General features: G+C 73.1%; 53 protein-coding genes, 1 pseudogene and 1 riboswitch (2 of these 55 only partly in view). Of the genes and pseudogenes, 33 read left to right on the top strand and 21 right to left on the bottom strand.

Translation table 11 applies throughout. The features are described 5' to 3' along the window. Positions 1–271, top strand: partial view of an alkaline phosphatase D family protein gene (locus ACPXBU_RS31280; protein WP_425760959.1) — the 3' end only. Its footprint begins 1,376 nt before the window's first position; 271 of the gene's 1,647 nt are visible here — the last part of the coding sequence; its start codon lies beyond the left edge, outside the window; it ends in the stop codon at positions 269–271. 122 nt (positions 272–393) lie between these two features. Here the strand turns inward: ACPXBU_RS31280 and ACPXBU_RS31275 are convergent, their stop codons facing one another. Beyond that, positions 394–798 carry a YjbQ family protein gene (locus ACPXBU_RS31275; protein ID WP_393321419.1) on the bottom strand — a complete coding sequence of 135 codons (405 nt, stop codon included), beginning with the start codon at positions 796–798 and terminating at the stop codon, positions 394–396. A 26-nt stretch (positions 799–824) separates the two neighbouring features. Further along, entirely contained in the window at positions 825–1,313 is a 489-nt protein-coding gene (locus ACPXBU_RS31270) for a hypothetical protein (protein ID WP_425760958.1), read from the bottom strand. A 178-nt stretch (positions 1,314–1,491) separates the two neighbouring features. Here ACPXBU_RS31270 and aceE point away from each other — a divergent pair, with 178 nt between their 5' ends. Continuing rightward, positions 1,492–4,230: a pyruvate dehydrogenase (acetyl-transferring), homodimeric type gene (gene aceE, locus ACPXBU_RS31265; protein WP_425760957.1), complete on the top strand. Its 2,739-nt coding sequence runs from the start codon at positions 1,492–1,494 to the stop codon at positions 4,228–4,230. A gap of 133 nt (positions 4,231–4,363) precedes the next feature. Here aceE and ACPXBU_RS31260 read toward each other — a convergent pair whose 3' ends face one another. Further along, entirely contained in the window at positions 4,364–4,810 is a 447-nt protein-coding gene (locus tag ACPXBU_RS31260; protein ID WP_393363997.1) for an SRPBCC family protein, read from the bottom strand. Positions 4,811–4,998: 188 nt separating this feature from the next. On the opposite strand from ACPXBU_RS31260, the gene ACPXBU_RS31255 reads away from it, so the two are divergent. The 3 genes from ACPXBU_RS31255 to gltX are packed head-to-tail and all read left to right on the top strand — an operon-like array spanning position 4,999 to position 9,101. Next, positions 4,999–6,366 carry a GH1 family beta-glucosidase gene (locus tag ACPXBU_RS31255; RefSeq protein WP_425760956.1) on the top strand — a complete coding sequence of 456 codons (1,368 nt, stop codon included), beginning with the start codon at positions 4,999–5,001 and terminating at the stop codon, positions 6,364–6,366. Then, positions 6,363–7,640: an MFS transporter gene (locus tag ACPXBU_RS31250; protein WP_425760955.1), complete on the top strand. Its 1,278-nt coding sequence runs from the start codon at positions 6,363–6,365 to the stop codon at positions 7,638–7,640. The genes ACPXBU_RS31255 and ACPXBU_RS31250 overlap by 4 nt, the downstream gene beginning before the upstream one ends. Before the next feature lie 51 nt (positions 7,641–7,691). Then, the gene (gene gltX, locus ACPXBU_RS31245) at positions 7,692–9,101 is read left to right on the top strand and encodes a glutamate--tRNA ligase (RefSeq protein WP_425760954.1); all 1,410 of its coding nucleotides are present in this window, start codon (positions 7,692–7,694) and stop codon (positions 9,099–9,101) included. A gap of 172 nt (positions 9,102–9,273) precedes the next feature. Here the strand turns inward: gltX and ACPXBU_RS31240 are convergent, their stop codons facing one another. Further along, a complete protein-coding gene (locus tag ACPXBU_RS31240) occupies positions 9,274–9,876 on the bottom strand; it encodes a copper resistance protein CopC (protein ID WP_425760953.1) in 603 nt (200 codons plus the stop codon). A gap of 252 nt (positions 9,877–10,128) precedes the next feature. Between ACPXBU_RS31240 and ACPXBU_RS31235 the strand changes: the two genes are divergently transcribed. Next, positions 10,129–10,779: a hypothetical protein gene (locus ACPXBU_RS31235; protein ID WP_393364012.1), complete on the top strand. Its 651-nt coding sequence runs from the start codon at positions 10,129–10,131 to the stop codon at positions 10,777–10,779. A 32-nt stretch (positions 10,780–10,811) separates the two neighbouring features. Here the strand turns inward: ACPXBU_RS31235 and ACPXBU_RS31230 are convergent, their stop codons facing one another. Together ACPXBU_RS31230 and ACPXBU_RS31225 are read right to left on the bottom strand one after the other, a co-directional pair. Continuing rightward, entirely contained in the window at positions 10,812–11,132 is a 321-nt protein-coding gene (locus tag ACPXBU_RS31230) for a hypothetical protein (protein ID WP_393364015.1), read from the bottom strand. A gap of 212 nt (positions 11,133–11,344) precedes the next feature. Next, positions 11,345–11,887 carry an orotate phosphoribosyltransferase gene (locus tag ACPXBU_RS31225; protein WP_425760952.1) on the bottom strand — a complete coding sequence of 181 codons (543 nt, stop codon included), beginning with the start codon at positions 11,885–11,887 and terminating at the stop codon, positions 11,345–11,347. A 119-nt stretch (positions 11,888–12,006) separates the two neighbouring features. Between ACPXBU_RS31225 and ACPXBU_RS31220 the strand changes: the two genes are divergently transcribed. The 8 genes and pseudogenes from ACPXBU_RS31220 to fabF all read left to right on the top strand — a co-directional run bounded on the left by ACPXBU_RS31220 (position 12,007) and on the right by fabF (position 19,639). Next, positions 12,007–13,212, top strand: coding sequence for a sensor histidine kinase (locus ACPXBU_RS31220; RefSeq protein ID WP_425760951.1), 1,206 nt, complete (start codon positions 12,007–12,009; stop codon positions 13,210–13,212). Next, a complete protein-coding gene (locus ACPXBU_RS31215; protein ID WP_425760950.1) occupies positions 13,209–13,892 on the top strand; it encodes a response regulator in 684 nt (227 codons plus the stop codon). Before ACPXBU_RS31220 ends, ACPXBU_RS31215 begins: the two co-directional genes overlap by 4 nt. A 94-nt stretch (positions 13,893–13,986) precedes the next feature. Continuing rightward, a complete protein-coding gene (locus ACPXBU_RS31210) occupies positions 13,987–14,826 on the top strand; it encodes a septum formation family protein (protein WP_425760949.1) in 840 nt (279 codons plus the stop codon). Then, positions 14,718–16,139 carry a PucR family transcriptional regulator gene (locus ACPXBU_RS31205; RefSeq protein WP_425760948.1) on the top strand — a complete coding sequence of 474 codons (1,422 nt, stop codon included), beginning with the start codon at positions 14,718–14,720 and terminating at the stop codon, positions 16,137–16,139. The genes ACPXBU_RS31210 and ACPXBU_RS31205 overlap by 109 nt, the downstream gene beginning before the upstream one ends. 78 nt (positions 16,140–16,217) lie before the next feature. After that, positions 16,218–17,135 (top strand): annotated as a pseudogene (locus ACPXBU_RS31200) (ACP S-malonyltransferase); the annotation flags it as partial. A 5-nt stretch (positions 17,136–17,140) separates the two neighbouring features. Then, positions 17,141–18,085, top strand: a complete 945-nt coding sequence (locus ACPXBU_RS31195; protein ID WP_393364030.1) for a beta-ketoacyl-ACP synthase III — start codon at positions 17,141–17,143, stop codon at positions 18,083–18,085. Positions 18,086–18,170: 85 nt separating this feature from the next. Next, on the top strand, positions 18,171–18,410 hold the full coding sequence (locus ACPXBU_RS31190; protein WP_030330276.1) for an acyl carrier protein: 240 nt from the start codon (positions 18,171–18,173) through the stop codon (positions 18,408–18,410). A gap of 2 nt (positions 18,411–18,412) precedes the next feature. Then, complete coding sequence (gene fabF / locus ACPXBU_RS31185; RefSeq protein ID WP_393364034.1) at positions 18,413–19,639, top strand: beta-ketoacyl-ACP synthase II; 1,227 nt, start codon at positions 18,413–18,415, stop codon at positions 19,637–19,639. 48 nt (positions 19,640–19,687) lie between these two features. Here the strand turns inward: fabF and ACPXBU_RS31180 are convergent, their stop codons facing one another. The 3 genes from ACPXBU_RS31180 to ACPXBU_RS31170 all read right to left on the bottom strand — a co-directional run bounded on the left by ACPXBU_RS31180 (position 19,688) and on the right by ACPXBU_RS31170 (position 22,362). Continuing rightward, positions 19,688–19,906 (bottom strand): hypothetical protein, encoded by a 219-nt coding sequence (locus ACPXBU_RS31180; protein WP_393364037.1) that lies wholly within the window; start codon positions 19,904–19,906, stop codon positions 19,688–19,690. Between the two features lie 144 nt (positions 19,907–20,050). Further along, positions 20,051–21,784, bottom strand: coding sequence for a glycoside hydrolase family 3 protein (locus ACPXBU_RS31175; RefSeq protein ID WP_425760947.1), 1,734 nt, complete (start codon positions 21,782–21,784; stop codon positions 20,051–20,053). 86 nt (positions 21,785–21,870) lie between these two features. Beyond that, a complete protein-coding gene (locus ACPXBU_RS31170) occupies positions 21,871–22,362 on the bottom strand; it encodes a DUF3145 domain-containing protein (protein ID WP_393364043.1) in 492 nt (163 codons plus the stop codon). Between the two features lie 309 nt (positions 22,363–22,671). On the opposite strand from ACPXBU_RS31170, the gene ACPXBU_RS31165 reads away from it, so the two are divergent. Beyond that, positions 22,672–23,001, top strand: a complete 330-nt coding sequence (locus ACPXBU_RS31165; RefSeq protein WP_279519077.1) for a hypothetical protein — start codon at positions 22,672–22,674, stop codon at positions 22,999–23,001. 165 nt (positions 23,002–23,166) lie between these two features. Here the strand turns inward: ACPXBU_RS31165 and ACPXBU_RS31160 are convergent, their stop codons facing one another. Continuing rightward, positions 23,167–23,793, bottom strand: a complete 627-nt coding sequence (locus tag ACPXBU_RS31160; RefSeq protein WP_425760946.1) for a carbonic anhydrase — start codon at positions 23,791–23,793, stop codon at positions 23,167–23,169. A gap of 160 nt (positions 23,794–23,953) precedes the next feature. Between ACPXBU_RS31160 and ACPXBU_RS31155 the strand changes: the two genes are divergently transcribed. The 5 genes from ACPXBU_RS31155 to ACPXBU_RS31135 all read left to right on the top strand — a co-directional run bounded on the left by ACPXBU_RS31155 (position 23,954) and on the right by ACPXBU_RS31135 (position 30,285). Next, on the top strand, positions 23,954–24,901 hold the full coding sequence (locus ACPXBU_RS31155; RefSeq protein WP_425760945.1) for an alpha/beta fold hydrolase: 948 nt from the start codon (positions 23,954–23,956) through the stop codon (positions 24,899–24,901). A gap of 108 nt (positions 24,902–25,009) precedes the next feature. After that, positions 25,010–27,124 (top strand): HelD family protein, encoded by a 2,115-nt coding sequence (locus tag ACPXBU_RS31150; RefSeq protein WP_425760944.1) that lies wholly within the window; start codon positions 25,010–25,012, stop codon positions 27,122–27,124. A 104-nt stretch (positions 27,125–27,228) separates the two neighbouring features. After that, positions 27,229–28,146, top strand: a complete 918-nt coding sequence (locus tag ACPXBU_RS31145) for a cation diffusion facilitator family transporter (RefSeq protein WP_393364054.1) — start codon at positions 27,229–27,231, stop codon at positions 28,144–28,146. Positions 28,147–28,257: 111 nt separating this feature from the next. Beyond that, positions 28,258–28,389, top strand: a riboswitch (cyclic di-AMP (ydaO/yuaA leader). Positions 28,390–28,394: 5 nt separating this feature from the next. Then, positions 28,395–29,462 (top strand): coiled-coil domain-containing protein, encoded by a 1,068-nt coding sequence (locus ACPXBU_RS31140; protein WP_393364057.1) that lies wholly within the window; start codon positions 28,395–28,397, stop codon positions 29,460–29,462. A 322-nt stretch (positions 29,463–29,784) separates the two neighbouring features. Further along, positions 29,785–30,285, top strand: coding sequence for a hypothetical protein (locus tag ACPXBU_RS31135; RefSeq protein WP_425760943.1), 501 nt, complete (start codon positions 29,785–29,787; stop codon positions 30,283–30,285). 336 nt (positions 30,286–30,621) lie between these two features. Here ACPXBU_RS31135 and ACPXBU_RS31130 read toward each other — a convergent pair whose 3' ends face one another. Beyond that, the gene (locus tag ACPXBU_RS31130) at positions 30,622–31,089 is read right to left on the bottom strand and encodes an SRPBCC family protein (protein WP_393364063.1); all 468 of its coding nucleotides are present in this window, start codon (positions 31,087–31,089) and stop codon (positions 30,622–30,624) included. 188 nt (positions 31,090–31,277) lie between these two features. Here ACPXBU_RS31130 and ACPXBU_RS31125 point away from each other — a divergent pair, with 188 nt between their 5' ends. After that, complete coding sequence (locus ACPXBU_RS31125; protein ID WP_393364066.1) at positions 31,278–32,255, top strand: PfkB family carbohydrate kinase; 978 nt, start codon at positions 31,278–31,280, stop codon at positions 32,253–32,255. Beyond that, on the top strand, positions 32,252–33,079 hold the full coding sequence (gene surE, locus ACPXBU_RS31120) for a 5'/3'-nucleotidase SurE (RefSeq protein ID WP_425760942.1): 828 nt from the start codon (positions 32,252–32,254) through the stop codon (positions 33,077–33,079). Before ACPXBU_RS31125 ends, surE begins: the two co-directional genes overlap by 4 nt. A 19-nt stretch (positions 33,080–33,098) precedes the next feature. Here the strand turns inward: surE and ACPXBU_RS31115 are convergent, their stop codons facing one another. Next, a complete protein-coding gene (locus ACPXBU_RS31115; protein ID WP_030330302.1) occupies positions 33,099–33,461 on the bottom strand; it encodes an STAS domain-containing protein in 363 nt (120 codons plus the stop codon). A 486-nt stretch (positions 33,462–33,947) separates the two neighbouring features. On the opposite strand from ACPXBU_RS31115, the gene ACPXBU_RS31110 reads away from it, so the two are divergent. Both ACPXBU_RS31110 and ACPXBU_RS31105 read left to right on the top strand, forming a co-directional pair. Continuing rightward, a complete protein-coding gene (locus ACPXBU_RS31110; protein ID WP_393364072.1) occupies positions 33,948–34,088 on the top strand; it encodes a hypothetical protein in 141 nt (46 codons plus the stop codon). 141 nt (positions 34,089–34,229) lie between these two features. Further along, the gene (locus ACPXBU_RS31105) at positions 34,230–34,628 is read left to right on the top strand and encodes a hypothetical protein (RefSeq protein ID WP_393364075.1); all 399 of its coding nucleotides are present in this window, start codon (positions 34,230–34,232) and stop codon (positions 34,626–34,628) included. 267 nt (positions 34,629–34,895) lie between these two features. Here ACPXBU_RS31105 and ACPXBU_RS31100 read toward each other — a convergent pair whose 3' ends face one another. After that, the gene (locus ACPXBU_RS31100) at positions 34,896–37,634 is read right to left on the bottom strand and encodes a cellulose binding domain-containing protein (protein ID WP_425760941.1); all 2,739 of its coding nucleotides are present in this window, start codon (positions 37,632–37,634) and stop codon (positions 34,896–34,898) included. A 380-nt stretch (positions 37,635–38,014) separates the two neighbouring features. Between ACPXBU_RS31100 and ACPXBU_RS31095 the strand changes: the two genes are divergently transcribed. From ACPXBU_RS31095 to ACPXBU_RS31085, 3 genes are all read left to right on the top strand, one after another. Continuing rightward, entirely contained in the window at positions 38,015–38,701 is a 687-nt protein-coding gene (locus ACPXBU_RS31095; protein ID WP_425760940.1) for a BON domain-containing protein, read from the top strand. Positions 38,702–38,829: 128 nt separating this feature from the next. Continuing rightward, positions 38,830–39,327 carry a redoxin domain-containing protein gene (locus ACPXBU_RS31090; RefSeq protein WP_393364085.1) on the top strand — a complete coding sequence of 166 codons (498 nt, stop codon included), beginning with the start codon at positions 38,830–38,832 and terminating at the stop codon, positions 39,325–39,327. Continuing rightward, positions 39,324–39,872, top strand: coding sequence for a DsbA family protein (locus ACPXBU_RS31085; protein WP_425760939.1), 549 nt, complete (start codon positions 39,324–39,326; stop codon positions 39,870–39,872). The genes ACPXBU_RS31090 and ACPXBU_RS31085 overlap by 4 nt, the downstream gene beginning before the upstream one ends. A gap of 12 nt (positions 39,873–39,884) precedes the next feature. Here the strand turns inward: ACPXBU_RS31085 and ACPXBU_RS31080 are convergent, their stop codons facing one another. After that, positions 39,885–42,818: a LuxR C-terminal-related transcriptional regulator gene (locus ACPXBU_RS31080; RefSeq protein ID WP_425760938.1), complete on the bottom strand. Its 2,934-nt coding sequence runs from the start codon at positions 42,816–42,818 to the stop codon at positions 39,885–39,887. A 151-nt stretch (positions 42,819–42,969) separates the two neighbouring features. Between ACPXBU_RS31080 and ACPXBU_RS31075 the strand changes: the two genes are divergently transcribed. The 5 genes from ACPXBU_RS31075 to serS all read left to right on the top strand — a co-directional run bounded on the left by ACPXBU_RS31075 (position 42,970) and on the right by serS (position 48,281). After that, positions 42,970–43,407 carry a hypothetical protein gene (locus ACPXBU_RS31075; RefSeq protein ID WP_425760937.1) on the top strand — a complete coding sequence of 146 codons (438 nt, stop codon included), beginning with the start codon at positions 42,970–42,972 and terminating at the stop codon, positions 43,405–43,407. Then, complete coding sequence (locus ACPXBU_RS31070; RefSeq protein ID WP_425760936.1) at positions 43,404–44,537, top strand: alcohol dehydrogenase catalytic domain-containing protein; 1,134 nt, start codon at positions 43,404–43,406, stop codon at positions 44,535–44,537. The genes ACPXBU_RS31075 and ACPXBU_RS31070 overlap by 4 nt, the downstream gene beginning before the upstream one ends. 50 nt (positions 44,538–44,587) lie before the next feature. Further along, positions 44,588–45,769: a saccharopine dehydrogenase family protein gene (locus ACPXBU_RS31065; protein WP_425760935.1), complete on the top strand. Its 1,182-nt coding sequence runs from the start codon at positions 44,588–44,590 to the stop codon at positions 45,767–45,769. Positions 45,770–45,812: 43 nt separating this feature from the next. Further along, a complete protein-coding gene (locus ACPXBU_RS31060; RefSeq protein WP_425760989.1) occupies positions 45,813–46,901 on the top strand; it encodes a MerR family transcriptional regulator in 1,089 nt (362 codons plus the stop codon). Between the two features lie 96 nt (positions 46,902–46,997). Further along, positions 46,998–48,281 (top strand): serine--tRNA ligase, encoded by a 1,284-nt coding sequence (serS, locus tag ACPXBU_RS31055; RefSeq protein ID WP_425760934.1) that lies wholly within the window; start codon positions 46,998–47,000, stop codon positions 48,279–48,281. 56 nt (positions 48,282–48,337) lie between these two features. On the opposite strand, the gene ACPXBU_RS31050 is transcribed toward serS, so the two are convergent. From ACPXBU_RS31050 to ACPXBU_RS31035, 4 genes are read right to left on the bottom strand one after another with little or no spacing between them, the layout of a single operon-like run. After that, a complete protein-coding gene (locus ACPXBU_RS31050; protein WP_425760933.1) occupies positions 48,338–49,261 on the bottom strand; it encodes a cytochrome c biogenesis CcdA family protein in 924 nt (307 codons plus the stop codon). Beyond that, positions 49,258–49,878 carry a TlpA family protein disulfide reductase gene (locus ACPXBU_RS31045; RefSeq protein ID WP_425760932.1) on the bottom strand — a complete coding sequence of 207 codons (621 nt, stop codon included), beginning with the start codon at positions 49,876–49,878 and terminating at the stop codon, positions 49,258–49,260. The genes ACPXBU_RS31050 and ACPXBU_RS31045 overlap by 4 nt, the downstream gene beginning before the upstream one ends. 37 nt (positions 49,879–49,915) lie before the next feature. Then, the gene (locus tag ACPXBU_RS31040; protein WP_425760931.1) at positions 49,916–51,382 is read right to left on the bottom strand and encodes an NADH-ubiquinone oxidoreductase-F iron-sulfur binding region domain-containing protein; all 1,467 of its coding nucleotides are present in this window, start codon (positions 51,380–51,382) and stop codon (positions 49,916–49,918) included. After that, complete coding sequence (locus ACPXBU_RS31035) at positions 51,379–53,031, bottom strand: hypothetical protein (protein WP_425760930.1); 1,653 nt, start codon at positions 53,029–53,031, stop codon at positions 51,379–51,381. Before ACPXBU_RS31035 ends, ACPXBU_RS31040 begins: the two co-directional genes overlap by 4 nt. Positions 53,032–53,219: 188 nt before the next feature. Between ACPXBU_RS31035 and ACPXBU_RS31030 the strand changes: the two genes are divergently transcribed. After that, on the top strand, positions 53,220–54,128 hold the full coding sequence (locus ACPXBU_RS31030; protein ID WP_425760929.1) for a L,D-transpeptidase: 909 nt from the start codon (positions 53,220–53,222) through the stop codon (positions 54,126–54,128). A gap of 10 nt (positions 54,129–54,138) precedes the next feature. On the opposite strand, the gene ACPXBU_RS31025 is transcribed toward ACPXBU_RS31030, so the two are convergent. The 3 genes from ACPXBU_RS31025 to ACPXBU_RS31015 all read right to left on the bottom strand — a co-directional run. Continuing rightward, complete coding sequence (locus ACPXBU_RS31025) at positions 54,139–54,783, bottom strand: response regulator (protein WP_425760928.1); 645 nt, start codon at positions 54,781–54,783, stop codon at positions 54,139–54,141. Next, on the bottom strand, positions 54,780–55,910 hold the full coding sequence (locus ACPXBU_RS31020) for a sensor histidine kinase (RefSeq protein ID WP_393364123.1): 1,131 nt from the start codon (positions 55,908–55,910) through the stop codon (positions 54,780–54,782). Before ACPXBU_RS31020 ends, ACPXBU_RS31025 begins: the two co-directional genes overlap by 4 nt. A gap of 193 nt (positions 55,911–56,103) precedes the next feature. Next, positions 56,104–56,543, bottom strand: the 3' portion of a protein-coding gene (locus tag ACPXBU_RS31015; RefSeq protein WP_425760927.1) for an ABC transporter permease. Its footprint extends 361 nt past the window's final position; only the last 440 of its 801 coding nucleotides appear in the window; its start codon lies beyond the right edge, outside the window — the gene reads right to left on this strand; it ends in the stop codon at positions 56,104–56,106.

The following is a 56,543-nucleotide window of genomic DNA, read 5'->3' as shown; positions in this document are numbered from 1 at the left end:
GTTCAACCCGCACCTGCGCTTCCAGAACAACCTGCGGGGGTACGTGCGCACCACGATCACCCCGGGACAGCTCACCGCCGACTTCGACGTGCTGCCGTACGTCAGCCGGCCGGGCGCGCCCGCGTACACCCGGGCCTCGTTCGTGATCGAGGACCGCGTGCCCGGCCTGCACCCGACGGCGGACAACCCGGTCCCGTCGGCGGTCCGCAGCGCTGCGCCCTACGCGGACCCGGGCCAGCAGACCGTCCAGCAGGAAACCGTCCGCCCGTAATCCCCGTCGAACGCCTCAAGATCCGCTCAACATCAGGGAAAGTGCTGCCTCGGCACGCGCTGAGGCAGCACTTTCGGGGATGTTGCGCGGATCTTGAGGCGGGACACCGGCCCAGGCAGCGGTCAGCCGGGGAGGAAGGAGAAGCGGACCTGGCGGGTGGGGTTGTCGCCGTTGGTGTCGACGAGGCAGATCGACTGCCACGTGCCCAGCGCCAGCCGTCCGCCGAGCACCGGCAGCGTGGCGTACGGCGGGACGAACGCCGGCAGCACGTGATCCCGACCGTGGCCGGGTGAGCCGTGCCGGTGTCGCCAGCGATCAGTCGTGGGCAGCAGGTCGTTCAGCGCGCTGAGCAGGTCGTCGTCGGAGCCCGAGCCGGTCTCGATGATCGCCAGGCCGGCCGTGGCGTGCGGCACGAAGACGTGCAGCAGGCCGTCGCCCTCCCCGGAGACGAACTGTTGGGCCTCCGCGGTGATGTCCCGGACGGTCGGCCGGGACCCGGTCTGGACGGTGATCACGTCGCTGCGCATACGTCGCATTCTGCCGCAGAGCGTTGTCAGTCACTGCCGCCACCGCCACCGGAGTCACCGCCGCCGGACCACCCGCCACCGGAGTCACCGCCGCTGGACGAGCCCCCGCCGGAGTCACCGCTGGACCAGCCCCAGCCGGACCAGCCGCCGCCGGAGTCGCTGCCGCCGACCGGTTCCGTACCGTCGAAGTTGTCGTGGTCGCCGTCGCGCTGGCGGTCGACGTGCCCGCTCCCGGCGTCCCCGGCGTCCCCGGCGGGCATCGGGTAGAAGGGGTACCCGGCCGCGCCGTCGGTGTCCGAGCGACGGCGGCGACGGCCGTCGCGGCCGCCCAGCCGGGCCGCGCGGCTCGTCTCCCGCAGCAGGACCACGCCGAACACGACCAGTAGGACCGCGAGGGCCAGCAGTCCCACCGTCGGCCAGTATTTGCCGGAGGCGAGGCGGACCGCCTGGATGACCAGGCCCACCACCCCCAAAACGATCATGCTGGCGGCAACCACGGCAGAACGTCGGTTCATGGTGCCGACGGTAGGAGTCCCGGTCAAACCGCTCAGATTTCGCCGGGCCGTCGCGTTAAGTTACCGGCGAGTACCTGTGTTCAGCATCGCGTCCGGGGGACCTAGACGTGACGAGGGGTGGCACCAGGGGGCAGGATGGCGCTAGAGACCTATCCCACACACAACCGAGGGAACGCCTGTGGCTACGGAACGCAAGCGCCCGGTGATCAGCGACGGCCTACCGAGCCAGCTTCCGGACATCGACCCTGAAGAGACAAGCGAATGGGTCGAGTCGCTTGACGGTGTCATCGACGAACGCGGCGCCAAACGCGCCCGCTACGTGATGCTGCGCCTGCTGGAGCGGGCCCGTGAGCGTCAGGTCGGGGTTCCGCCCCTGACCACCACCGACTACATCAACACCATCCCGTCGGAACGCGAACCGTGGTTCCCGGGCGACGAGCACGTCGAGCGGCGGATCCGGGCGTACGTCCGGTGGAACGCCGCCATGCTGGTGCACCGGGCGCAGCGCCCGGAGATCGGCGTCGGCGGGCACATCTCGACCTTCGCCAGCTCGGCGTCGCTCTACGAGGTGGGCTTCAACCACTTCTTCCGGGGCAAGAACCACCCGGGCGGCGGCGACCACATCTTCTACCAGGGCCACGCCTCCCCCGGCATGTACGCGCGGGCGTTCCTGGAGGGGCGGCTCAGCGAGCACCAGCTCGACGGGTTCCGCCAGGAGTTGTCGCACCCCGGCGGTGGGCTGCCGTCGTACCCGCACCCGCGGCTGATGCCGGACTTCTGGGAGTTCCCCACCGTCTCGATGGGTCTCGGCGGTCTGAACGCGATCTACCAGGCCCGGTTCAACAGGTACCTGCAGCACCGCGGCATCAAGGACACCTCGCAGCAGCACGTCTGGGCGTTCCTCGGCGACGGCGAGATGGACGAGCCGGAGACGCTTGGCGCCATCGGCGTGGCCGCCCGCGAGGAGCTCGACAACCTCACCTTCGTGATCAACTGCAACCTCCAGCGGCTGGACGGGCCGGTCCGGGGCAACGGCAAGGTCATGCAGGAGTTGGAGGCGTTCTTCCGGGGTGCCGGCTGGAACGTCATCAAGGTGGTCTGGGGCCGTGAGTGGGACCCGCTGCTCGCCGCGGACACCGACGGCGCGCTCGTCAACCTCATGAACACCACGACCGACGGTGACTACCAGACCTACAAGGCCGAGTCGGGCGCGTACGTGCGGGAGCACTTCTTCGGCCGCGACGCACGGACCCGCAAGATGGTCGACCCGCTGAGTGACGACGAGATCTGGAACCTCAAGCGGGGTGGGCACGACTACCGCAAGCTCTACGCGGCCTACAAGGCGGCCACCGAGCACACCGGTCAGCCCACGGTCATCCTGGCGAAGACGATCAAGGGCTGGACCCTCGGCTCGCACTTCGAGGGCCGCAACGCGACCCACCAGATGAAGAAGCTGACGCTGGAGGACCTGAAGACCTTCCGCGATCGCCTCTACCTGGACATCCCGGACAAGGCGCTGGAGGACAACCCCTACCTGCCGCCGTACTACAACCCGGGTGAGAAGTCCGACGAGATCCAGTACCTGAAGGAGCGGCGCGAGCAGCTCGGCGGCTACCTGCCGTCCCGGCGGACCAGCACCAAGCGGCTGACCATCCCCGGCCCGGAGCGGTTCGCCGACATCAAGCGCGGCTCGGGCAAGCAGAAGGTGGCCACCACCCAGGCCTTCGTCCGTCTGCTCAAGGACGTGATGAAGGACAAGGAGTTCGGCAAGCGGTGGGTGCCGATCATCCCGGACGAGGCCCGCACCTTCGGTCTCGACTCGATCTTCCCGACCGCGAAGATCTACTCGCCGCACGGCCAGCGCTACACCTCTGTCGACCGGGAGCTGTTCCTGTCGTACAAGGAGTCGACCACCGGGCAGATCCTGCACGAGGGGATCAACGAGGCCGGCTCGGTCGCCTCGTTCACCGCCGCGGGTTCGGCGTACGCCACGCACGACGAGCCGATGATCCCGATGTACATCTTCTACTCGATGTTCGGGTTCCAGCGGACCGCCGACGGGCTCTGGGCGGCAGCCGACCAGATGGCGCGGGGCTTCCTGCTCGGCGCGACCGCCGGTCGGACCACGCTCAACGGTGAGGGCCTCCAGCACGAGGACGGGCACTCGCTGCTGATCGCCGCGACCAACCCGGCCGTGGTGGCGTACGACCCGGCGTTCGCGTACGAGATCGCGCACATCCTGGAGCAGGGTCTGCACCGGATGTACGGGGACGCGCAGGAGAACGTCTTCTACTACCTGACGGTCTACAACGAGCCGACGTTGCAGCCGGCCGAGCCGGCCGACGTGGACGTGGAGGGCCTGCTCAAGGGCATCTACCGCTACTCGCCGGCACCGCAGGTGGACGGTCCGAAGGCCAACCTGCTCGCCTCGGGCACCGGCATGCAGTGGGCGCTCAAGGCCCAGCAGTTGCTCGCCCAGGACTGGGGGGTGGCCGCAAACGTCTGGTCGGTGACCTCCTGGACCGAGCTGCGCCGCGACGCGGTGGAGACCGAGGAATACAACCTGCTCAACCCGGGCGCCGAGGCGAAGGTGCCGTACATCCAGCAGAAGCTGGCCGACGCGGACGGGCCGAAGGTCGCGGTCAGCGACTTCATGCGCGCGGTGCCGGACCTGATCGCCCGCTGGGTACCCGGCGACTACACGTCGCTCGGCACCGACGGTTTCGGCATGTCGGACACCCGGCACGCGCTGCGCCGGCACTTCCACGTCGACGCGGAGTCGATCGTGGTGGCCACGCTGCGACAGCTCGCGCGCAGCGGTGCGGTGGCGGCCAGCGTGCCGGCCGAGGCCGCGAAGAAGTACGCGATCGACGACGTCAACGCCGCCCCGGTGGGCGAGACCGGCGGCGACAGCTAGTCACACGCGAACAGAAGGGCCCGGCGCACAGGCGCCGGGCCCTTCTCGGTGTACGGAGCGGCGGTGGTCCGGGGTCCCTGGCCGGGATCCGGACCACCGCCGTCGCGGGTGGCGCCGGGAGGATGGGCGCTCGTCAGCCGACGGCGGCCAGGTCGGTGAGCCGGGCCAGCGAGTCCTCCAGGTCGGCGCCGACCCGACGCAGTCCGAGGCGCAGCATTGCCGCCTTGACCGGGCCGGCCGGCCAGCGGACCACGATGAGTCGCACGATGGTCCCGCCCTCCTCCTCGTCGGTGGTGAGCTGGACGTAGATCTCGGTGCGCGCCTCCGCCCGAGCACCGGCGCCCTTGGCCCGTTCCCGCCAGCCGATGAGCGTCGGCTCCTGGTAGGCGATCACCTCGGCCTCGTGCGCCGAGCCGCGCCCCGCCTGGACCAGTTGTCGCCGGCCGAAGCCCTCTCCCGAGAGCACTTCGGCCGCGCGGACGCCTGCCAGCCAGGCCGGCAACTGCTCCGCCCGCTGTACGACATCCCAGACCACTTCAATTGGCGCCGCCACGTGCGCACTGCGTTCAACGAGGATCATTTCCGTCTTTCCTCCGGTGAGGACATCCCACGATATCGGCACTCTATGCGCTAAATCGGACTTACCTGGACGGGTTCGGAAAAAGACACGCCGATCAACCATTGCGGATTGCGCCAAGCCGGCCTATGGCGCATTGATGGAGAGCGCCCTAAAGTCCCGAACACGTTTCACGTTGACCGGGAGGGCGCATGTCGACCGCACCGATGCCGGAGACCGCACCGATGCCGGAGTTCCCCGCCGGCTTCCGCTGGGGCGTCTCCACCTCGGCCCACCAGATCGAGGGCGCCGCCACGGCCGACGGGCGCGCGGCGTCCATCTGGGACACGTTCGCGCGCTCCCCCGGACGGATCAGCGACGGCAGCAGCGGCGAGGTCGCCTGCGACCACTACCACCGCCACACCGAGGACGTCGCGCTGATGGCCGGCCTCGGCGTCGACGCGTACCGGTTCTCCATCGCCTGGCCCCGGGTGCGGCCCACCGGCACCGGCCCGGCCAACCCGGCCGGCCTGGACTTCTACGACCGACTGGTGGACGAGTTGCTGGCCGCCGGCATCGACCCGGTGGCGACCCTCTACCACTGGGACCTGCCGCAACCCCTCGAAGACGCAGGTGGCTGGCTGCACCGCGACACCGCGGCCCGCTTCGCCGAGTACGCCGATCTGACCGCCGCGCGACTCGGCGACCGGGTCCGGCTCTGGATCACCCTGAACGAGCCGTTCATCCACATGAGCCTCGGGTACGGCATGGGCGAGCACGCTCCCGGCCGGACGCTGCTCTTCGACGCCTTTCCGGCCGCCCACCACCAACTGCTCGGGCACGGGCTCGCGGTCGCCGCGCTGCGGGCCCGCACCAGCAGCCCGGTGGCGATCGCCAACAACTACTCACCGGTGCGGGTGCTCGGTGACCGCGACGCCGACCGGGCCGCCGGGGCGGCGTACGAGGCGCTGCACAACCGGCTCTTCACCGACCCGCTGCTCGGCCGCGGCTACCCGGAGCTGCCCGGCCTCGACGCGAACGTCGTCCGCCCCGGCGACCTGGACACCATCGCCGCGCCGATCGACGTGCTCGGGGTCAACTACTACAACCCCACAGGTGTACGGGCCGCCGAGGAGGGTTCGCCACTGCCGTTCGACCTGGTGCCGCTGGACGGCTACCCACGGACCGCCTTCGACTGGCCGGTGGCCCCCGACGGGCTGCACGAGCTGCTCGGCTGGCTCCGCGACACCTACGGCGACGCCCTGCCACCCATCGAGATCACCGAGGGCGGCTGCGCGTACGACGACGCGCCGGACGCGAGCGGGCAGGTGGCCGATCCGGAGCGGATCGCGTACCTGGACGGGCACCTGCGGGCGGTTCGGGCCGCCATCGACGACGGGGTGGACGTCCGTGGCTACTTCGTCTGGTCGCTGCTGGACAACTGGGAGTGGGCCGAGGGATTCACCAAGCGCTTCGGCCTGGTGCACGTCGACTACGCCACCCAGACGCGGACGCCGAAGTCGTCGTACACCTGGTTGCGGGACCTGATCGCGGCCTCCCGGGACGGGTCGGCGCGGTGACCACCCTCGACCCGACGCCGGCGTCGCTGCCGGCCGCGCTCGCCGAGCCGACCGTGCCGGTGCGGCGCGGCTGGATCGGTCTGATCTTCGCGGCCAACCTCGGGGTCTGGATGGCGTTCTTCACGCCCATCCAGGTGCTGCTGCCGCAACAGATCGAGCAGATCGCGCCCGGCAACAAGGAGAACATGCTGGCGGTGGTCACCGGCCTCGGCGCCCTGGCCGCGGTGCTCGCCAACCCCCTCGCGGGCGCGTTCTCCGACCGGACCTGCCTGCGGGTGGCGGGCCGGGAGTTCGGCCGTCGGCACGTCTGGACGGCGGGCGGCGCACTGCTCGGCGCGGTGGCCCTGGTGCTGCTGGCCCACCAGCGGACCATCCTGGGGGTGGCCCTCGGCTGGGTGGCCGCGCAGGTCTGCTTCAACGCGATGCTGGCCAGCCTCAGCGCGGCCATCCCGGACCGGGTGCCGGTGACGCAGCGCGGCGGTGTCTCGGGTTGGGTGGGCATTCCGCAGGCGCTCGGGCTGGTGCTCGGCGCGGTGCTGGTCACCGCTGTGGTCACCGGCAACGGGGCCGGCTACCTGGCCATCGCGGTGGCCATCCTGGTGCTGTCGCTGCCGTTCGCGCTGCTCACCCCCGACGAACCACTGCCACGTACGCATCGGCCCGTGCTGCGCACCCGGGCGCTGCTGGCCTCGATGTGGATCAGCCCGCGCCGGCACCCCGACTTCGCCTGGGCCTGGATCACCCGGTTCCTGGTGCAGCTCGGCAACGCGCTGGGCACCCTCTACCTGCTGTACTTCCTCACCGACGGGGTGCGCCACCCCGACCCCGAGGGCGGGCTGCTGGTGCTGATCCTGCTCTACACGCTCGGCATGATGCTGACCGCCGTGGTCGCCGGCCGGCTGTCGGACCGCTCCGGCCGCCGCAAGATCTACGTCATCGCGTCCGGGCTGATCATGGCGGTGGCGGCGCTGTTGCTCGCGGTCGCGCCGGTCTGGCCGATGGCGATCGTCGCCGCGCTGCTGCTCGGCGCCGGCTACGGCGTGTACCTCGCGGTGGACGCCGCGTTGATCACCCAGGTGCTGCCCCGAGCCACCGACCGGGCCAAGGACCTCGGTGTCATAAACATCGCCAACTCCGCGCCGCAGGTGCTCGGTCCGGCCCTGTCCGCCCCGCTCGTGGTGTACCTGGGCGGCTACCCCACGCTCTACGCGGTCACCGCCGTGGTCACCCTGATCGGCAGCGCCCTGGTGGTGAAGATCCGCTCGGTGCCGTGAGTCAGGGGGCCGTGGCCGAAAGCGGTCGCCCGCCGCCGTAGGCTGGGGGACGTGACGGTACGCGTGCGCTTCGCTCCCTCCCCGACCGGTATGTTCCACGTCGGCGGTGCCCGCTCGGCGCTGCAGAACTGGATTTACGCCAAGCAGCAGGGCGGTGTGTTCGTGCTGCGCGTCGAGGACACCGACGCGGCGCGCAACAAGCCCGAGTGGACCGAGGGCATCCTCTCCGCGCTGGACTGGATCGGCATCTCCCGGGGCAGCTACGAGGGCCCGCACTTCCAGTCGGAGAACGCCGGCGAGCACCGGGCCGCCGCCGCCCGCCTCTACGACTCGGGCCGCGCCTACTACTGCGACTGCACCCGCGAGGACGTGCAGGCCCGCACCGGCTCCCAGTACCAGGGCTACGACGGCTACCACCGCGACCGTGGCCTCGGCCCGGGTCCGGGGCACGCCCTGCGCTTCCGGACGCCCGACGAGGGCACGACCGTGGTGGTCGACCTGATCCGCGGCGAGCCCACCTTCGAGAACAAGCTCATCGAGGACTTCGTCATCGCCCGGGGCGACGGCTCGCCGGTCTTCCTGCTGGCCAACGTCGTCGACGACATGACCATGGGGATCACCCACGTGATCCGCGCCGAGGAGCACCTGCCCAACACGCCCAAGCAGCAGTTGCTCTGGGACGCCCTCGGGGTCAAGCCGCCGATCTGGGCGCACGTGCCGGTGGTGGTCAACGAGAAGCGGCAGAAGCTCTCCAAGCGGCGGGACAAGGTCGCCCTGGAGGCGTACCGCGAGGAGGGCTACCTCTCCGGCGCGATGCGCAACTATCTGATGTTGCTCGGCTGGGCTCCGTCGGGCGACCGGGAGATCGTCCCCTGGTCGGTCATCGAGGACGAGTTCCGGCTGGAGGAGGTCAACCCCTCCCCCGCGTTCTTCGACGAGAAGAAGCTGCGCGCGTTCAACGGCGAGTACATTCGCGCGCTGTCCGTGCCCGACTTCATCGACGCCTGCCAGCCGTGGCTGACCGGCACCGGGACCATCGCGCCGCCGCCCTGGCAGCCGGAGGAGTACGACGCCGACGCGTTCGCCGCGGTCGCCCCGCTGGCCCAGACCCGGCTCGCGGTGCTCAGCGAGATCGTGCCGAACGTCGACTTCCTGTTCCTCGCCTCCCCGCTGATCGACGAGGCCGCCTGGACCAAGACGATGAAGGACGGCTCGGCGGAGCTGCTGGACGAGGCCATCGCGGCGTTCGAGGCGCTGGAGTCGTGGGAGGCCGACGCGCTGAAGTCGACACTGGAGGCGGTCGGCGCCGAGCGTGGCCTCAAGCTCGGCAAGACGCAGGCGCCGGTACGCGTCGCGGTCACCGGCCGCACCGTGGGCCTGCCGCTGTTCGAGTCGCTGGAGGTGCTCGGTCGCGAGCGCACCCTGACCCGGATGCGCGCCGCCCGGCTCCGCCTGGTCTGACTGTCGCTCGCCGACGCGTCAAGAACGCGTCACCGGCGCAACTCCGCATCGCCCCGCCTTTGCTCTGCACCCCGATATGCACCGGTCACAGACCGTAGCCGTCGCACCCGCGGGTGCAGAGCAAAGGGTGACCGGCACACCTGGCCTACCGGGAGCGGTGAGTATCAGAGGGTCACCGAACTCGTTGCCGGCGCCGGAACACGAGGCCGGCTGCGAGGGCGGCGAGCAGCAGGCCGCCGAGCGCCCAGAGCCACGGGCGACCGCCGGAGTCGGACTGCTCCGACGCCGCCGGCAGCGCGGAGACCGTCGAGTTGCCAGGTGTCGGCGACGCAGGCCCGGCGGAGGGTGCGCCGACGGCCGCGGGCGAAGCGGCCGGACTGGTGCCGGCGGCGGCCGACGGCGAGGCGGACGGGTTGGCGGCGGTCCCGGTCGTGAGGGTGAACCGCACCTCGCCCTTCACCGGGTGCCCGTCGCTGGACGCGAGTTGGTAGCCGACGATGTAGAGCCCCGCGGCCGCCGGTGTGAACGGCACCCGCACGCGGTTGCCGGCGAAGACGGGCGGGCCGCCAGCGGCCACATTGTCCGGTCCCGTTATTGTGATCTTCGTCGTAGCCGGTGCCGGCTTGGCGAGGAACCGCAGCTCGATCCGGGCAGGGGCCGTCGCCACTCGGGCACCGTCGCGCGGATCGCTGCCGGTCAGCGAGTTGTGCGCGGCGGCCGGAGTGGGTGGCGCCAGAAACGACACACCGAGCGCCACGCCGAGCACCACTGGCACGACCCGCACCGTACGTGTAACCCTGCCCCCCATGAACCCCTCCGTAAGGGTACGATCCGCCCGCTGATCAAACGGCTCCTCATTAGTCGAGCAGAGATCGCAGATAGTTCCAAATACTGTTCCAAAGGCTGCAACTCATCGACGTTTTGCGGAGTCTGTAGGTGTAGGACCGACCCTCCGGTCGGCGTCGCATCGGCAGACCGCTCCAGGCGTCACACCGAAGCCATCCATCGAACGGGGCGAGGAGGCGGGATGGTCCGACACATGAGGCGGTTGGCCACCGTGTTGGCGGGCGCGCTGGCGACGGCGCTGCTGTCGCTCGGCACCGCCGGCCCGGCCTCGGCGGCGCCGAACCCGGCACCGCCCGGGGTGGACATCACCGGCACGGGGCTCTCCGCGCCGCTGCGGTTGCGTATGGACACGCAGCCCGCCCACGTGGGCGCGGTCATCGACCAGGTCAACTTCCTGGCGGGCACCGGCATGCCGACGGGCCCGAAGCCGGCCGACCTCGGTCCGAAGTACACGGTCGTGGTGGTCGTCGGTGAGACGCCGCAGCAGACGTTCGACCTCTATCCCAAGGCGGCCGGCGGCCCGCGGGTCTACCGGCCGGCGAAGCAGCCGGACGCCCGCAAGATCAGTGCTGGCTGGTTCCTGGGTCGGCTCAGCATGTCCGAGACGCTGCGCACCGCGGGTGTGCCGCTGGAGCGGCAGTTCGACACGGTGAGTGGCGGCGCGGGCGGTGGCGAACGGGTGCTCCCGGAGGAGGCGCTCGACCCGGCGAAGGACCTCGACGACGCGCTCGGCGACCTGCAGCGCCTGCTGCTGCTCAACGTCGGGGTGATGCTGACGATCACGGTCGGCCTCGCCGGGATCGCCCTGCTGATCCGCCGTCGTACCCGTTAGCTCCTGGCCGCCGTCGCCGAGGCGGCGCGGGCTCAGCACCAGCGGCGCGGTGGGCGCTCCCGGCGGGTGGCCCGTGGGCGCGGCCGGACCGGGCCGTGCCGATGTGCCCCGGCCCAGCCGGGAAGTTCACTGAGGCAACCAGCAGGGACGTCCGCGTCGGGCTCGCTCCGGGCGGGGGCCTCGGCGGAGCGCTGGCGCGGGAGCGCGGTCTCGTCGTCGGCCCACGGCTCCACCGGGTGCGACGGCGCGCCGGCGGTCGGTCGACGGTGCTTGCCAGCCACCTGCGGGTCGTGGTGCCCCGGCCGGCAGGACTCGCCCTGGGCGCAGCCGTGCTCGGCCTCCCCGTGCGCCATTCCCGGTCTCCCTCACGCTCGTCTCACCCGCGGGTGCTCCCCCGACGTGCCCCTGTCACCGTACTGGCCGGGACCGACGGGCCGCGCGCAGCGTACCCGGGGTCGGCACCGGCCAGCTCCCGAAGACGGCGGTGAGCTCGGAACCCGGTCGCGCAGTTCACAGCTTCTTTTCGTGCAGTTCACGCGGAGGTCGCAACCCGATCGGGCCGGGCTCAGCGGACGCGGTGCGCCTCCAGGTCCGCCCGGCGCAGGAGCGCCCGCAGCGCCACGCCGTGACCGGCGAGAGCCTCGGCGCCACCCTCGACGCGGTCGATGACGCAGAGGGCGTGCTCCACCCGGGCACCCAGTTCGCGTAGCTGGCCGGTGGAGATGACCACCTGCCCTCCGGAGGTGACGACGTCCTCGACCACCAGCACCTGCCGCCCGGCCAGTTCCGCGCCCTCGGCGAGCCGGGCCGTCCCGTACGGCTTCGCGCTCTTGCGGACGAACGCGCAGGGCAGCCCGGTGTGCCGGCCGAGCGCGGTCACCACCGGGATCCCGCCCATCTCCAGCCCGGCCAGCACCTCGGTGCCGGTCGGGACCAGGTGCACGAGGTGGGCGGCCACCCGGTCCAGCAGGCGGGGGTCCGCCTCGAAGCGGTACTTGTCGAAGTACTCGTCGGCGGTCCGCCCGGAGCGGAGCACGAACGTGCCGGTCAGCCGGCAGGTGCTGTCGATCTCGCGAGCCAGCGCGGCCAGGTTCTCCCGATCGGTCATGATGATCATTCTTGCGCTGTCGGGCCGCGCTCCGCGTACCCCTTTCGGCGCATGTCGGTGCCGTCGGGCTCCTTCTCCAGGCGGTGTCGAAGCGTCGGCGGCTGTGGTGGGATCGGGGCATGCGACCGCCACCGTGGCTCGGCTCCGGCGCCCTCGGCCGCGACCTCGCGCTCGCCGCCGCGTCGCTGGCCGGCGGCTTGGTGCTCTTCGCCCTGGGGTGGCAGCCGCAGGTCCGTCCGCACACGGGCGTGCCGTCGGCGCTGTTCCTGCCGCCGCTGCTGGTGATGTGCGCGGCGGTGGGCATGCGTCGGGTCGCCCCACGCGCCAGCCTGGCCGTGGGCACCGGGGCGCTGGTCGTGGACAGCGCGCTCGGCAACTCGCTGGGCACGATCCTGGTCTACACGCAGGTGCTCTACGACGCCTGCGTGTACGGCCCGCCACGGCTCTGGCGGTGGCTGCTGCGGGTGAGCATCGGACTGAGCCTGGTCGGCGCCGTCGTCGGGGTGGTCGCCTTCGACAACTGGCGCGGGGTCACCATCGGGGTGCTCGTGGTGCTCGCCGGGCTGCTGCCGGTGCTGACCGGCATCAGCGTGCGGCAGTACCGCGACCAGGCCGCCGCCGAGCGGGCGCGGGCCGAGCAGACCGCCCGGCTGGTCGAGTTGGACCGTCGACAGGCGGTCAGCGCCGAACGGGCCCGGATGGCCCGGGAGCTGCACGACGTCGTCGCCAACCACCTCAGCGCGGTCGCCATCCACGCCACCGCCGTGCTGTCCGTACCCGGCCTGGATCGCGACCAGGTCTCCTCGGCGTTGCACGTGATCCGGGAGAGCAGCGTGCAGGGCCTCGCCGAGATGCGTCAGATGATCGAGGTGCTGCGGGAGCCGGCGACCGGCGACGGGACGGATTCCGCGGGCGACGGCCCGGCGGTGTCGGAGGCGGTCACCGCCCGGCTCGCCGAGGCGGACGGGCTGGTCGAGCGGATCCAGGCCGCCGGCCTCACGGTGCGGGTACGCACCGACGGCACCCCGGGTCCGCTGCCGGTGGGGGTGGACCTCGCCGCGTACCGGATCGTGCAGGAGTCGCTGACCAACGCGCTCAAGCACGGCACGGGTGAGGCGGAGCTGACCATCGCGTACCGGCCGGCGGAGGTGGTGGTGACGGTGGAGAATCCGGTGCGCACACCCGGGGGCGGGTGGCCGGGCGCCGGGGCCGGGCTGATCGGGATGCGGGAGCGGGCCACGCTGCTGGCCGGGCGGTTCAGCGCCGGGCCGCACGACGGTCGCTGGCAGGTCCGGGCCGCGCTGCCCACCGGGGCGGGCGGGTGAGCGGCCCGGCGGACGACACGATCGTGCGGGTGGTGCTCGCCGACGACCAGCCGGCGGTACGCGCCGGACTGGCCCTGATCCTGGGCGCCGCCCCCGGCCTGACCGTGGTCGGCGAGGCGGCCGACGGCGACGAGGCGGTCCGGCTGTGCCGGGAGTTGCGCCCGGACGTGGCCGTGTTGGACGTACGGATGCCCCGCCGGGACGGCATCTCCGCGACCCGGGCGATCGTCGCCGACCTGCTCGCCGACGTGCTGGTGCTCACCACCTTCGACCTCGACGAGTATGTCTTCGGGGCGCTGCGCGCCGGCGCGGCCGGGTTCCTGCTCAAGAACACCGACGCCGCCGGCCTGGTGGCCGCGGTGCGGATGGTGGCGCGTGGCGACGGGTTCATCGCCCCCGCGGTGACCCGCCGGTTGATCGCGGCCTTCGCGGCCACCGCGCCGGGCGCGTCGGCGGACACCCGGGCCGCCCTGGGCACCCTCACCCCGCGCGAACGTGACGTGTTGGCCTGCCTCGGCCTGGGCCTGTCCAACCAGCAGATCGCCGACCGGCTGGCGACGGCGGAGAGCACCACCAAGACGCACGTGAGCCGGATCCTGGCGAAGCTGGGGCTGCGCAGCCGGGTGCAGGCCGCGATCCTGGCCCAGGAGCTGGGGTTGCCCGCTCCCCCGCAGCCGTGAGTCCCCGCGTCCACTCCGGACGCCGACGGACCGCCCGTCTGCCGTACGCTGCGCGCCACCGACGTCGATGTCGGCCGCTGAGAATGGGGAGACCGTGCGACGGTGGTGGGGGACGACGGTCCTGGCGGTGTTGATCCTCGGGGCGGGCGGTTGCGACAGCATCTTCGCTGCGGAATCGCCCCCGTCCTTCACCCCCGAGGCGGGGGTGTGTCACGCCGTGGCCTCCGACGAGCGCAGCCCCGAGACGTACACGCCGATCCCCTGCTCGTCGAAGCACGAGGTGGAGACGTTCCTGGTCGGCCGGTTCGGTGGCGCGGACGCCGACGCGTCGAAGCCACCGGCCGCCGACACCGAGGGCATCGGGCGGGCGTACGAATCCTGCGACGCCGAGGCTGCCCTCTTCCTGGGTGGCGAGTGGCGCGAGTCACGGCTGGCCATGCGGGTGCTGATCCCGTCGGCGGCGCACTGGGAGGCGGGTGCACGGTGGTACCGCTGCGACCTGCTGGAGATGCACGCGGTGGACCGGTGGTTCCCGAACCCCCGGGCGAACAGCCTGAGTGGCGCGCTGACCGGTGATTCGCCGTTCCGGTACACCTGTTTCACCGATCCGACCGAGTCGGGCGATCTGCCGCCCGCCTCCTGCACCGGGCCGCACGACACCGAGTTCGCCGGCATCTGGCGGCCGGGTCCGGAGGTCGAGGAGCTCACCGACGACAACACGGACGCGGGCTGCCTGTCCACCGTCTCGCGCTACGTCGGGTTGCCGGAGGGTGACGTGGGATACCGGTTCCAGGTGTTCTGGTTGACGCCGGAGGGCGAGCCCGAGTGGCTGGCGGGCAGGCTCGGCGTCCTGTGCTTCCTGCACAGCCCCGGTCCCGTGCTCAACAGCTCGGCGAAGGGTGGCGGTCGAACCCTGCTTCCGGCGACCCGCTGACCGGTGCCGACGTGGTTGGCCTGGTCACGACGTGTCAGGCTAGGGCGGTGAGTACGCCGGGGGGTGGAGAGTTGGCGGCCACGCTGCGCCGGATCGAGCGTTCGGCGGGGGCGTTGGCCACCTCCAGCGTGGCCCGGATGGACGAGACGCTGCCGTGGTTCCGGGCGTTGCCGGCCGACCAGCGCTCCTGGGTGATGCTCGTGGCCCAGGCGGGCGCCCGGTCGCTGGTGCAGTGGCTGAGCGAGGGTGGCGGCACCGCGGACAGCACCCAGGAGGTCTCGGACGAGGTCTTCGCCGCCGCCCCGCAGGCGCTGGCCCGGTCGATCACCCTCCAGCAGACCGTCGCGTTGATCAAGGTGACCATCGACGTGGTCGAGGAGCAGGTGTCGCAGCTCGCCGCCGAGGGTGAGGAGCAGCAACTGCGCGAGGCGGTGCTGCGCTTCTCCCGGGAGATCGCGTTCGCCGCCGCCCGGGTGTACGCGCGGGCAGCCGAGTCACGCGGCGCGTGGGACGCGCGGTTGCAGGCCCTGCTCGTCGACGCGCTGCTGCGCGGTGACTCACCCGATGTGCTCGCCAGTCGGGCCGCCGCGCTCGGTTGGGCGGACGCACCGCCGGTGGCGGTGGCGGTCGGTCGGTCGCCGGGCGGCGAGGTCTCCGCGGTGCTGCACGTGGTCTACCGGCAGGCCCGCCGGATCGGCGTGGAGGTGATCGGTGGGGTGCACGGCGACCGACTGGTGATCGTGCTGGGCGGGGCGGCGGACCCGCTGACCGCCACCGCGAAGCTGCTCAGCGCGTTCGGCGACGGGCCGGTGGTGGTCGGTCCGGCCGTACCGAGTCTGGACGAGGCGACCGAGTCGGCACGCGCCGCGCTGTCCGGTTTCCGGGCCGCGCCGGCCTGGCCCGGTGCTCCCCGTCCGGTGCCGGCCGCCGATCTGCTGCCGGAGCGGGCCCTCGCCGGTGACGCGGAGGCTCGGCGGCGGTTGCGCCACGACGTGTACGCGACGCTCGTGCGCGCGGGCGGCGAGTTGCTGGCGACCCTGGACGCCTTCCTGGCCGCCGGTGGCACGCTGGAGAGCGCCGCCCGCGCCTTGTTCGTCCATCCGAACACGGTGCGTTACCGACTGCGGCGGATCGCCGAGGTGACCGGCTTCTCTCCGCTGTCGCCCCGGGACGCGTTCGCGCTTCAGGTCGCGCTGACCGTGGGCCGGTTGGATCCGGTCGTCCCGCTCGCCTCGCCGGTCCCGACTCAGACAATGACCCCGGCCGTCCGGAAATCCTCCCAAAACGAGGATGATCCCCGCCGATCTTTGTAGGAAACCTCCAAAGGTCCTAGTACGGTTTGGTCGAAGGCCGCACCGCGTTACCCGCCTTTATCCGGGAGAGTCATAGGCGTGCTCGCCGTACTTAGTCCCGGCCAGGGTTCTCAGAAACCCGGCTTCCTGACCCCCTGGCTCGACCTGACCGGCACCGAGGCGCGGCTGCGCGAGTGGTCGGCGTTGGCCGGGGTCGACCTGGTGCACCTGGGCACCGCCGCCGACGCGGACGAGATCATGGACACCGCCCGTACCCAGCCGCTGCTTGTCGCCGCGGCGTTGCTCGCGGCCGAGCACCTGCCCCTGGACGGCGTCGGCCTCACGGCCGGACACAGCGTCGGCGAGTTGGGCGCCGCCGCCATCGCCGGCGTGCTGACCCCCGAGGCCGCGATCACCCTCGCCGGCGTACGGGGCCGGGAGATGGCCGCCGCCTGCGCGTTGGAGCCGACCGGAATGGCCGCGATGCTGGGTGGCGACCCGGACGAGGTGCTCGCCGCGATCGAGGCGCAGGGGCTCTATCCCGCCAACCGCAACGGCGCCGGGCAGACCGTCGCCGCGGGCGCGCTGGACGGGCTCGACAAGCTCGCCGCCGAGCCGCCCGCCCGGACCCGGGTCATCCGACTGAAGGTGGCCGGCGCGTTCCACACCCCGTACATGTCCCCGGCCGAGACGGCGCTCGCCGCCGCCGCCGCCGAGATCACCCCCGCCGATCCGGCCCGAACCCTGCTGTCGAACCTCGACGGCACCGCCGTCGACAACGGCCCGGAGATGGTGCGGCGCCTCATCCGCCAGGTCACCGCGCCGGTGCGCTGGGATCTGTGCATGCGTGCGCTTGCCGACCTCGGGGTCACCGGCGTGATCGAACTACCACCGGCCGGCACCCTCGCCGGGCTGGTCAAGCGGGACCTCAAGGGCGAGGGCGCGCCGGAGATCGTCACCCTGAACACCCCGGACGACCTGCCGGCCGCACGGGACCTGATCGCCCGTATCGGAGGTCGTTCATGACTGGCAGTCGCATCGTCGCGATGGGGCACTACCAGCCCTCGCGGGTGGTGACAAACGACGACATCGCGCAGCTCGTCGACACCAACGACGAGTGGATCCGCGACCGGGTCGGCATCGTCAGCCGGCGGATCGCCGACACCGAGACGGTCGCCGACATGGCCGCTGCCGCCGCCGGCAAGGCTCTTGCCAACTCGGGCCTGACCGCCGCCGACATCGACCTGGTCGTGGTCGCCACGTGCACGTCGATCGACCGCAGCCCCAACGTGGCCTGCCGGGTCGCCGCCAAGCTGGGCATCACCGCGCCCGGCGCGTTCGACCTCAACACCGCCTGCTCGGGCTTCGCGTACGCCCTGGGCACCGTCGACCACGCCATCCGGGCCGGGGCGTCGCGCAACGCGATAGTCATCGGCGCCGAGAAGCTGTCCGACTTCACCGACTGGACCGACCGCTCCACCTGCATCATCTTCGCCGACGGCGCAGGCGCCGCGGTGGTCACCGCCACCGCCGACGACGAGCCGGCCGGAATCGGCCCGGTGGTCTGGGGTTCGGCGCCGGAGAAGAGCGACGCGGTACGCATCGAGGGCTGGCGCCCGTACGTCCAGCAGGAGGGGCAGTCGGTGTTCCGCTGGGCCACCACCGCGCTGGCGCCGCTCGCGCTGCAGGCCTGCGAGCGGGCCGGGGTGGACCCGTCGGAGCTGGCCGCGTTCGTGCCGCACCAGGCCAACGCCCGGATCATCGACGGCATCGCCAAGCGACTCAACATCCCCGACGCGATCATCGCGAAGGACATCGTCGAGTCCGGCAACACCTCCGCCGCGAGCGTGCCGCTGGCCCTGTCCAAGCTGGTCGAGCGCCGGGAGGTGCCCTCGGGCGCACCGGTGCTGCTGTTCGGCTTCGGCGGCGGTCTGACCTATGCCGGTCAGGTCGTCCGCTGCCCCTGATGACCCCCTTCGGCGCGTACGCGTCGAGGAATGGCGGTCGGCGACGCCGTCCGTCGGACAACCCCGATGAAAGGAACCAACCGCAATGACCCGTGACGAGATCACCACCGGCCTCGCCGAGATCCTCGAAGAGGTTGCCGGAGTGAACCCGGACGACGTGGCCGAGGGGAAGTCCTTCACCGACGACCTCGACGTCGACTCGCTCTCCATGGTGGAGGTCGTGGTGGCCGCCGAGGAGAAGTTCGGCGTCAAGATCCCGGACAACGAGGTGCAGAACCTCAAGACCGTCGGTGACGCCGTCAGCTACATCGCGGCGCAGTCCTGATCATGAGTCGTCCTGACGTCGTCGTCACCGGGCTCGGCGCGACGACCCCGCTCGGCGGGGACGTCGCGTCGACCTGGGACGCCATGCTCGCCGGCCGCTCCGGGGTGAGTGCCCTCACCCAGGAGTGGGCCGCGCAACTGCCGGTCCGGATCGCCGCCCAGTTGGCCGTGGACCCGTCCGAGGTGCTGGACCGGGTCCGACTGCGCCGACTGGACCGCTCCGAGGCGATCGCGATCATCGCGGCGCAACAGGCCTGGGCGGACGCCGGCCTCGCCGGATCCGACCTCGACGGAGAGCGGTTGGCCGTCAGCGTCGGCTCCGGCATCGGCGGTGCCACCACCCTGCTCGCCCAGGACGACATCCTCGAAGCGTCCGGGCCGCGGCGGGTGTCCCCGCACACCATCCCGATGCTGATGCCGAACGGTCCGGCCGCCTGGGTCGGGCTGGAGCTGGGCGCCAAGGCCGGTGTGCACGCGGTGGCCAGCGCCTGCGCCACCGGCGCCGAGGCGATCGCTCTGGGCCTGGACATCATCCGTTCCGGCCGGGCCGACGTGGTGGTGGCCGGCGGCACCGAGGCGGTCATCCACCCGCTGCCGATCGCCGGTTTCAGCTCGATGCGGGCCATGTCGACCCGCAACGACGAGCCGGAGCGCGCCTCCCGCCCGTGGGACCGGGGCCGGGACGGCTTCGTCCTCGGCGAGGGCGCCGGCATCGTGGTGCTGGAGCGGGCCGAGCACGCCGCAGCCCGGGGCGCCCGGGTGTACGCGCGCCTCGCCGGGGCCGGCATCACGTCCGACGCGTACGACATCGTGCAGCCGCACGCCGAGGGCGAGGGCGCCATCCGGGCCATCGCCAAGGCGATCGCGGACGCGGACGTGGCCAAGCGGGACATCGTGCACGTCAACGCCCACGCCACGTCGACGCCGATCGGCGACATGCTGGAGATCGGCGGGCTGCACAAGGCGCTCGGCGACCACCCGGTGTTGTCCGCGACGAAGTCGATGACCGGTCACCTGCTCGGTGCGGCCGGCGCGCTGGAGTCGATCGCCACCATCCTGGCCATCCGCGACAGTGTCGTCCCTCCGACGATCAACCTCGACGACCCGGAGCCCGGCCTCACGCTGGATGTCGCGGCGCACAAGGCACGCCACATGGAGATTCCCGCCGCGTTGAACAACGCGTTCGGCTTCGGCGGCCACAACGTGGCGCTCGTCTTCGCCCGGCCCTGAGATTCTGCGCGGGGGCCCCAACTCGTCGAGGAGGGGCCCCCGCGTCGTTCAGCCGCGGTTGCGGGGGTGCTGTTTCGCGGTGCGCTCGTTGCCGTGGCGGTAGTTGCCGGTCCAGCGGGCCATCACCAACTGCGGGTCTTCGTCGACCTCGGCCAGGAACTCCGCGGCCCGGGCGCCACGCAGCGTGCCGGCGACCCGTCCGTGGTGGGTGATCACGACGGTGCCGTCCGCCCGTCGCACGTGCCGGAATCCCGCTGCCGCTCCCATGGGGTGAGGTTGTCAGACCGACCGAGGCGGAGGCGACCCGATTTCCGTCGCGCGGGCACCGACGTGCTGCCGGCGTACCGGCTCGCCGTGCGAGGGCTCGCGACGAGCGCGTGGGGTGGGCGCCGACCTGGCCGCGCCGGCCGGTCAGGTGCCGCAGGTGGTGGCGGGCAGGCCGGGCACGGCCACCGGGGATCGGCCCCCCGGCTTGGCCTTGCCGGCCAGTACGGCGGCCAGCGCGGTCATGGACGCCCGGCTGGAGGAGTACGTGGCCAGCAACGTCGGAGACTTCGCCTCACCCAGCACGTACGGGGTGTCCATGGCGACCGTGACCGCCGCGTCGGGGCGCAGGTCCTTGGCGCCGTCGCCGTAGCCCACCAGGTGCACGATCGTGCCACCGCTGGCCTTGACCTGCACCCCGGCGGCCTTCAGCGCGGCGGTGAGCGTGGCCCGGGTGCCGTCCCGGCCACCGGAGGAGGTGACGGTGACCGGCCCGGGCACCGCGCCGCCGCAGGTGCCGCGCAGCACGGTGACGGCGGCGGCGGCCAGCGCGTCGGCCGCGGCGCGGTGGGCCGGGGTGTTGAGCGTGGACATCTGCGCGGCCGGGGTCTCCGCGAGCCGGAACTTCATGGTCAGCACCCGGGTGACCGCCTCGACCAGCCGGGTCCGGGGCAGCGACCCGCCGCGCAGCGCGGCGAGCAGCCCGTCGTACGCCTGACCGACATTCGGGGTCATCAGGATGAGGTCGTTGCCGGCGTTCAGCGCCCGGACCGCCGCCTCGCCGGGTGGCCAGCGCTTGGCGGGCGGCATGTTCATCCCGTCGGTGATCACCACGCCCTTGAAGCCGAGCTGACCGCGCAGCACGTCGGTGAGCAGCTTGTGGGAGAAGGTCGCCGGGGTCCCGGGGTCGATCGCGCGCGCGTCCAGGTGCCCGGACATCACCGCCATCGCCCCGGCATCGATGCCGGCGGTGAACGGTGGCCAGGCGCCGCTCTGCAACGTCGCGGCCGACTGGGTGAGCACCGGCAGGTCCTGGTGCGAGTCGTCGGCGCTGTGGCCGTGCCCGGGGAAGTGCTTCAGGGTGGCCGCGACACCCTCCGCCTGGAGGCCACGGACGGCGCCGCCCACCTGCGCCGCGGCCTGCTTCGGGTCGGCGCCGTACGAACGGGAGCCGATCACGGTGCTGCGGGTGGCCAGCACGTCGGCCACCGGGGCGAAGTCGATGTTGATTCCCATCGCCGCCAGCTCGGCGCCGGCGGCCCGCCAGGCAGCCTCGGTCAGCTTCGGGTCACCGGCCGCGCCGGCCGCGAGGGCGCTGGGCAGCACGGTGACGCCGTCGGTCACCCGGGTGACGACGCCGTACTCCTGATCGGTGCCGACGAGCAGTGGCGCGGGGCCGGCGGCGAGCCGACCGGCGGCGGCACGCAGCCCGCTGGTGAGGTCGTGCACCTGCTTCGGGTTGTCGACGTTCGTGGTCTCCTGGTTGCCCTTGGTCGGGTCGTCGGCACTGAACCCGACGAGGATCAGGCCGCCCAACCGGTACTTGGCGATCATGTCGGCGGGGGTGTCGACCCCGGCGAGTGCCTGGTTGCCGGCAGCCGAGCCGGCGGAGACCTTCGTGGCCGAGTCGCCGTAGGCGTACGGCATCAGCACCTGGCCGACAAGATCTTCGTCGGACAGGGTGGCGACGAGCGCCGCGGCACGGGCGGCAGGGTCGCTGGCCGGCGTCGGGGCGGGGCCGCTCGGGGCGGTGGACGCGCCGAGCGGGCTGGTCGTCGGCGTGGGCCGTGCGGGGCCACCCGAGCAGCCGGAGGCGAGCAGGGCGGTCAGGGCGGCGACTGCGACAGTGGCGCGCCACGGGCGATTCGACACGCCGCTCATCCCACCAGCTTCCCCCTTATCGGGGCAACTTGACCTTACCGGTCGCGGGCACCTCGACGGCCACCGCCAGCGCAGCGGCGACCGGGTCAGCCGACGCGGGTGAGCAAGGTCACCGGGGCGCCGTCACCCGCGTACCGGTAGGGCTCCAGGTCGGCGTCCCACGCGGTGCCGAGGGCCTTGTCCAGGGCGTGTGCCAGCGCCTCCGGTGCCCGGGAGGCGGCCATCAGGGCTCGTAGCCGGTCCTCGCCGAGCTGGATGTCGCCGGCCACGCCGACCGTGGCCCGGAACATGCCCCGGGCCGGCACGTACATGAACCGCTCGCCGTCGGCGCCGGGACTCGGCTCCTCGGTGACCTCGAAACGGATCATGGGCCACTGCCGTAGGGCAACAGCCAGCTCGGCGCCCGTCCCCGGACGGCCGGTCCACCCGCACTCGGCCCGGCGTGCGCCGGGGTCGACGGGCTGAGCCGTCCACTGCAGGTTGACCGGCGCGGCTAGGACGCGCGCGATCGCCCACTCGACGTGCGAGCACACGGCGAGTGGGGTCGAGTGGACGTATACGACGCCACGCGTTGGCACGGTGACCTCCCGGGAGAGCGAGGTGCGTCTTCCCCTACGACCTCGTCCAACCAGGTGGCTGCTGCAACACATGATGACTCGTGTGGCCAGTGGCGCGCCAGGGAATCGGAAAAAACGCCTGTCGGAATAGCCGGACGGGTGGCTGCCGTTACCTCTCAGGACACCGCGGCGACCAGCATGATGTCGTGGTCCTGTACAGTTCCACCGGCGGCTTATGCCGCGTTACACCTTCGCGGGCCGAGCGCAGTGTGGCCCGCACACAGCCCCCGGACGTCCAGTCCTCCCGTACGTCTTGCAAGGAGTACCTCCGTGGCGAGCAACACCTCTAAGACCGCGCGCGCGTCCGTCCGGGCCGGCCAGGCTGGCCAGGGTGGCGCCCTCAGCGTGCTGGGCGAGTTCAAGTACCTCATCCCGCTCAACGGCGGCAAGCACGCCTACGTGCGGAACCTGACCAACGGCAAGACCGCGCACCTGCGCACGGACTCCGACGCCTTCGTCGAGGAGATCCGCGTGCTGGCCGCGGCCGGTCACGCCGCCAAGATCCGGGCCGAGATCAACAACCTGGCCGCCTCCCACCCGGGTGACGGCTGGGAGGCCACCGAGAAGCGCCTGGTCGCCGCCGGCGTCTTCGAGGGCTGAGCCCTCCCCCACCGCATCATCGAAGCCGCCCGTCGGGAGTTCCCGGCGGGCGGTTTCGCGCGTCCGGCGCGAGATCCACTCAGCTTCCTGGAAGACGGGGTATCCCCGCAGGCCGGACACCCCGACATCACAAACCCGAGTCGGTCCAGCGGCGTCGGGGCGGGTTCAGCCCGGATCGAGGAGGGTGACCTCGCCGGTGGCCAGGTCGTAGAGGCCACCGACCACGGCCACCCGGTCGGCGGCGACCGGCCCGGCCAGTAGGTCGTCCTCGCGCAGCGTGCGCACCGTCCGCCGGACGTGCCGGCGGATCGCGAGCGGCAGCACCGCCGGGTCGTCGATCCCCACCCCGGTCACCGCCGGGGCGATCTCGTCCACCAGGTACGCCAGCGAGCCGCCGGGGTGCTCCCCGGCGCGGACCGCGTCCACGGTGGCGCCGACGGCACCACACCGCTCGTGCCCGAGGACCATCACCAGCGGCACGCCGAGCTGGCCCACCACGTACTCGATCGACCCGCACACCGCCCGATCGAGGACGTGCCCACCGGTACGGATCACACAGATCGCGCCGAAGGTCTGGTCGAAGATCGCCTCCAGCGGCACCCGCGAGTCGATACAGCCGAGCACCACGGCGTACGGCTGCTGGTCGCCCGAGGCGGCGGCCGCGGCGGCCGTGACGTCGTGCCCGTGGATCGGCTGCCCGCTGACGAACCGCCGGTTACCGGCGAGCAGGTCGGCCAGCGCGGCGCGAGGAGTGCCGCCGGCCTGCCGCCGCTGCCCCGACATGTCGCCCATGGGCGCTTCCGACGACCCCATGCCGTCCAGCTTGGCCCGCCGCCGGGCCCCACGGGCGGGGTCGGGGAATGTCAGCCGCGACGCGATTGGCGTGCTGTCCTGGCGGGTAGCCGGGTATCAGAGGGACTGGTGGGGTGCCGGGCGGCCTGGGGAGGTGGCGATGCCGGAGCGGTTCGAGGTCGGTCTGCCCGACGGCGTACGACTCAACGTCGAGGCGACGGGGCCGACGGACGCCCAGGTCACCGCCGTCCTGTTGCACGGCTGGACGTTGGACGGGCGCGCCTGGCACCGGCAGGTCGACGCGCTCACCGCGGCGTCGGTCGGCGGGTCGGTGCGGGTGGTCACCTACGACGCGCGGGGGCACGGTCGGTCCAGCTGCATGGCGTTGCCCACGGCCACCCTTGCCCAACTCGGCGACGACCTGGCGGCGGTGCTCGACACGGTGGCGCCGGTCGGGCCGGTGGTCCTGGTCGGGCACTCGATGGGCGGCATGACGATCATGGAGTACGCCCACCGCCACCCGGCGCACTTCGCGGCCCGTACGGCAGGTCTGGTCTTCGTGTCGACCACCGCCGAGGGGCACACCCACACCGTGTACGGGCTCTCGCCGCGGATCGCCCGACTGATCCGGCTGGCCGAGACGACGGGTGCCGGAGTGCTGGCCCGGTGCGGCTCGTGGCGAGCGCCCCGGGCGCTGCTGAACGCGCTGCGACCGAGCATCCGGTGGATGCTGTTCGGCGACCGCTGCGAGTCGGCCGACATCCGGCTGGTGACGTCGGCGGTGGCTCGGGCCTCGCTGCGGTCGATCGGCGGGTTCCGTGCCTCCATCGGCACCCAGCACCGACTGGACACCCTCACCGCGTTGGCGCACCTGCCGGCCGCCGCCCTGGTCGGCGACCGGGACCGGCTGACCCCGCCGCCGTGTGCCGAGTCGATCGCCGCGGCCCTGCCGGCCACCGAGCTGACCGTCTGCCCGGGGGCCGGACACATGTTGATGATGGAGCGCCCGGACGAGGTGAACGCGGCGCTCACCGGAGTCCTGCGTCGGGTGTTCGCCGAACCGACGCCCCGGATTTCCGGCCCGGCCGCCGCCGGGACGGGTGTCTGAGCGCGTTCCCGCACCTCGGGCGCGGCGGGCCCGGCGCGGGGCCGTACCCTTCTGCGGTTGGCTTGCGCGGTTCCCGCCGCCCGCCGGCGACCTTCGAAGGAGCGTGCGTTGACCGACCAGACCGGCCTGGAGCAGGAGATTGCCGCCGAGCAACGACACCTCGACCGGGTGTACGCCCGACTGGCCGAACTGCGGCGCTCGGCGGTCCGCGCCGAGCGTGACGGCTACCGGATCGCCCGGGTGGGCACACACGGCTCGTTGGTCGAGCGCGACGCGATGGTCTTCCACGCGGCGCAGCGGCGGCACGTCCTGGACGCCGAGTACGAGGGGTTGGTCTTCGGCCGGCTGGACCTGCGGGACCGGCAGGTGCTGCACGTGGGGCGACTCGGGATCCGCGACGAGGACGCCAGCACGCTCGTCGTGGACTGGCGGGCACCGGCCGCCGCCGCCTTCTACCAGGCCACGCCGGCGCAGCCGCTGGACGTGGTGCGTCGCCGCACGATCCAGTCTCGTGCCGAGCGGGTCACCCGGATCGAGGACGACCTGCTGGACCCGACGGCCGCCCCGGAGGGGATGACTGTCGTCGGCGACGGCGCCCTGCTGGCCACCCTGTCCAAGGCGACCGGCCGGGGCATGCGGGACATCGTGGCGACCATCCAACGGGAGCAGGACGAGGCGATCCGTTCGCCCGGTTCCGGGGTGACGATCGTCGCGGGCGGCCCGGGCACCGGCAAGACGGCGGTCGCCCTGCACCGGGCGGCGTTCCTGCTCTACTCCGACCGCAGCCGGTACGCCGGTGGCGGCATCCTGGTGGTCGGCCCGTCGGGGGTCTTCGTCGAGTACATCGCCTCGGTGCTGCCCTCGCTCGGTGAGGACACCGCCACCCTGCACTCGCTCGGCACCCTCTTTCCGGGGATGACCGCCACCCGCACCGACCCGCCCGAGGTGGCGGCCGTGAAGGGCTCGCTGCGGATGCGCCGGGTGCTGGAACGCGCGGTCCGCGACGCGGCGCCGGGCGGCCCGGATGAGCTGCGGCTGCTCTACCGGGGCACGCTGCTGCGGCTGGACCGGGCCGACCTGGACCGGATCCGGGACCGCGCGCTGCACCGCGGCGCCCGCCGCAACGAGGTGCGCCGGGCCGGCTTCGACGGCGTGTTCGCCGCACTCTGGGCGCAGGCCCGCGAGGTCGGCATCCGCCTGCCGGAGCAGCGGACCTTCGAGGCGGAGATCGCCGAGCGGTCGGAGTTTCGCGAGTTCCTCAAGGCGTGGTGGCCCCGGCTGCACCCGCGGCACGTGCTCGGTTGGCTGGCCCGGCCGGACCGGCTGCGGCGGTACGCCGGCGGGATCCTCTCCGGCGCGGAGATCCGGCTGCTCAGCGCCGCGTACCGGAGCCTGGACACGGACGGGTTGACGATCGCCGACATCGCGCTGCTGGACGAGTTGGACGCCCTGCTCGGCAAGCCGGCGCAGCCGGCCAAGGCCCGTCGCGACCCGTTCCAACTCGCTGGCGGCGTCCGCGAGCTGAGCACCGCCAGCGACCGGCAGCGGGCGGCTCGGGCGGCGGCCCGGGAGCGGCCGGAGGACTACCGGGAGTACGCGCACGTGGTGGTCGACGAGGCACAGGACGTCTCGCCGATGCAGTGGCGGATGGTCGGACGGCGAGGCCGCCTGGCCTCCTGGACGGTGGTGGGTGACCCCGCGCAGACCGCGTGGACGGGTGATCCGGAGGAGCTGAACCAGGCCCGGGACCAGGCGCTGGGCCGGCGTAAGCGACACGACTTCACCCTCACCACCAACTACCGCAACTCGTCGGAGATCTTCGCGGTGGCGGCGGCGGAGATCCGCCGGCTCTACCCCGACCTGCCGCTGCCGACCGCCGTACGCTCCACCGGGGTCGATCCGGTCGAGCTGGTGGTGCCCGCGACCGGGTTGGAGACCGCCGTCGTGAAGGCGGCCGCCGGACTCCTGGCCGAGGTGGAGGGCACGGTCGGCGTGATCACGCCGGTCCCCCGCCGCGACGAGGTCGCCGGCTGGCTCGACGCGCTCGGCGCGCCGCGCCTCCAGGTGGTGACCAGCCTGGAGGCCAAGGGCATGGAGTACGACGGTGTCGTGCTTGTCGCCCCGAGCGAGATCCGGGCGGATCCGGGTGCCGGGGTACGCACTCTCTACGTGGCGCTCTCCCGGGCCACGCAACGACTCACCACGATCGATCCGACCGGCTGATCCGGGGCATCGCCCGCGGACCAGCGGCCTACGCCACACTTGCATACATAGCGATGTGAGCATACATTTGACCCGGCCCCAACCGGCGGCGGAAGGTGGATCTCGTGGGCGCAGGTCATGACCACCACCATGGGTCGGTCGCCAATGCCGCACACCAGCACAGGGGCCGGCTCTGGGCGGCGTTCGGGCTGCTCGCCACCCTGATGGTGGTCGAGGCGGTGGCCGCCCTGCGCACCGGCTCACTCGCCCTGCTCTCCGACGCCGGGCACATGTTCACCGACGTGCTCGGCATCGGGATGGCGCTCGCCGCGATCACCGCGACCCGGCGGGCCACCACCGACCCGCAGCGCACCTTCGGGCTCTACCGACTCGAGGTGCTCGCCGCGCTCGCCAACGCCGTCCTGCTCTCCGGCGTCGCGATCTACGTGGTGATCGAGGCGATCCGCCGCTTCGGCGACCCGCACCAGGTCATCGCCGGCCCGATGCTCGCGGTGGCCGTGCTCGGCCTACTCGCGAACGTCGCCGCCTTCGCCCTGCTCCGCGCCGGAGCCCGGGAGAGCATCAACCTGCAGGGGGCCTACCTGGAGGTGCTCGGCGACCTGCTCGGCTCACTCGGCGTGATCGGCGCGGCGCTGCTCATCACTGTCACCGACTGGTGGTGGGCCGACCCACTCGTCGCGGTCGCCATCGGCGCGTTCATCCTGCCGCGCACCTGGCGGCTGGCCCGCGCCGCCGTCCGGATCCTTGTGCAGGCCGCCCCGGAACACCTCCAGGTGACCGCCGTGCACGACCGGTTGGCCGCGGTCCCCGGGGTGGTCGAGGTGCACGACCTGCACGTCTGGACGCTCACCTCGGGCATGGAGGTGGCCTCGGCGCACCTGACCATGGCACCCGGCGCCGAGGTCGGCACGGTGCTCACCGCGGCGCGTACCGCCCTGCACGACGACTTCCGGATCGAGCACGCGACGTTGCAGATCGAGCCCGGCGCCGCCCCCGGCGCCTGCGGCTCGATCGAGTGGTGACAGCATTCTCGTGACGACGCACGCACCGTCTGTCACATCGGCTGCAGCAGCCCCACCGGCACCGGTAGGCTCGGTCCCGGCCTCCACCAGGCGGCGCCCTCCAGGCGCCGGTGGCGGTCGCCGCCTAATCGCCCAACCGGGCGAACCGGGGAACCACGTTCCTGGGGTGCATCCGCGTCAGCGGTAGGGATCTTCCGTCCCGAACCCGTCAGCTAACCCGGTCGGCGGCTGACGGAAGGACATGCGCAGTGGCACCAGCACGACCACCCGCCGCCCGACTGGCGGCCCTGATCGTCGCGATGATCGCCCTCGGCGTCGCGCTCCCGGCCGGCACCGCCTCGGCCGCTCCCCCGACCGGCCTGCGGGCCGCCGCCGCACCCGACTCCGACGAGGAGGGCGGCACCCCCTCGCTACGCGCCCAACTCGAGGCCGCCAGCAAGGGCTACCTGGACGCGAAACGCGCTCTGGACACCTCCGTCAAACGGCAGCAGCAGCTCGCCACGCAGCTGAAGGAGATCGAGGTCGAGCTTGCCCAGCGCGACGGCAAGGTCGGCCAGATCGCCGGCGTGGCGTACCGCACCGGACGGCTCGGCGTGGTGTCGGCCCTGCTCAACAGCAGCAGCCCGGAGGGCTTCATGGACCGGGCCGCCGCGCTGGACGCGGTGGCCGCCAACGAGGACCGGGTGCTGCGCGACCTGCTCGCCACCAAGGACCAGGCCAGTCGCACCCGGGCCGCCCTGAACGGCGAGATCGTCGAACAACGCAAGCAGGTCACGGTGATGGCCAAGCGCAAGGACCAGGCCGAACGGGCCCTGACCGTGGCCAACACCCCCAAGCCGAAGACCACCGCCGACACCGGCTCCAACCGGGGCACCTCCAGCGCCAACGCGAAGGCGGCGCCGCGCAACTCCGACGGCTCGTGGCCATCCGAGTCGTGCAGCGTCAACGACCCCACGCCCGCCAGCGGCTGCATCACCCCGCGCACCCTGCACGCGCTCAACCAGGCCAAGGCCGCGGGCTTCACCAGGTACGTCTCCTGTCACCGCCCCAGCGGCTCCGGTGAACACCCCAAGGGCCGGGCCTGCGACTTCGCCGCGCAGGCGAGCGGCTTCGGCGGCAACGCCACCGGCGGCGACAAGACGTACGGCAACAACCTGGCCGCGTACTTCATCCGCAACGCCGACCAGCTCGCCGTGCTGTACGTGATCTGGTACCGGCAGATCTGGCTGCCCAGCAGCGGGTGGAAGTCGTACAGCGGCGCGGGTGGCACCCCCTCCACCGACCACACCAACCACGTGCACCTGTCGGTCTACTGACCCACCCGACGGGTGGCCCGGCCCGAGCCGGGGTTGATCCACGCGCGATCGCCGACTCCGGGGTATCCGGACCACGGGTTACCCCGGAGTCGGCGATGTCGTGTTGATCGTGGCGTCGGGTGACGTCGTCGCCCGGGTGGGCTGTCGCCGGGCGGGCTGTCGCCAGGCGGGCTGTCGCCAGGCGGGCTGTCGCCAGGCGGGCTACGTCGCCGGGCGGGCGGTTGCCGGGCGGCCTGCCGCAGGCGGGCTACGTTGCCGGGCGTACCGCTGATGTCGTCGGCGGTCGGACGACCCGGCGCGGCTCGGCGGGCAGCATCGCGGTATGCGTCGGATTTCTCCCACCGCCCGCAAGGGGCTCCTCACCCTGCACCTGGTCACCTCGCTCGGCTGGCTCGGCGCCGACCTGGTGCTCCTCACCCTCGGCATCGCCGTGCAGCGTGGCGCCGACCCGGCGGTGGTCTACCCGGTCACGGCGTTGGTCGGCACGGTGCTGTTCGCGCCGCTGAGCGTTGTGGTCTGGCTGATCGGGCTCGCCAGCGCGCTGCTCACCCCGTGGGGCCTGTGGCGCTACCGCTGGGTGCTGGCCAAGCTCGTGCTCACGACGGTGATGGTCGGGCTGGTGCTGTTCCTGCTCACGCCGAATCTGCGGCACGCCGGTGCGGTTGGCGCCGCCCTCCCCGCCCGGGACCGCGTCGACCTGGTGATCGCACCCGCGGTGTCGACGAGCCTGATGATCATCGCGACGGTGCTGTCCACGTACAAGCCGTGGGGCCGACGCCCCGTCGCCCAACCCGCCCGAGCGGGGCTCGGCCGCACCCCATGACCGCGCCGCCGCGACCGCCCCCCGGGCGACCGGGCCGCCGCGACCGGGCCGCCACCACGAGATCCTGGACAACACCGTTGCGTTAAGGCTGTGGTGCCCCCGACAGGTCAACCCGCTGCTGCCCAACGGCTTGTAAACCAAGACGTGTCGAGCAGGATAATCGCGTCGATCTTGCACTTCCTGTCGCCGCTTTCGACGTTAATGCACCAAATGTCGGGACAGAAAGTGCAAGATCGCGATGCAGTGCCCGTTGACGTGCAGTCATTCCGCCTGACGCAACGGCGTTGACAACCTGGATCGTGCGCGATCGTGGGGGAGGCGACGGGGCGGGGGCGCTCAGGCCGGGGGTGGGGCATCGCCGGTGCGGTCGAGCGCTGGGCCGAGGCGGGCGGCGAGGGCAAGGTGAGCGGCTCGCGCCTGGCGGAACGCGTACCGGAACAGCGGCGTCGGCGCGGTCAGGGTGATCTCGACGTCGATCCGGACCAGGCCGTCCGGCTCCGTGCGCAGTCGGGTGTGGTTGCGTACCGTGGTGGCGGGCCACTGGCGGGCCACCATGACGATTTCGTCGGGCTCGCTGATCAGCACGTCCGCGTGGTACGTGGTCCGGAAGCGCAGTGGGCCGGCAACCAGCCTGTCGTTGATCGTGTAGCTGGCCAGGGCGCCGGGTCGGGGCGGCAGTTGGCGGACCCGGACGATGAGCGGATGCAGCTCGCCCTGCCGGGTCAGGTCACTGAGCATCGCCGCGGCCTCGGCCTGCGAGCACCGGGCCTGGACGGTGTAGCTGAAGGTATCGCTGCTGAGCACACGTCTCCCACCGTCGCTTGTCGCACGATCGTCCCGTACCGATGTTCGGCTGGCAACGCCCGACGGCCGCCGATGCCAGGACGAACCGCCGCCGATGAGATCTCGCATCGCCAGTTGTCGCATTAGGGTCGGTTAGTGAGGAATCATCCGACCGGGTGGAAGGGCGGCATCATGAGCGGCGACGACGGATGAGCGGGCACGTGATGGTCTTCGCGCCCACCCCGCAGCTCACGGTCACCGTGGACCAGCCGAACGACCACCCCGAGCTGCATCTGCACCCCGGCGGGCAGGGGGTCTGGCAGGCCCGGATGGCGATGTCGCTGGGTGTGGACGTGGTGCTCTGCGCGGCTCTCGGCGGCGAGATCGGCCAGGTGCTGGAGCCGCTCCTGGTCAGCGAGGGCGTGGACCTCAAGGTGGTGGTCCGCGACTCCGGCAGCGGCGGGTACGTGCACGACCGCCGGGGCGGCTCGCGGCAGGAGATCGCCGACGTACCCGGGCAGCCGTTGAGCCGGCACGAGCTGGACGAGCTGTACAACCTGGCTCTCGGCGAGGGCCTCCGGGCCGCGGTGAGCGTCCTCAGTGGGCCGAACGAGCCCTGGCTGGTCCCGGCCGACCTGTACCGGCGCTTCGCCGCCGACCTCGCCGCCAACGGCGGCCGGGTGGTGGTCGACCTCTCCGGCGATCACCTCGGCGCGGTGCTGCAGAGCGGCGTGTTCTTCCTCAAGGTGAGCCACGAGGAGCTGATCCGCGACGGCCGCGCCCGCAGCGACGACAGCCTGGAGCTGACCCGGGCCATGTACGACCTGCACGCCGCCGGCGCCGAGACGGTGGTGGTGAGCCGGGCCGACCAGCCGGCGCTGGCGCTCATCGACGGGGAGCTGTTCGAGGTCGAGATGCCCCGGTTGGAGGCCGCCGACCCGCGTGGCGCGGGCGACTCGATGACGGCCGGGGTGGCCGCCGTCGTGGCCCGCGGCGGGGACATCCGGACCGCCATCCGCACCGGCGCGGCCGCCGGCGCGATGAACGTGACCCGGCACGGCCTGGGCACCGGACGACTGGACTCGATCACCGGCCTGGTCGACCGGGTCCGGCTGGTGCCGGCGGACAGCCGGCCACAGGAACGGACCACCCCGGACGAGTTGGCCGACCGGGTGGTCGAACGATGACGTTGCGGGTGCTGATCACCAACGACGACGGGATCGCCGCACCCGGCATCCAGGCACTGGCCTGGGCGGCGGCACAGCGGGGTATGGACGTGGTGGTCGCCGCGCCGCTGGAGGAGGCGAGCGGCACCAGCGCCGCGATGAGCGCCGTCGAGCGCGACGGGCGGGTCGTCGTGAACGACCACCCGCTGCCGGACCTGCCGGGAGTGCCGGCGTACGGGGTGGGGGGCTCCCCCGGCTTCATCACCCTGATCGCGTTGCACGGCGCGTTCGGCCCACCGCCGTCGGTGGTGCTCTCCGGCATCAACCGGGGTGCCAACGCGGGCCGGGCCGTGCTGCACTCCGGAACTGTGGGTGCCGCGTTCACCGCCGCCACGAACGGTTGCCGGGCGATGGCGGTCTCCCTCGACGTGCTCTCCGCCGGTGAGGCGACGGCAGCCAGCGGTGGTGCCGCCGTGGACGCCGCCGCCCGGGTACGCGACGCCGAGCGGCACTGGAGCACCGCCGCGCGGGTCGCCCTGGACCTGCTCCCCCGGTTGACCTCCGGGCCGATGGAGAGCGTGCTCAACGTGAACGCCCCGGACCTGCCGCACGGGCGGCTGCGCGGGGTGCGACACGGCACGCTTGCCAGTTTCGGTCAGGTGCAGATGACGGTGGCCGAGTCCGGCCACGGCTTTGTCCGTACGTCACTCGAGGAGCCGGGGCAGGCCGCGCAGCCCGGCACGGACGTGGCGTTGCTGGCCGCCGGGTACGCGTCGGTGACCGCCATCCGAGCAGTCACCGAGGCGACGGACATCGACCTGACCGGACTGGACGACCAGCCCTGACCGTGCTGCCTGGTGGCGCTCAGGCGCCGGGCAGCACCTCGGGGGTGGCAGCGCCGGCGAAGTAGGGCTCCGGGGCGCCGAACAGGCCGAGCAGGCCGGTCACCCAGAGCTGCCGGTGCACGAACCGGCTCGGCTCGGTGACCACCAGCTTGACGTCGCTGACCTCGGCCGTCTGGAAGCCGGCAACCATGGCGCTGATGCCCACGGAGTCGATGAAGGTGACAAGCCTCATGTTGAGCTCGATGCGGAGCGGCCGGCCCTTGGCCAGCACCTCCGCGATCGCCTCGCGCACCTCGTACGCTGTGTCGACGTCGATCTCGCCCCGCGGGGCGATCTCCACGACTCCACCGGACAAAACCGACTTCACGATCGACAGGCTCACGCGAGCACCTCCACCCGCCCGTCCCCCGGGCGCCTCATCAGTACGCGGGCCGCGACCGAGAGTATTCCTCTGACGGCCTCGGTCGCCACCCCTCGGGATGAGCAATTCACGGATCCGACCCCACAAAGGCACCCATATCCGTACTTTTGAGTATCTGATTGCTCAAGACTTTTTGTTATTTGACCTTCGACGACCGGTCCGGACCGAGCGCCGCGAACCAGGGTAGCGGCCCGGGTCCGACACGCCCGACAACCGACCCCGACCGACGGCCCGCCCCGCACCACCGGCGTGTCGCCTGCGGACACCCGCACGCGGTTCCCCCGCTGCCGGCGCCACGCGGACCCGCCCGAACCGCTGCCGACGCCACGCGGACACCCCGCGCGAACCGCTGCCGACGCCACGCGGACACCCGCCGGACCCGGTCCCCCGTTGCCGACGCCACCTAGCATCGGGCCGGGAGACCCCCCGTAACGGAGAGGACCTTCGATGATCAAGCGACTTGCCGGTCTGGCCGGCGTCGGCGTTCTGCTCGCTCTCGTACTGGCCTGCGGTTTCGGCGGTGGGGACGACGATGACGACGATGACGACGACTTCGCCCGCGGCGTCGCCGTGGTGGGGGTGCGCTGAGCTCCCGGCGGCGCGACGGGGCCGGCCGGGTTTGCGCTCGGGCGGCCCTGGGCACTGGCGGGGTAGGCGAACCGTGACGCGCTGAACAGACGCCGAAGTCCGAAGTGGCCGGCGGCTTCGGCACCCGAGGAGGTAACCACGATGTTCGGAACCAACGTGCTGGACCGCCGCAGCAAACCGGAGCGGATTGCGGACCATGCCTGGGAGCACCTGCTCTCCGCCGTCAACTCGGCCGGAGACAGCGTGCGGGACACCGCCCGCTCGGCCCGTCGCAACAGCGGCGACCTCGCCGACGGTGCGGGTGACCTGGTGGGCTCCGCCGCCGAGGAGGCGCGACGTCGCGCCTCGCTGGCTCTCGACGCGCTCGCGGGTCGGCAGCCGGCTCTGCCCTGGACCCTGCTGATCGGCGCCGCGCTTGTCGGCGCCGCCGTTGGCTGGGCCGTCGGCTCCGCCGCGCGGGCCGCCGGCAGCCGGGACGACCACGCCCTCGACGACGTGGAGTTCGTCGACGTGGACCGGCCCAACTCTCCGGCGGTCTGAACGACCGAACGACGCAGGGCCGCATTCGACCTCGATCGAGTGCGGCCCTGCGTCGTTCGCGTTTCACGTGTCGATCATGGAGTTGTGCTCGGAGACAAAACGCGCAAACACCTCTCTTCCCCCACCACGGCTCCATGACCGACGTTGTCGGGCCGGGGCGAGGGGCCGGGGGGCGGGGGCGGGGGTGGACCGGTCCGCCGGGTGCCGGACCCCTCAGGCAGCCCGACGGACCGGTGTTCGGGTGGTGATCCGGGCCGGATCACCAGGTCAGCGACTCAGGCAGGTGATGGTGGCCGGCGGCGCGTTGCTGCCGGTCCACGAGCCGAGGAAGCCGGCGGTGGTGGTGGCCCCGGCACCGAGCGCGCCGTTCCAGCCGCTGTCGCGAACCGAGACGACAGCCCCGGCCTGGGTGTGGGTCCCGCCCCAGAGTTGGGTGATCTGCTGCCCGTTGGGGAAGGTCCAGCCGAGCGTCCAACCGGCGATGGCCGCGCTGCCGGCATTGCGGACCACCAGCTCCGCCTGGAAGCCACCCGACCAGGAGCCGGTGACGCGATAGGTCGCCGTACACCCACTCGCCGGCGGCGGCGTCGTGGGAGGCGGTGTGGTCGGCGGGGGCGTCGTCGGAGGCGGCGTCGTCGGAGGCGGTGTGGTCGGTGGGGGCGTCGTCGGAGGCGGTGTGGTCGGAGGGGGCGTGGTCGGAGGGGGTCCATCGGTCCGATCGGCGACCAGGATGCCGCGCCCGTTGGAGCCGAGGTACACCCGGCCGTAGACACGGGGGTCACCGGTCAACGCCTCGGCCGGGTTGCCGTACTGGTGGCGGTCGTCGTTGATGCGTACCCATGTCGCGCCGGCGTCGTCGGAGCGGTGCACGCCGGGCTGACCGTTCACCGTGCCGTACAGGAAGACCGCGGGGTTGGTCCGCCCGGGCGCCGCCTTGCCGAAGCCGACGTTGCCGGAGGCGCTGACGCCGTCCAGCGTGGTGAAGCTGGCGCCGGAGTCGGTGGATCGCCACAGGCCGCCGGGCCCGGCCAGCCACAACTCGCCGGTACGGCCGGGCAGCGCCTTGAACCGGACGTCGGTGGCGGGCAGACCGGTCGCCGCCGTGGCGGTGAAACTCGCCCCACCATTGGTGCTGAGGTAGAACCGCCCGCCGCTGAAGCCGTAGAACCGGTTGGGATCGACCCGGTCGGACTCGATCGTCGCGTTGGCGGGGATGCCGGCCGAGGGCGCCCACGAGTTGCCGAAGCCCACCGAGTAGACCACCCGTTGACCGGCGTCACCGGGCGCCCAGACGAACCGGCTGCCGTCGGCCGCGGCGGCGACCGTGCCGCCGGTGTTGACCCCGGACGGTTCGGTGCCCTGGAACCAGGTGGCCCCACCGTCGGTGGAGAACGCGACATGGCTGTCGTTGGGTCGGTCGGAGTCGGTGAAGCTCCCGGCCCGCACCAGTGTGGCCGGCTTGCTCTCGGCATAGTCCAGGCTGGTGGTGGTCGTGAACACCGGCTGGGTGAACAGCATGGGCGGAATGGCGTCCAGGTCGGTGTGCCGGAAGCCACCGACGTCACCGAGCGCGCTGATCAGCGGTGCGCCGCTGGGCGGGCTGACCAGGTCGAGCACCGCCGTCTCCTCCAGCCCGCGGACCATCGGTCGGATGGTGAACTGGCCGCCGGTGTCCCACTTGGTGAGGTCGGTGGTGCCGTAGATGGTGGCACCGGTGCCGTACATCATCCGGTTGGAGTCGTGTGGATCGATCTCCACCGACTCGTTCATCCAGCCGAGCTTGGGCGAGGCCTCCGGGGGCGCCGGGTTGACGCCGAAGGTCAGCCAGGGCACCGAGCTGATGTCCATGGTGTAGCGGCGGGACCGCTCGGGATAGCTGGTGAAGTCCCAGATCCGGGTCCAGGTCGCCCCGCCGTCGGTGCTGCGGAAGAAGATCGCGTCCGGCCACCAGGAGACCTGGGTGGCCACCATCAGCGTGTTGGGGTGCTGCCGGTCGATGGTGAGGCCGCTGTAGCCGAAGTAGTCGTCGCCGCTGGTGGAGGGCACCGGGCTGATCCGGGTCCAGGCGCCGGTCGACCGGGTGAACTTCCAGACGTCGCCCTTGCCGCCGTCGTACGGGCCACCGGTGTCGCTGGTGGCGATGTAGAGGTGACCGCCGACCGGGTCGACGACACCCTTGTGCGCCAGGTAGCCGGTGGGTTGGCCGGGAATGCGCGACCAGCTCACGCCCCCGTCGGTGCTGCGGTAGACCGGATTCTCCTTGTCCGCCACGCCCACGTAGATCGTCTGCGTCGTGGAGCCGGCGGTGCCGGTGCTCTTGTCGAAGCTGACCCAGGTCAGGCCCTGGTTCTGCCCGTTGTAGCCGTTCGGGTCGCTGGGGTCGGCCCGGTAGTTGCCGACGTTCGGGAAGGCGGTGACCTTGGCCCAGGTCGCCCCGTGGTCGGTGCTGCGCCACAGCCCGTTGCCGCCCTCGGCGCCGTAGTAGACGATGCTGTTCCGGTTGGGGTCGACGGCCAGCCGCTCGCCCATGCCCCGGCCCGGCATGTTGCCGCCGTTCTTGAACGGCAACTCGGTGGTCTGCCAGGTGGCGCCCTTGTCGGTCGAGCGCAGGATCGCGCCGTTGTTCGGGTCCCAGCCGTTCGTGTACATGCCGACCGCCGCGTACACCCGGTTGGTCTGCACCGGGTCGGTGGCGATGCTGACCACGCCGTTGTAACCCCAGCGGTCGGCGCCCACCCAGTCGAGCAGCGGCGTCCACGACTGGCTGGCCTGTTCCCAGCGGTACGCCCCACCGATGTCGGTGCGCGCGTAGATCAGGTTTTTCTCGGTGGGGTTGAAGACGATGCCGGGCACGAAGCCGCCGCCGCCCACCGGGACGTTGCGCCAGGTGTACGCCTCCGCCGCGGTCGGGGCGGAGGCCGACCCGGCGGGGGTGAGCGGGACCACCACGACGGCTGTGGCGGCTGCCAGCACGGTCACGACCGTGCTGGCGAGACTTCTGGGCATCTGCGGTTCCTCTCGGGAGGCAACCCCGGGGGACGGGGTTGATCACCTGGGGACGCCGTGCCCGGGGGACGGGCACAACGACGGGACGGACGGAGCTGCCCTGGCTCCCACCACCCGACGCGACGGCTCCCGCAATCGAGGAATGTGACTACCGTAACCGAAGTTGACTCGCTTTGGAAGCGCTCCCAGCGACTGCGAGTACCGAGGTCCCGGCCGTGCCTTCACCCGGTGCGGGTGAGGACGGTTCACCCGGCCCGGCGGCAGGCTCGGACCCCGGCGGACCTCCGGCCGCAGCCGCCACCGGTCCGCCACGCCCGTCGAGGCGCCACGAACGCGGTGGCCGCCGCGAGGGCGAGCGAACCACGCAGGGAGGAGGCCAGATGGCGATCGCCGAGATCGACCGCACCGACCAGGACATCCAGTCCGCCGTGCTCGACGAGCTGACCTGGGAACCGAGGGTGCAGCCGCACGAGATCGGCGTGACCGTCGCCGAGGGCGTCGTCACGCTTGGCGGCCGGGTGGACAGCTACGCGAAGAAGTGGGCCGCCGAACGGGCCGCCCACCGGGTCGCCCGGGTCCGGGCGGTCGCCAACGACCTGGCCGTACGACTGGCCGACGGCGGCGAGCGCGCCGATCCCGACCTGGCCGCCGCGGCCAGCCACGCGCTGGAATGGGACGCGTTCGTGCCCATCGAGAAACTCCAGGTCACCGTGTCGGCCGGCTGGGTGACGCTGCACGGCGAGGTCGAGTGGGAATACCAGCGCCGAGCCGCCGAGCGGGCCGTGGGACGGCTCACCGGCGTACGCGGGCTGAGCAACGGCATCACCGTGCGGCCGACCGCCGCACCGGACGGCCGAGATCTGGCCGACCGGATCGTCGACGCCCTCGCCCGGGCCGGGGCGACCGAGGCCGAACGGATCAGCGTCCGGGTGCACGGCGACACCGCGATACTCGCCGGGTTGGTCCACTCGATGCCCGAACGGGCCGAGGTCGAGCAGGTGGCGTGGTCCGCCCCGGGCATCCGGGAGGTGCAGAACCACATCGCGGTCGCGCCGGTGCTGCGCTGAGCGAGCGCGGGCGAGCACCCGACGGGCGCTGAGCGAGCGCGGGCGAGCACCCGACGCGCCCTGGGCGAGCGCGGAACCACCCGGGGTGGGTGAGCCGGACTCACCCACCCCGGGGACAGGCTGGGGGCATGAGTGATCCGAACGGGCTGATCCGACCGGGGCGTCCCGCGCCCGGTTTCACCCTGCCGGCCACCCCGGACGGGGCCCGGACCGGGCCCGAGCAGTTCCGGGGACGACCGGTCGTGCTCGCCTTCTATCCCGCCGACTGGAGCCCTGTGTGCGGCGACCAGATGTCGCTCTACCAGTCGGCGGCACCCGTGTTCGCCCAGTACCGGGCGGTGGTGCTCGGCATCTCGGTGGACAGCATCTGGTCACACCGGGCGTTCGCGGAGAGCCGGGGCATCGAGTTTCCCCTGCTTGCCGACTTCGAGCCGAAGGGCGAGGTGGCCCGCCGCTACGGCGCGTACAACGCGCAGGGTGAGTCGGACCGCGCGCTCGTGGTGCTCGACCCGGCCGGGGAGGTGACCTGGAGCTACGTCTCGCCGCCCGACGTCAACCCGGGCGCCGACGGCATCTTCGACGCGCTCGACCAACTCGCCGCCGATCGGAAGGTGATGACCGGATGACCACGCCACTGCAGGTGACCGCCCGACTCCGGGACCCGGTCACCACCGAGGACCACATCCGCGGGCCGGAAGACGCGGCGGTGACCGTTGTCGAGTACGGCGACTTCCAGTGCCAGTTCTGCGGTGCGGCGTACCCGAACCTGCACGAACTGCTGCGGCAGCGGGCCGACACCGTCCGCCTCGTCTACCGGTACTTCCCCATCGCCAACGTGCACCCGTACGCCGAACGCGCCGCCGAGACGGCCGAGGCCGCCGCGGTCCGGGGCCGGTTCTGGGAGATGCACGACTGGCTCTACGAGCACCAGGACCAACTCGACCCGGTGCACCTCTCGCTCGGTGTCGAGCAGGTCGGCCTGCCGCCGGACGAGTTGAACGCCGAGGTGGAGAACCGGGCGCACGCGGACCGGGTGCGCCGGGACTTCGTGGGTGGCATCCGCAGCGGAGTGAACGGCACCCCCACCCTGTTCGTCAACGGTGTCCGCCACGAGGGCGGGTACGACCTGGCCGATCTGCTGGCGGCAGTCGACGGGGCCGGCGACGCCTGACGGCCGACCCGCTCAGATCAGCCGCAACTCGCGCGCCCGCCGGACCGCTTCACGCCGGCGGGTCGCGTCGAGTTTGCGGTAGATGTTGCGAACGTGGGTCTTCACCGTGTTGACCGACAGGGACAGCTCGCTGGCGATCTCCACGTTGGACAGGATGCTCTGCAGGTAGCGCAGGATGGTCAGCTCCCGCTCGGTGAGCGGCTCGTCGAGCCCGCCCCTTGGCTCGGCGGCCGGCCGGGCAGTGCTCGGCCCGGCACCGCGTACCAGGTCGCTGACCAGGGTGAAGTGGGCGGTGCCCGCGTCCAGGTGGGCGGCCAGCAGGTCCCGGACCGGCCCTCCGGCGTGGGTGAAGACCCGCCGGCAACCCTGCGGTCCGGCCAGATCCAGCACCTGCTCCAGGAGCCGGCCCGCCCGTCGCCCGTCCCCGGCCCGCTCGGCCAGCACCGCGTCCAGCAGGCCGGCGTCCAGGCGTGCCGGCAGGGGCCAGGCCGTGGCCGCCGGCGCCTCCCAGCCCGGTAACCGGCGGCCGGCGGCAGCGGCGTCGCCGGCCAGCAGCTCGACCTTCGCCGCCGCCACCGCGAGCACCGGGTCGGTGCCCGCGTCGGCCAGCAGGTCACGGGCGGCGTCCAGGTCGCCCCGCTCGGCGCGCAGCTCGGCCTCGGCGGCCCGCAGCAGACCTGTCAACTCGACGGCGGACGGCTTGTCGACAAGCGCCTCCCGTGTCCGGACGAGAAGTCGTTGGCCGGCCGCCGGGTCGCCGGAGTCGCGGTGCAGGTGCGCGCGGCACAGCGCGGCGACCGCCGCGGCCACCGGTTCGCCGCGAACGGCGGTAGGCCAGCCGTCCGCGTCCGGATCGGGGCCGCCGGACCGGCCGCCGGTGACGCCGAGCGCCGGGCCGGCGAGGTTGAGGTTCGCCACGGCCTCGTCGGGCTGGTCGCGCAGCAGCGCCACCTGGGCCAACGCCAGGTACGCGTAGGCGCAGTCGAGCCGACACGACCAGCCTCGACACGGCGGCATGCCCAGCGCTTCCCGGGCCGCCTGCTCGGCCGCCCGCAGCTCACCGCGGACCGCGAGCAACAGCGCGGCGCGGCTGGTGGCGACCAGTTCGGTGCGGGGCCGGCCCGCCTCCCGACCGGCGGCCCGGGCGCGGACGAACCGGGCGGTCGGCAGCGCGCCGCCGGCCAGCTCGACAAGCCCCAGAGCGGTGCCGGTGAACGCCCGCAGGTCGGCGTCGTCGGCGGCGCCGCCCCCACCGGACGTCGGCGCGGCTGTCGACGCGGAGTCCGGCAGCCGGGTCGGCGCGGAATCCGGCCTGGGGGGCGAGGCGGAGTCCGGCAGCCGGGTCGGCGCGGAATCCGGCCTGGCAGGCGACGCGGGGTCCGCCAGACGGGTCGGCGTGGCGTCCGGCGGGCGGGTCCGCAACAGCCGGGCGGCGGCGGCCCGCACCTCCACCGGGTCGTCGGCGAGCCGGGCCACGGTCAGCTCCAACGCGGTGACCAACCGCAGGAAGCGTTGCCGGCGCGGCACCGGCAGGTCTCGGGCGTGCTCGGCGGCGGCCCGCAGGTGACCGGTGGCGGCCGTCAGATCGCCGGCGAATGCGCGCTCGGCGGCGTAGGCGAGGGCCACCTCCGGGTCGGCGCGGACCACCTCGGCCGGCGGGGCCACCGGCGCCGGGGCGTGCGCCGGCGCGCTGTCGTACCGGATCAGTTCCGGCCAGTGCGCGACGAACAGGTCGCCGGCCAGGTCCCACCGGCCCGCGGTCAGCGCGTGCCGCAGCGCGTCCGCCGGCCGTCCGTCGCCCGCGTACCAGTCGGCCGCCCGCTCGTGCAGATCGCGTACCTCGGGGCCGGGCAACCGGGCCAGGTCGGCGCGGAGCAGGTCGGCGAGCAGCGGATCGCAGCGGTACCACGGCGGTCGGGTGTCCTCCCGGTGCAGCAGTCCGCCGGTCCCGGCCAGGTCGGCGAGCGCCTGGCCGGCGTCGGCGCGCCCGGTCAGCGCCGCGGCCAGGTCCGCGCAGACGGTCTCGACGACGGCGGTCCGGCGCAGCAGGTCCTCCTCGGTCGGGTCGAGCGTCGCCAGCACCTCCTCGCGGAGGTACCCGGCGATCTCCGGTTGATCGCCCCCGAACTGCCCCACCCAGCGCCCCGGGTCGGGCTGCCCGCGTACCGCCAGGGCGGCGATGCGCAGCGCGGCCGGCCAGCCCCCGGTGCGTTCGCGCAACCGGCGCACGTCGGCCGCCGGCAGGGCCGCGCCGTGCGCGGTGAGCAGGTCGGCAACCTCGTCGTCGGTGAACGCCAACTCGTCCGGGCCGATCTCGGTCAGCTCGCCCGCGAGGCGGAGCCGGTGCAGGGGCAGGTGCAGCCCGGCCCGCGCCCCGATCACCAGGCCCAGTCGCTGCCCGGCATGCCGCAGCAGGAACTCCACGCTGCTCAGCGCCGCCGGGTCGGCGACCCGGTGCAGGTCGTCGAGGATCAGCAGCACCGGCCGGTCCGCGGCGGCGAGGGTGGCGGCCAGCGCCTCCAGTTGGTCGGGGCGGGGCGGCCGGTCGGGCACCGGACCGTCCTCCGCCGACCCGGTGGCGGTCCGCAACGCCGCCGCGAGGTACGCCCAGAGCCGCGAAGCGTCGTCGCCGACCTCCACCGACACCCAGGCCAGGACCGGGCTGGCCGGGACCGAGAGGTCGCCGGAGTCGGGCACGACCGCGCCCGGCGCGACGTCGGGCGTCCCACCGTCGAGCCGCGCCCACGTGGCGAGCAGTGTGGTCTTGCCCCAGCCGGCGGGGGCGGCGACCAGGGTGACGGGTCCGGCAGCGCCCTCGTCCAGCCGGCGCAGCAGCCGGGGCCGGGCCAGCACCGGCTGCGGGGGCACGGCCGGGCTCAGCCGCGACGCCAGCAGCGGTCGCTCCGGTGCCGTGTCCACGCGTACGCGACTCTGCTGTTCCGGCACCCAGCCCCACCCCCACCACGCGCTCCGCCCCCGGTCGGCGAGCGGTTACCCGGCGCGGGCCGGTTCACCCCTTCCGGGCGAGCACGCTTCACCCGGCCGCGACCGACGATCGGGGGACGTGGACGGGGAGGACGTGGTACCGGTGGGAGCGATGGGACGGCTGGTGCGAGCGGGACCCGCCCTCGACGGCGCGGCGCGGACCGGGATGGGCCGGCTGCGCGTACCCCGGTGGCACGGCCGCGGTGGCGCGGACCGCGCCCCGGTCACCGCACCCCGGTGGGAGGTGGTGACCGTCGACAGGCCGCCCGAGCAGGTGGTTCCCGCTGGTGCGTGGCCGGAGCCGCTGCGCCGCCTGGACGGCGCCGTCGAGGTGCGGGTGCGGCCGGCGCCCGGCGACCGGGGCACCGAGTTGTCCGCCCGGCCGGTGGCCGGTGCCACCCCGCCGGTCGGGCTGGCCGCCCACCTGGTCGGCGACGACCCGGGTCTGCTCGTCCGCCGGGCCCTACGCCAGATCAAGCAGAGGGTCGAGGCCGGCGAGGTGCTGCGCGCCGACCGATCGGCGCTGGACCGCCCCGAGGTCCGCGGGTGAGGGCGCTGTGCTGGGTGGCCGCCGACGAGGTGGCGGTACGCGAGGTGCCCGACCCGGAGTTGCGCAACGAGCGGGACGTCATCGTCCGGGTCCACCGCAGCGCCACCTCCGGCGGGGACCTGCCGCTGCTGGCCGGCCGCAACCCGCTGCTGCGCGCCGGTGACGTGCTCGGGGCCGAGTTCCTGGGCGAGGTGGTCGAGGTCGGTCCCGGGGTCCGCCGACACCGCAGCGGCGACCGGGTGGTCGTCGGCGCGAGCGTCGCCTGCGGCGGTTGCTGGTACTGCCGCCAGGGCCTGCACTCCTGCTGCGACAACGCCCACGCCGACCCGGCGAGCGCCGACCCCGGCTGGGAACGCGCGGACGCCGGCTGCTTCGGCCGTCCCCGGGCGGCGGGCGGGTTCGCGGGCGGTCACGCCGAGTACGTGCGGGTGCCGTACGCCGACGTGGGCGCCTTCCGGGTGCCGGACGCGGTCGACGACGACGGGGCGGTGTTCGCCGCCGACGCGGCGCCGACCGGGTGGCTGGCCGCCGAGTTGGGTGCCGTGCGTCCCGGCGACGTGGTGGCGATCTGGGGTGCGGGGGCGGTGGGCCAGTTGACCGCGCGGGCGGCGGTGCTGCGCGGTGCCGCCCGGGTGCTGGTCGTCGACAGGTACGAGGAGCGGTTGCGGATGGCCGAGCGGCACGTCGGCGCGGAGCCGCTGGACTACCGCCGCACCGACGTCGCGGCGGAGCTGCACGACCGCAGCGGTGGGCGGGGTCCGGACGTCTGCGTGGTGGCCGTCGGCCCGCCGCCGCCCGAGCGGTTCGGTGGCCATGTCAACCGGCCGGACGCGAGACGCGAGGCCGTGTACGCGTGCCGCAAGGGCGGTGTGGTGGTGCTGCTGGGCGGGACGGACGGGTTCGTCGACGCGTTCCCGCTGGGCACGGTGACCGACCGACGGCTGACGTTGCGCGGGGCCGGCCGGCCGGACCTGCGGGACGTGCCGATGCTGCTGGACCGGATGGCCCGCGGCGAGCTGCGCACCGCGCACCTGGCCACCCACCGACTGCCGTTGGCGCACGGCCCCCAGGGGTACGCGCTGTTCCGGGACCGGGCCGACGGCTGCGTACGCGCCGTGTTCACGCCCTGACGCCCTTCTCGTGAGCTGCCGTCGGGCACCTCGAATGGCACACTCTGGGCATGGCTGGGGAGCGGACGTACGACGTGGTGCTGTTCGGGGCGACCGGGTTCACCGGCGGCCTGACCGCCGACTACCTGGCCCGACACGCGCCGGTGGGGCTGCGCTGGGCGCTGGCCGGGCGTAACCCGGACCGCCTCGCCGCCGTCCGGGACCGGCTCGCGGCGGTCGACCCGACACTCGCCGACCTGCCGCTGCTCACCGCCGACGTGACCGACGTCGACTCGTTGCGGGCGGTGGCGGAAAGCGCCCGGGTGGTGGCCAGCACGGTCGGCCCGTACGTCCACCACGGCGAGCCGCTCGTCGCGGCCTGCGCGACGGCCGGCACCGACTATCTGGACATCACCGGTGAGCCGGAGTTCGTCGACCTGATGTACGTGCGTCACCACGCCGAGGCGACCCGCACCGGCGCCCGGCTGGTGCACGCCTGCGGGTTCGACTCCGTCCCGCACGACCTGGGCGTCTGGTTCACGGTCAAGCAGCTTCCCGCCGACGCTCCGCTCACCGTGGACGGTTACGTCCGCGCCGGGGGCCGGTTCTCCGCCGGCACCTACCATTCGGCGCTCACCGCGTTCGCCCGTACCGGGCAGGCCAGCCAGGCCGCCCGGGAGCGCCGGGCGGTCGAGCCGCGCCCCACCGACCGCCGGGCCCGCGCGGTGCCCGGCCGGCTGGCCCGCTCCGCCGAGCTGGGCGCCTGGGCCGTGCCGCTGCCGACAATCGACCCGCAGGTGGTCCGCCGGTCGGCGGCGGCCCGACCGGAGTACGGCCCGGACTTCCGGTACCGGCACTTCGTCGCCGTGAAGCGGCTGCCCACCGTGCTGGCCGGCGCGGTCGGGCTCGGCGCGCTGATCGGGCTGGTGAAGCTGCCGCCCAGCCGACGCTGGCTGCTCGGCCGGCTCGCCTCCGGGCAGGGGCCGACCCCCGAGCAACGGGCGGCGTCCTGGTTCCGGGTCCGGTTCGTCGGCACCGGCGGCGGTCAGCGGGTGGTCACCGAGGTGGCCGGCGGCGACCCGGGGTACGACGAGACGGCGAAGATGCTCGCCGAGTCGGCGCTCTGCCTGGCGCTCGACGAGCTGCCGCCGACCGCCGGCCAGCTCACCCCGGTCGCCGCGATGGGCGGCGCGCTGCTGGACCGGCTCGTCGGGGCCGGCCTCACCTTCCGGGTGCTGGAACGCTCGGCTTGACCCTCGACCGGGTCGAGGGGGCAGGATGCCCAGCGTGAGTGACCTGCACAGCATCGGCGAAATGGCACGGGCCAGCGGCCTGACCGTCAGCGCGCTGCGCTTCTACGATTCGGCGGGGGTGCTGGAGCCGGCCCTTGTCGACCCGGTGACCGGCTACCGCTGGTACACCGACGAGCAGATCACGCCGGCCCGGTTGGTGGCCGGGCTGCGCCGCATCGGCATGCCGGTCCCGGAGATCGCCGCCGCGGTACGCGCCGAGCCGGCCGCGGTGCGCCAGTTGCTCGACACGCACCTGCGCCGGTTGGCCGACGGGCTGACCGACGCGCGCCGCGAGGCCGCCCGACTCCGGGCCCTGGTCGACCCGGCCCGGCCGGCCACCACCACGCTGCTGCTCTCCCCCACCGACCTGGCCGCCGCGCTGGACGCGGTGCGCTTCGCCGTCGGCGTCGACCCGGAGCTGCCGATGCTCTCCGGCGTGCTGCTGGACGTGGAGCCGGACGGCGTACGGCTCGTCGCCACCGACAGGTACCGGATCGCGCTCGCCCGCGCCACGGCGGACGTCGACGGCCCGCCCGCGCGGGTGTTCGTGCCGGTGGCCCTCGTCGACCGGCTCCGGCCTCTGCTCGACGCCACCGACGCCCGGCCGGTGTGGCTGAGCGTGGCCGGCGCGGAGCTACGGGTGCTGGTGGCCGGTCACACACTCACCGGCACCGCCCTGCCGTACGACTTCCCCGACTACCGTCGGCTGCTGCGCGAGGCGGTCGGCGAGCGGCCGGCCGCGTACCGCATCCCGGTGGACGTGGTGGCGCTGCGCGCGGCGCTGCGGGATCCGGCCGCTCCCACGCTGGCCCGCGAGTACGCCGGCACGCCGCTGGCGGTCTCCGTCCTCGGTCTCGACGACTCCGGCGGCCTGCGCCTGCTGCACCCCGCCGAGCTGTCCACGGCCGACCCGGCCAACGATCGGGTGGGCGGGCTGCGGTTCGGGGTGAACGGCGAGTACCTGCTCGACGCGCTGGACGCGGCCGGCGGCCCGCAACTGGTGCTGGAGCTGGACGGGCCGATCGCCCCGCTGGCCGTGCGCCGCCCGAACGACGAGGACACCTACTCCGTGTTGATGCCGATCCGGCTGTAGAAACCGGTCGCGCTCCCCGTCCCCGGGTGGAAACGTGCGCGACGGTAACATCTGATGGTTCACCAGTGAACCCCGGACGGAGGCGTACAGAGCAGCATGCTCGACATGGAGTTGATCCGGAAGGATCGCGAGGCGGTGGCGACCGCGCTGGCGAAGCGTCTGGATCCCGCCGAGGTCAGCCGGGCGCTGGACGAGATCCAGCGGCTCGACCAGGAACGCCGCGCCCTGATCACGGGGATCGACGCGGAGCGGCAGCGCCGCAAGGCGGAGGCCCGGGCGTACGCGCAGGCGAAGCGGGCCGGCGAGGAGCCGCAGGCCGCCGCACCGGAGGCCGAGCGTCAGCAGCTCGCCGAGCTGGAGTCCCAGCTGGACGAGGTGCAGTCGCGGCTGCGCACGGCGATGAGTGAGCTGCCCAACCTGCCGGCCGACGACGTGGTGGCCGGCGGCAAGGAAGCCAACCGGGTCGTGAAGACCTTCGGTGAGCCGCCGGTGATCGACAAGGTCCGCGACCACGTGGAGTTGAGCCGCGCGCTGGGCCTCGTCGACTACGAGCGCGGGGTCAAGCTCGGTGGGTCCGGCTTCTGGATCTACACGGGCATCGGCGCCCGGCTGGAGTGGGCGCTGCTCAACTACTTCATCGACCAGCACGTCAAGGCCGGGTACGAGTTCCTGCTCCCGCCGCACCTGCTGCTCGACTCGGCCGGCTTCGCCGCCGGGCAGTTCCCGAAGTTCTACGACGACGTCTACCACCTGGACGCCGAGTCCGCCCCGCGCGGGCAGTTCCTGCTGCCCACCTCGGAGACGGCGATCCTCGGGGCGTACCAGGACGAGATCCTGGAGACCCCGAAGCTGCCGCTGAAGGCCTTCGCGTACACGCCGTGCTACCGGCGGGAGTCGGCCGGCTCGCACTCCGACGAGCGCGGCACGGTGCGCGGGCACCAGTTCAACAAGGTGGAGATCTTCCAGTTCACGCTCCCGGAGCAGGCCGACGCGGCGCTGGAGGAGATGCTCGCCCACGCGGAGAGCCTGGTCGAGGGGTTGGGCCTGCACTACCAGCGCAGCCTGCTCTCCGCCGGTGACGCCAGCGCGTCGATGAAGAAGACCCTCGACATCGAGGTGTGGATGCCGAGCACCGGCAAGTACAAGGAGGTGTCGTCGGTCTCCTGGGCCGGCGACTACCAGGCTCGGCGGGCGGCCATCCGCTACCGCGAGCCGGGCGGCAAGCAGACCCGCTTCGTGCACACCCTCAACGGCTCGGCGCTTGCCACCAGCCGACTCTTCCCCGCCATCCTGGAGCAGAACCAGCAGGCCGACGGCAGTGTCCTGATCCCCAAGGTCCTCCAAGAACGCCTAGGAACAGACCGCCTAACCCCGCGCTAGTCCCCCGGCCCTCCCCCCCTCCCGCCCCCTCCCGCCCTTCCCCGTTGATCATGGAGTTATTGCCCCTCGCCCCGGCGTGTCACGGCAATAACCTCATGATCAACGGGGCTGGGCCGGGTGGGAGCTGGGTGGGCGGGGTGCGGGGTGGGGGTGTGGTGGGAGCGCTTGATCAGGTGTGCGGTCAGGACCAGGATTCCCAGCGCGACCAGCAGCACCTGTGGGCCTACGGCGTCCAGGGTGTCGGCCAGGGTGTGTTGTAGGCGGGACGCCGCCTGGATCACCGGGTCCCGGAGCGCTTCTCGGTGGCCGGCGGACAGGCGCAGCTCGTACCAGCCGTACCAGGCGACGTACCCGCCGGCGAGCAGCAGCACCAGGCCACTGAGCCGGGGCACCAGCGCGCCGGCACCGCGCAGCCGGGCCACCAGGCCGTCGCGCAGCAGCGCCACGCCGAGCGCGGCGACCGCGACCACCAGACCCATCCCGAGGGCGTACGCGCCGAACAGCGCCAACCCGCGCCCGGTCGAGCCGGCCTGGAGGCTTGTCACCACGATGGCCAGGAACGGCGCGATGGCGCAGCCGAGCGACGCCAGCGCGTACGCCGCGCCGAACAACGCCATCGACGGCCAGGTGCGGGTGAGCCGGGGCGCGCGGGCCGACCAGCCGGGCGCGGGCAGCCGCCGGCCGGCGAGCAGCCAGCAGCCGGCCACCGCCAGCAGCACGCCGAGCACCACGGTCAACCAGGGCAGCCGGGGCCGCAACCAGCCGGCCAGCGGCGCGAGCGCCAGGCCGAACGCGCCGAAGACCACCACGTACCCCAGGGTCAGCCCGGCCGCCGCGGTGAGCGCGCGGCCGACCGCGCCGCGGACGTCCGACGCCCCGGCGACCAACAGCGAGAGGTACGCGGGCAGCAACGCGAAGCCGCACGGGTTGACCGCGCCGAGCATGCCGGCGGTCAGCGCGAGCAGCAGCGCGCCGCTCACGCCCCGGCCAGTGCGGCGACCCTGGCGGTGAGCGCCTCACCGTCCAGGAAGCCCTTGTGGACGACCGCGCCGTTCCGGTCGATGATCACGAAGATGCTCTGCTCGGTCACCGTGAACCGCTTCCAGAGCGCGCCCCTGCTGTCCTCGATCTGCGGCGTCCCGGCGAGGTCGAACTCGGTGACGAACTCGTTCATGGCCTTCCGCTCGCCCAGCCCGGCGACGCCGATGATCGGCACGGTGTCCCGGTAGCGGGGCGCGATCTCGGCCACCGTCCAGGCCTGGCTGGCGCAGGTGGCGCACCACGGCGCCCAGAACCACAGCACCACCGGCTTGCCGGCGAGCTGCGCCGCGTCGAACGCGGCGCCGCCGAGGGTGGTGCCGGTGAAGCGCAGCACGTCCGGAACCTGCGCCGGGGGCGGCGAGCCGGTCGCGGTGGGGGTGGGGGTTGACGCGGCACCTGTGGTGGCCGGCGCGGTACCGGCGACCGCCGCTGGCGGGCTGGCCGTGCCGGTGCAGGCGGCCACGCCGAGGAGAGCGGCTGCCAGCGCCGTGGCGGCGCCGGCACGGCGGGCCGCACCAACCCCCGACGGTCGCCTCCGTGTGGGCCAGCTGGGCATGCGCGTCTCCGTTCGTTCGGCGAGAAGGCGCCCTTGCCTACTCGGCCTTGGCGAGGCGGAGAGCCAGCTCCGGGCATACCTTTACCGCCTTCAGCGCGCCCTCCCGCAGCCAGGTCGGCACGGGGGTGGGCGGGAAGGCGGGATATCCGTTCGCGTCGAGCCGGATGAAGTCCGGTACGACGTGCGCGCACAGGCCGTGCCCGTCGCAGCGGGACCAGTCCAGGGTGAGCTTCTGCGGGTTCGCGTCGGGTGCGCCGGGCAGCCCCATCTCACCCTTGACCCGCCGGCCACAGCCGTCACCGGTGCTGTGCAGCCGCAGGTCCTCGGCGAAGACCTCGATCGCGGAGAGGGCGAACCGGGCGGTGCCGTCCGGGTGGCTGCACGCGCCCCGGCCCTTCACCTCGCCGGCGGCGGCGCGTACCACCTCGGCCGGTTGGCTGCCGGCCACGGCCAGGTCCACCGCGCGGGCCAGGTCCGGCAGGCCCATCTTGCACGGTCCACACTGGCCGGCGGACTCCCCGGCGAGATAGCGCACCACCTGGGCGGCCTCCCCGAGCGGGCAGGTGTCGACACCGAGCGGGACGATGATGCCCGCGCCGAGGGTGCCGCCGACCGCCGCCAGGCCCCTGCGGGACACCTCGGCCCGGTCCGCCGCCTCCGGGGTGATCCACTTGCCGTGGTAGCCGCCCATCAGGATGCCCTGGGTCTCCGGCACCTCGCACAGGTCCAGGACGTCACGCAGCGGCATGCCCGCGGTGCACTCCACCACGGCCGGTCGGCCCGCCGTGCCGGTCACGGTGAGCAGCACGGTGCCCGGCTCGTCGTCGGTGCCGAGGGCCGCGTACTCGTACGGGCCGAGTCGCGCGCCGACGGCGAGCTGCGCGTACGTCTCGGCGTTTGACAGCAGGGTGGGCAGACCGCTGACCCCGGAGTCGCTGGAGCGCTTCTTGGTGCCGGGCGGGATGTGCGGCAACCCGTTGATCCCGTTGACAAGCGCGCCGCCCTCGCCGGAGATGAACCGGTGCGGCACGGTGACGATCGTCGTCAGCACCGGCATCCGGCGCTCTTCGAGGGCCTCCATCAGCGACTCCCGACCGACCCCGTCGTCGGCCACGCCGATCACGATCTCGTCGGCGTCCAACGCGTACGCGGCCAGCGCCGCGCCGTCCAGGATCAGGTGCGGGGCACGGGTGAGCAGCACCTTGTCCTTCCAGCTCGCCGGCTCCCCCTCGGTGGCGTTGACGACCACGACGGCCGCGAGGTCCTGCCGTTCGCAGGACTCCAGCACCGCGCGCAGTTTGCGGGCGAACGGGAAACCCGCCCCGCCCTTGCCCTTGAGCTGCATGCCCTCGGCGAGCCGGAGCAGTTGCGCCGGCTCCATCGGGCCGATCGGGCCGTGCACCTCCTCGTGTGCGGCCAGGTCCAGCCGACCGAACTCGGCGAAGCCGGCGGTGAGCCGGGGTTCCCCCACGCAGGCGACGGGCGGCACTGTCGTCCGCATCACTTCGCCTCACCTCGCAGCCCAGCCCAGTACGCCCCGTCCACGGCGTCGGCGCTGGCCTTGCGGCGCTTGGCGGACCGGCCCTCGCCGGCTGCCCGCCGAGCGCGCCTAGACGCCAGGTCGACAAGGGTCGGGGTGTCGTCGACGGGCGGCGCGACCTCGTCCGGCACGTACCGGGCCGGCGGACGCCAGTAGTCCGGCTCCTCCGGCACGTCGTCGTCGGCGCTGTGCCGGCCGCTGCCGCTGCGCGGCGCCGCCGAGATGGGGCTTGCCGAGATCGGGCCGGCGGAGATCGGCTCGGCGGAGACCGGGCCGGCGGAGATCGGCTCGGCGGCCTGCCACCGGCGCGGGCTGTCCCACGGCTCCTCCGGCTCGACCGTCGGCTGCGGCGGCGCCGAGTAGCGGCTGCCGTCGTCCTCGCCGCGGGACCGGCGGCGGGACCGCTCGGCGGCCGGCTCGTCGGCGCGTCGCCGACCGCTCGGAACGGCCTCGTCCCGGGTACGGGAGCCGCGCCGCCGCGTCACCGGCTCCAGCTCGTCCTCGTCGTCGCGTCGGCGGGTGTCGGTCTCCTCCACGCCGCGGCGGGCCGATCGGCTGGTCGTGGACTCCTCGGCCCGCCGTCCGCGCGAGGTCCGTTCGGTGTCGCGGCGGGCCGCCGGCTCCTCGTCGCGTCGACGTCGGCTCGGCCGGGTCGGCTCCACGAGGGAGCCGGGCTCGGGCACCACCGGCACGGTGAACCGTTCCGGGTCGCGTCGCGCGGCCGGCGCGGCCCACGTGGCGGTGGTGGTCTCCGCCCAGGCGGGACGCTTGTCCGCGTCGGCCTTCTTGCGGCGGCTCAGCCCGGCCAGCAGCGACCGGCCACTGTTCGTCTCGCTGGTCCGCCCGGCCAGCACCGCGTTGCGCACCGCGGCCTGGTGCTGTTCGCGGCTGCGTCGACCGATGGTGACCGAGAGCCGGACCAGCAGGGCCAGCACCACGAGCAGGATGCAGCCCAGGTAGCTGAACACCACCCAGGGCTGCGCGGCCCGACCGGCGTTGAGGCCGTGCAGCACGGCGAACGGCCAGGCCAGGTACGCGGTGGAGTGCAGCGTGCGCCACAGCCACTTGGGACCGACGCCGGCGAAGCGGGCCCGGATGATGCCGGTCCAGATCACGCTGACCATCAGCAGGGCGGCGACGGTGCCGAGCCCGACGTAGAGCCCTCGGCCGCCGACGAACGGCACCAGCGCGTCGGTCGCGGCAGCCCGCCCAGTGGCGATCTTGGTGAGGACGTGGAAGCCGAGCCCGGCCACGCCCAGCACGCCGGTGGCCCGGTGCGCCGACTGCATCAGCACCCGGTGGGAGATGCGCAGCACCAGCCGGTCGGTGGCGAGCAGGCCGAGCATCACGGTGAGGCTCAACGTCACCAGGGAGACCACCCCGGCGAAGAACTCGGTGAAGAAGAAACCGTACGCGTACGCCGTCTGCCCGGCGCCGGTCAGCATGATCGCCGCCCACAACGCGGCGAGCGCCGACGCGATCAGCAGTGTGGTCGCCGACCGTGACGGTGTGCGTACCCCCCGACTGCTGGCGCTGGTCCGGACGGTGGCCGCCTTCTGGTTCTGCTGTGCCCGGGCCATGTGCTCCTCGATCGTCTCGCGGCGGCGTACCACCGGCCGACCCCTGCTCCCCCATCCAGTACGGACCGGCGGGGCGCGCGGATCATCCGTCCGGAAAAATTTCTGGGCCGCGATCGAACCGAACCGTGTTGACGTGCGTTTCGGCGCACGCCCGGGACCTTCGGTCGGCGCGTATCGCCGAACCGGGAGCCCGGCGGCGTCCGCCACCTTAGAGTGGTTTAGTGCCGTTTGACCGAAACTCCCCGTACCGTCGCCGCGGCCCCTGGGTGGCCGCCGCCATCGCCGTACCGACCCTGTTGGTGGCCGCGCTCCTGGTGGGCCAGGCCCTGACCCCCGGCACGACGGCCCCCGACCGACGGATCGCGGCCGCCGACCCGACGCCGAGCAGCGCGGAGCAGAGCCCCGACGAGTCGATCCCCCCGGCCGCGCCCGCCCCGGCCGGGCTGCCGGTCGTCGACTACGACCCCGCGCCCGGAGGCTTCCCCACGGACCCGGCCGCCCTGGACACCACGCCGCTGACCGAGGGCGTGCACCCCACCAGGCGGATCGCCGCGTACGACGCGCCCGGCGGCCGTCCGCGGGCCTTCCTCGAACCCATGATCAGCGGCGTCGACCTCACCATGCCGATCGCCGACCGGCGTGCCGGCTGGACGGCCGTCCTGCTGCCCTCGGCCAACCGGCGGCTCGCCTGGCTGCCGCCCGGTGGGTTCGACACCGTGGCGCTGCGCGACCAGATCGTGGTGGAACGCAAGGCCCACCGGCTCACCTGGTACCGGGCCGGCACGGCGGTGCGTTCCTGGCAGGTCAGCCTCGGCCAGTCGGGGCAGGAGACCCCGCTCGGGCGGACCTTCGTCCTGGGCCGCACCCCGCCGCCCGAGGAGGTCTACGGCGGGGTGGACATCTACGCCCTCGGCGCGGTGCCCGACGATCCCGAGTCGGTGCCGGCCGGGCTGCGTGGCGCCCACATCGGGGTGCACACCTGGCAGGACGACGACGAGTTGGGTGAGAACACCACGAACGGCTGCATCCGCCTGACCCGCAGCGGTCAGCGGGAGTTGCTCGCCGAGGTCCGCCCCGGCAGCAGCGTGGTGGTTGTCGACAAGCTGCCCACCCCGCCCCCGACCGCCTGACCGGCAGCCGTCACTCGCCGAGCAGCCAGCCGTTCTGCTCGGCGACCCGGATCGCCTCGGCCCGGTTGCGGGCGCCGGTCTTGCCGATCGCCGCCGACAGGTGGTTGCGCACCGTCCCCTCGGACAGGTGCAGCGCCCCGGCCAGGTCCGCGACCGTGCCACCGCCGCGGGCGGTCCGCAGCACCTCGGTCTCCCGGTCGGTCAGGGGGCTCACCCCGGCCGCCAGCGTCTCGGCGGCCAGCGTGGGGTCGACCACCCGCAGGCCGGCGTGCACCCGACGGACCGCGTCGGCGAGTTGCCGGGCCGGCGTGTCCTTGACCACGAAGCCGCTCGCGCCGGCCTCCATCGCCCGACGCAGGTAGCCGGGCCGGCCGAAGGTGGTCACCACGAGCACCCGGCAGGTCGGCAGCGCGGTCCGCAACGCGGCGGCGGCGGCGATCCCGTCCAGGCCGGGCATCTCCACGTCCAGCAGGGCGACGTCGGGGTTGCTGCGGCGGGCCGCGGGCACCACCTCGTCGCCCCGGCCGACCTCCGCCACCACGCTCAGGTCCTCCTCCAGCGAGAGCAGCGCGGCCAGGGCGCCGCGGACCAGCGCCTGGTCGTCGGCGAGCAGCAGCCGGATCGGGCGGGCCGGGCCCGCGCCGGAGGCACTCACCGGGCCTCCGCCGGGGCGTGCACCCGGAGCAGGAAGCCACTCCCGTCGCGCCGGCGACCGACGCTCACCACGGCGTCCAACTCCCGCGCCCGCTCACGCAGGCCGACGAGCCCGTGCCCGTTGGCGTCGGGAGTGGACGGGCCCCGACCGTCGTCGCTCACCTCGACCCGGTCCGGGTGGACCCGGACCGTGCAGCACCGCGCCCCGCTGTGCCGGACCACGTTCGTCACCCCTTCCCGCACCGCCCAGCCGAACAACCGGTCCCACTCGTCCGGCAGCGCCGGCACCTCGGCCGGCAGGTCCGCCGCGATGCCCGCCGCGGCCAGCGCGGAACGGGCGCCGGCCAGCTCCGCGGCGAGGGTGACCTCGCGGTACGCCCCGACCGTCTGCCGCACGTCGGACAGCGCCGCGCGGGCCAACGCCTCCACCTCGGCGATCTCGACGGCGGCGCGCTCACGGTCCACCTCGATGAGTCGGCCCGCCAACTCGGCCTTGATGGCCACCACGGTCAGCGAGTGCCCGAGAATGTCGTGCAGGTCGCGGGCGGCCCGGGCCCGCTCCTCGGCGACCGCGAGTCGGCCGATCTCCCGCTGGGCGGCCCGGAGTTCACTGTTGCGCTGCGCCAGCCGGGACACCCCGAACATGGCGAACGAGGCGAGCAGCACCGCGACGGTGACGGTGCTCTCCCCCGTCCAGGTCGGCACCAGCCAGGCCCCCACCAGCGGAATCAGCGCGCAGAGCGCCACGATGATCAGTGCCTGCACCGCGGACAGCAGGAACACCGCGGACGCGGCCACGAACACCAGCGTGGCCGTCCAGTCCCCGGCGGTGCCCGGGATGCTGGCCAGACCCAGCACCACGAGGCCCGTCAGCGCGATCCCCGCCCGGCGTGGGGGAATCGGTTGGAGGTGCTCACGCAGCTGACGGGCCCACTGGAACAGCAGCACGTAGCCGAGACCGAAGGCGATCAGGGTGGCGACGCCGACCACCCGCCGCCACGGCTGCGGCTGATGCAGTGCGGTGGAGAGCGGCACATTGAGGAAGAACAGCCAGACCGCGGCCAGCAGCCAACCGGTGAACCGCCATCGGCGGCTCACCGGTCGGGGCTGACCCGTCAGGGAGTCCATCGGGTCCACGCTAGCGCCTGCTTCGTCAGGGCGGTCGAGCCGAGGCGGAGTCCGGGCGGCGATCCGGCAAGGCGCGGTTTCGTTCGGATACCGGTGTTGTATCTGGACGAAACCGCAACGCCGCCGGTCGTCGTCCGGGCCCGCCGTAGGCCGGCCAGTTCTGATGAAGCAGGCGCTAACCGTCGCGCGGGGATCAGACCCGCGCGGTGTCCCGGCGGAACAGTCGGGCCGCACCGACACCGAAGACCAGCGCCCAGCCGACGAGGTTGACCACCGCCGCGACGCTCACCCCGTCACCGGTCAGCGGGGCGCGGGCCAGCACCCCCATGCCGTACACCGGGGTGAACTTCGCGACCTGCTGGAGCACCTCCGGCAGCACCTCGACCGGGACGAACAGCCCGCCGAACATGGCGAGCACGGCCAGGATCGGGCCGATGAACTGCATGACGTTCTCGGCCGGCACCAGGTAGCCGATGAACAGGCCGAACGCGGCGAAGACCAGCGAGCCGACCCAGGCGGCGAGCCCGGACAACAGCCAGACGTACAGGGGGATGCGCACACCGGCCGCGGCGCCCACCAGAAACTCGACGACGACGGCGAGCAGGCCGAGGGTCATGGCGGTGACCAGCTTCG

The organism is Micromonospora sp. DT231 (genome assembly GCF_049847025.1).
Classification (GTDB): Bacteria; Actinomycetota; Actinomycetes; order Mycobacteriales; family Micromonosporaceae; genus Micromonospora.
Note: the sequence above shows the minus strand (reverse complement) of the source record. Positions and strands in the feature narration are given on the sequence as shown.

Bases quoted from the DNA above. Each gene is read 5' to 3' on its own strand.
- ACPXBU_RS31275 (WP_393321419.1), bottom strand. From the start codon at position 798: ATGCGCAGCGACGTGATCACCGTCCAGACCGGGTCCCGGCCGACCGTC.
- ACPXBU_RS31270 (WP_425760958.1), bottom strand. From the start codon at position 1,313: ATGAACCGACGTTCTGCCGTGGTTGCCGCCAGCATGATCGTTTTGGGG.
- ACPXBU_RS31260 (WP_393363997.1), bottom strand. From the start codon at position 4,810: ATGATCCTCGTTGAACGCAGTGCGCACGTGGCGGCGCCAATTGAAGTG.
- ACPXBU_RS31255 (WP_425760956.1), top strand. From the start codon at position 4,999: ATGTCGACCGCACCGATGCCGGAGACCGCACCGATGCCGGAGTTCCCC.
- ACPXBU_RS31235 (WP_393364012.1), top strand. From the start codon at position 10,129: ATGGTCCGACACATGAGGCGGTTGGCCACCGTGTTGGCGGGCGCGCTG.
- ACPXBU_RS31230 (WP_393364015.1), bottom strand. From the start codon at position 11,132: ATGGCGCACGGGGAGGCCGAGCACGGCTGCGCCCAGGGCGAGTCCTGC.
- ACPXBU_RS31225 (WP_425760952.1), bottom strand. From the start codon at position 11,887: ATGACCGATCGGGAGAACCTGGCCGCGCTGGCTCGCGAGATCGACAGC.
- ACPXBU_RS31220 (WP_425760951.1), top strand. From the start codon at position 12,007: ATGCGACCGCCACCGTGGCTCGGCTCCGGCGCCCTCGGCCGCGACCTC.
- ACPXBU_RS31195 (WP_393364030.1), top strand. From the start codon at position 17,141: ATGACTGGCAGTCGCATCGTCGCGATGGGGCACTACCAGCCCTCGCGG.
- ACPXBU_RS31190 (WP_030330276.1), top strand. From the start codon at position 18,171: ATGACCCGTGACGAGATCACCACCGGCCTCGCCGAGATCCTCGAAGAG.
- fabF (WP_393364034.1), top strand. From the start codon at position 18,413: ATGAGTCGTCCTGACGTCGTCGTCACCGGGCTCGGCGCGACGACCCCG.
- ACPXBU_RS31180 (WP_393364037.1), bottom strand. From the start codon at position 19,906: ATGGGAGCGGCAGCGGGATTCCGGCACGTGCGACGGGCGGACGGCACC.
- ACPXBU_RS31175 (WP_425760947.1), bottom strand. From the start codon at position 21,784: ATGAGCGGCGTGTCGAATCGCCCGTGGCGCGCCACTGTCGCAGTCGCC.
- ACPXBU_RS31160 (WP_425760946.1), bottom strand. From the start codon at position 23,793: ATGGGCGACATGTCGGGGCAGCGGCGGCAGGCCGGCGGCACTCCTCGC.
- ACPXBU_RS31155 (WP_425760945.1), top strand. From the start codon at position 23,954: ATGCCGGAGCGGTTCGAGGTCGGTCTGCCCGACGGCGTACGACTCAAC.
- ACPXBU_RS31135 (WP_425760943.1), top strand. From the start codon at position 29,785: ATGCGTCGGATTTCTCCCACCGCCCGCAAGGGGCTCCTCACCCTGCAC.
- ACPXBU_RS31125 (WP_393364066.1), top strand. From the start codon at position 31,278: ATGAGCGGGCACGTGATGGTCTTCGCGCCCACCCCGCAGCTCACGGTC.
- surE (WP_425760942.1), top strand. From the start codon at position 32,252: ATGACGTTGCGGGTGCTGATCACCAACGACGACGGGATCGCCGCACCC.
- ACPXBU_RS31110 (WP_393364072.1), top strand. From the start codon at position 33,948: ATGATCAAGCGACTTGCCGGTCTGGCCGGCGTCGGCGTTCTGCTCGCT.
- ACPXBU_RS31105 (WP_393364075.1), top strand. From the start codon at position 34,230: ATGTTCGGAACCAACGTGCTGGACCGCCGCAGCAAACCGGAGCGGATT.
- ACPXBU_RS31100 (WP_425760941.1), bottom strand. From the start codon at position 37,634: ATGCCCAGAAGTCTCGCCAGCACGGTCGTGACCGTGCTGGCAGCCGCC.
- ACPXBU_RS31095 (WP_425760940.1), top strand. From the start codon at position 38,015: ATGGCGATCGCCGAGATCGACCGCACCGACCAGGACATCCAGTCCGCC.
- ACPXBU_RS31090 (WP_393364085.1), top strand. From the start codon at position 38,830: ATGAGTGATCCGAACGGGCTGATCCGACCGGGGCGTCCCGCGCCCGGT.
- ACPXBU_RS31085 (WP_425760939.1), top strand. From the start codon at position 39,324: ATGACCACGCCACTGCAGGTGACCGCCCGACTCCGGGACCCGGTCACC.
- ACPXBU_RS31075 (WP_425760937.1), top strand. From the start codon at position 42,970: ATGGGACGGCTGGTGCGAGCGGGACCCGCCCTCGACGGCGCGGCGCGG.
- ACPXBU_RS31065 (WP_425760935.1), top strand. From the start codon at position 44,588: ATGGCTGGGGAGCGGACGTACGACGTGGTGCTGTTCGGGGCGACCGGG.
- serS (WP_425760934.1), top strand. From the start codon at position 46,998: ATGCTCGACATGGAGTTGATCCGGAAGGATCGCGAGGCGGTGGCGACC.
- ACPXBU_RS31045 (WP_425760932.1), bottom strand. From the start codon at position 49,878: ATGCCCAGCTGGCCCACACGGAGGCGACCGTCGGGGGTTGGTGCGGCC.
- ACPXBU_RS31020 (WP_393364123.1), bottom strand. From the start codon at position 55,910: ATGGACTCCCTGACGGGTCAGCCCCGACCGGTGAGCCGCCGATGGCGG.